The 55,967-nt window shown below is 64.2% G+C and carries 48 protein-coding genes; 36 read left to right on the top strand and 12 right to left on the bottom strand.

Going from position 1 to position 55,967, the window contains the following annotated elements:
• On the top strand, positions 1–1,048 hold a 1,048-nt coding region (locus LJE63_05115), incomplete at its 5' end, for a hypothetical protein (GenBank protein ID MCG6905985.1).
• A 117-nt stretch (positions 1,049–1,165) separates the two neighbouring features.
• Here LJE63_05115 and LJE63_05110 read toward each other — a convergent pair.
• The 4 genes from LJE63_05110 to LJE63_05095 are packed head-to-tail and all read right to left on the bottom strand — an operon-like array spanning position 1,166 to position 5,895.
• Entirely contained in the window at positions 1,166–2,188 is a 1,023-nt protein-coding gene (locus LJE63_05110; GenBank protein ID MCG6905984.1) for an ABC transporter ATP-binding protein, read from the bottom strand.
• A gap of 18 nt (positions 2,189–2,206) precedes the next feature.
• Complete coding sequence (locus LJE63_05105; GenBank protein MCG6905983.1) at positions 2,207–3,193, bottom strand: ABC transporter ATP-binding protein; 987 nt, start codon at positions 3,191–3,193, stop codon at positions 2,207–2,209.
• 37 nt (positions 3,194–3,230) lie between these two features.
• Positions 3,231–4,844 (bottom strand): ABC transporter permease subunit, encoded by a 1,614-nt coding sequence (locus tag LJE63_05100; GenBank protein ID MCG6905982.1) that lies wholly within the window; start codon positions 4,842–4,844, stop codon positions 3,231–3,233.
• Positions 4,845–4,851: 7 nt separating this feature from the next.
• The gene (locus LJE63_05095; GenBank protein ID MCG6905981.1) at positions 4,852–5,895 is read right to left on the bottom strand and encodes an ABC transporter permease subunit; all 1,044 of its coding nucleotides are present in this window, start codon (positions 5,893–5,895) and stop codon (positions 4,852–4,854) included.
• A 194-nt stretch (positions 5,896–6,089) separates the two neighbouring features.
• Here LJE63_05095 and LJE63_05090 point away from each other — a divergent pair, with 194 nt between their 5' ends.
• The 9 genes from LJE63_05090 to LJE63_05050 all read left to right on the top strand — a co-directional run bounded on the left by LJE63_05090 (position 6,090) and on the right by LJE63_05050 (position 17,423).
• On the top strand, positions 6,090–7,283 hold the full coding sequence (locus LJE63_05090) for a Xaa-Pro peptidase family protein (protein MCG6905980.1): 1,194 nt from the start codon (positions 6,090–6,092) through the stop codon (positions 7,281–7,283).
• A gap of 533 nt (positions 7,284–7,816) precedes the next feature.
• Entirely contained in the window at positions 7,817–8,377 is a 561-nt protein-coding gene (locus LJE63_05085) for a CBS domain-containing protein (GenBank protein ID MCG6905979.1), read from the top strand.
• Between the two features lie 85 nt (positions 8,378–8,462).
• Positions 8,463–9,932, top strand: coding sequence for an SLC13 family permease (locus tag LJE63_05080; GenBank protein MCG6905978.1), 1,470 nt, complete (start codon positions 8,463–8,465; stop codon positions 9,930–9,932).
• Between the two features lie 190 nt (positions 9,933–10,122).
• Positions 10,123–12,081 (top strand): hydrogenase, encoded by a 1,959-nt coding sequence (locus tag LJE63_05075; GenBank protein ID MCG6905977.1) that lies wholly within the window; start codon positions 10,123–10,125, stop codon positions 12,079–12,081.
• Positions 12,082–12,162: 81 nt separating this feature from the next.
• Positions 12,163–13,083: an NADH-quinone oxidoreductase subunit H gene (locus tag LJE63_05070; protein ID MCG6905976.1), complete on the top strand. Its 921-nt coding sequence runs from the start codon at positions 12,163–12,165 to the stop codon at positions 13,081–13,083.
• Positions 13,080–13,721, top strand: coding sequence for a hydrogenase (locus tag LJE63_05065; protein ID MCG6905975.1), 642 nt, complete (start codon positions 13,080–13,082; stop codon positions 13,719–13,721). The genes LJE63_05070 and LJE63_05065 overlap by 4 nt, the downstream gene beginning before the upstream one ends.
• A gap of 11 nt (positions 13,722–13,732) precedes the next feature.
• On the top strand, positions 13,733–15,154 hold the full coding sequence (locus LJE63_05060) for a hydrogenase (GenBank protein ID MCG6905974.1): 1,422 nt from the start codon (positions 13,733–13,735) through the stop codon (positions 15,152–15,154).
• Positions 15,154–16,662 (top strand): NADH-quinone oxidoreductase subunit C, encoded by a 1,509-nt coding sequence (locus tag LJE63_05055; protein MCG6905973.1) that lies wholly within the window; start codon positions 15,154–15,156, stop codon positions 16,660–16,662. Before LJE63_05060 ends, LJE63_05055 begins: the two co-directional genes overlap by 1 nt.
• A gap of 17 nt (positions 16,663–16,679) precedes the next feature.
• Entirely contained in the window at positions 16,680–17,423 is a 744-nt protein-coding gene (locus tag LJE63_05050; protein MCG6905972.1) for a hydrogenase, read from the top strand.
• A gap of 203 nt (positions 17,424–17,626) precedes the next feature.
• On the opposite strand, the gene LJE63_05045 is transcribed toward LJE63_05050, so the two are convergent.
• Both LJE63_05045 and LJE63_05040 read right to left on the bottom strand, forming a co-directional pair.
• The gene (locus tag LJE63_05045) at positions 17,627–19,048 is read right to left on the bottom strand and encodes a transferase (protein ID MCG6905971.1); all 1,422 of its coding nucleotides are present in this window, start codon (positions 19,046–19,048) and stop codon (positions 17,627–17,629) included.
• Positions 19,045–19,623, bottom strand: a complete 579-nt coding sequence (locus LJE63_05040) for a CBS domain-containing protein (protein ID MCG6905970.1) — start codon at positions 19,621–19,623, stop codon at positions 19,045–19,047. The genes LJE63_05045 and LJE63_05040 overlap by 4 nt, the downstream gene beginning before the upstream one ends.
• Positions 19,624–20,202: 579 nt before the next feature.
• Here LJE63_05040 and LJE63_05035 point away from each other — a divergent pair.
• The 7 genes from LJE63_05035 to LJE63_05005 all read left to right on the top strand — a co-directional run bounded on the left by LJE63_05035 (position 20,203) and on the right by LJE63_05005 (position 33,180).
• Entirely contained in the window at positions 20,203–21,666 is a 1,464-nt protein-coding gene (locus tag LJE63_05035) for a CHASE3 domain-containing protein (GenBank protein ID MCG6905969.1), read from the top strand.
• An 11-nt stretch (positions 21,667–21,677) separates the two neighbouring features.
• A complete protein-coding gene (locus LJE63_05030) occupies positions 21,678–23,108 on the top strand; it encodes a sigma-54 dependent transcriptional regulator (protein MCG6905968.1) in 1,431 nt (476 codons plus the stop codon).
• Between the two features lie 174 nt (positions 23,109–23,282).
• Entirely contained in the window at positions 23,283–23,594 is a 312-nt protein-coding gene (locus LJE63_05025; GenBank protein ID MCG6905967.1) for an isoamylase early set domain-containing protein, read from the top strand.
• Between the two features lie 51 nt (positions 23,595–23,645).
• Positions 23,646–24,323 (top strand): response regulator transcription factor, encoded by a 678-nt coding sequence (locus LJE63_05020; GenBank protein MCG6905966.1) that lies wholly within the window; start codon positions 23,646–23,648, stop codon positions 24,321–24,323.
• Positions 24,324–24,403: 80 nt separating this feature from the next.
• The gene (locus LJE63_05015; protein ID MCG6905965.1) at positions 24,404–28,684 is read left to right on the top strand and encodes a glycogen debranching enzyme N-terminal domain-containing protein; all 4,281 of its coding nucleotides are present in this window, start codon (positions 24,404–24,406) and stop codon (positions 28,682–28,684) included.
• Positions 28,685–29,065: 381 nt separating this feature from the next.
• Positions 29,066–31,612: an alpha-glucan family phosphorylase gene (gene glgP, locus LJE63_05010; GenBank protein MCG6905964.1), complete on the top strand. Its 2,547-nt coding sequence runs from the start codon at positions 29,066–29,068 to the stop codon at positions 31,610–31,612.
• Between the two features lie 53 nt (positions 31,613–31,665).
• Positions 31,666–33,180: a glycogen/starch synthase gene (locus tag LJE63_05005; protein ID MCG6905963.1), complete on the top strand. Its 1,515-nt coding sequence runs from the start codon at positions 31,666–31,668 to the stop codon at positions 33,178–33,180.
• Between the two features lie 133 nt (positions 33,181–33,313).
• Here LJE63_05005 and LJE63_05000 read toward each other — a convergent pair whose 3' ends face one another.
• Together LJE63_05000 and LJE63_04995 are read right to left on the bottom strand one after the other, a co-directional pair.
• The gene (locus LJE63_05000; protein ID MCG6905962.1) at positions 33,314–33,958 is read right to left on the bottom strand and encodes a superoxide dismutase; all 645 of its coding nucleotides are present in this window, start codon (positions 33,956–33,958) and stop codon (positions 33,314–33,316) included.
• A gap of 213 nt (positions 33,959–34,171) precedes the next feature.
• Positions 34,172–34,522 (bottom strand): hypothetical protein, encoded by a 351-nt coding sequence (locus LJE63_04995; GenBank protein ID MCG6905961.1) that lies wholly within the window; start codon positions 34,520–34,522, stop codon positions 34,172–34,174.
• Between the two features lie 394 nt (positions 34,523–34,916).
• Here LJE63_04995 and LJE63_04990 point away from each other — a divergent pair, with 394 nt between their 5' ends.
• From LJE63_04990 to LJE63_04915, 16 genes are all read left to right on the top strand, one after another.
• Positions 34,917–35,321, top strand: a complete 405-nt coding sequence (locus LJE63_04990; GenBank protein ID MCG6905960.1) for a response regulator — start codon at positions 34,917–34,919, stop codon at positions 35,319–35,321.
• Positions 35,318–37,012, top strand: coding sequence for a two-component sensor histidine kinase (locus LJE63_04985; protein ID MCG6905959.1), 1,695 nt, complete (start codon positions 35,318–35,320; stop codon positions 37,010–37,012). Before LJE63_04990 ends, LJE63_04985 begins: the two co-directional genes overlap by 4 nt.
• A 107-nt stretch (positions 37,013–37,119) precedes the next feature.
• Positions 37,120–37,545, top strand: a complete 426-nt coding sequence (locus tag LJE63_04980) for a response regulator (protein MCG6905958.1) — start codon at positions 37,120–37,122, stop codon at positions 37,543–37,545.
• A gap of 7 nt (positions 37,546–37,552) precedes the next feature.
• Positions 37,553–37,714, top strand: a complete 162-nt coding sequence (locus LJE63_04975) for a hypothetical protein (GenBank protein MCG6905957.1) — start codon at positions 37,553–37,555, stop codon at positions 37,712–37,714.
• Between the two features lie 3 nt (positions 37,715–37,717).
• On the top strand, positions 37,718–38,245 hold the full coding sequence (locus LJE63_04970; protein MCG6905956.1) for a YIP1 family protein: 528 nt from the start codon (positions 37,718–37,720) through the stop codon (positions 38,243–38,245).
• A gap of 339 nt (positions 38,246–38,584) precedes the next feature.
• Positions 38,585–39,397 carry a substrate-binding domain-containing protein gene (locus LJE63_04965; GenBank protein ID MCG6905955.1) on the top strand — a complete coding sequence of 271 codons (813 nt, stop codon included), beginning with the start codon at positions 38,585–38,587 and terminating at the stop codon, positions 39,395–39,397.
• Positions 39,398–39,706: 309 nt separating this feature from the next.
• Entirely contained in the window at positions 39,707–41,425 is a 1,719-nt protein-coding gene (locus LJE63_04960) for a two-component sensor histidine kinase (protein MCG6905954.1), read from the top strand.
• 48 nt (positions 41,426–41,473) lie between these two features.
• Positions 41,474–41,905, top strand: a complete 432-nt coding sequence (locus tag LJE63_04955; GenBank protein MCG6905953.1) for a response regulator — start codon at positions 41,474–41,476, stop codon at positions 41,903–41,905.
• Between the two features lie 17 nt (positions 41,906–41,922).
• On the top strand, positions 41,923–42,327 hold the full coding sequence (locus LJE63_04950; protein ID MCG6905952.1) for a response regulator: 405 nt from the start codon (positions 41,923–41,925) through the stop codon (positions 42,325–42,327).
• Between the two features lie 57 nt (positions 42,328–42,384).
• Positions 42,385–43,587, top strand: a complete 1,203-nt coding sequence (locus LJE63_04945) for a response regulator (protein ID MCG6905951.1) — start codon at positions 42,385–42,387, stop codon at positions 43,585–43,587.
• A 371-nt stretch (positions 43,588–43,958) separates the two neighbouring features.
• Positions 43,959–45,458 carry a chorismate-binding protein gene (locus tag LJE63_04940; GenBank protein MCG6905950.1) on the top strand — a complete coding sequence of 500 codons (1,500 nt, stop codon included), beginning with the start codon at positions 43,959–43,961 and terminating at the stop codon, positions 45,456–45,458.
• The gene (locus tag LJE63_04935; protein MCG6905949.1) at positions 45,455–46,066 is read left to right on the top strand and encodes an aminodeoxychorismate/anthranilate synthase component II; all 612 of its coding nucleotides are present in this window, start codon (positions 45,455–45,457) and stop codon (positions 46,064–46,066) included. The genes LJE63_04940 and LJE63_04935 overlap by 4 nt, the downstream gene beginning before the upstream one ends.
• Positions 46,067–46,068: 2 nt before the next feature.
• Entirely contained in the window at positions 46,069–47,085 is a 1,017-nt protein-coding gene (gene trpD / locus LJE63_04930; protein ID MCG6905948.1) for an anthranilate phosphoribosyltransferase, read from the top strand.
• 4 nt (positions 47,086–47,089) lie between these two features.
• Positions 47,090–47,881: an indole-3-glycerol phosphate synthase TrpC gene (gene trpC, locus LJE63_04925; GenBank protein MCG6905947.1), complete on the top strand. Its 792-nt coding sequence runs from the start codon at positions 47,090–47,092 to the stop codon at positions 47,879–47,881.
• Positions 47,878–48,558, top strand: a complete 681-nt coding sequence (locus LJE63_04920) for a phosphoribosylanthranilate isomerase (protein MCG6905946.1) — start codon at positions 47,878–47,880, stop codon at positions 48,556–48,558. Before trpC ends, LJE63_04920 begins: the two co-directional genes overlap by 4 nt.
• Positions 48,559–48,625: 67 nt before the next feature.
• On the top strand, positions 48,626–49,462 hold the full coding sequence (locus tag LJE63_04915; protein MCG6905945.1) for a sulfurtransferase: 837 nt from the start codon (positions 48,626–48,628) through the stop codon (positions 49,460–49,462).
• Between the two features lie 113 nt (positions 49,463–49,575).
• On the opposite strand, the gene LJE63_04910 is transcribed toward LJE63_04915, so the two are convergent.
• Complete coding sequence (locus tag LJE63_04910; protein ID MCG6905944.1) at positions 49,576–50,106, bottom strand: gamma carbonic anhydrase family protein; 531 nt, start codon at positions 50,104–50,106, stop codon at positions 49,576–49,578.
• 150 nt (positions 50,107–50,256) lie between these two features.
• Between LJE63_04910 and LJE63_04905 the strand changes: the two genes are divergently transcribed.
• Together LJE63_04905 and LJE63_04900 are read left to right on the top strand one after the other, a co-directional pair.
• Positions 50,257–50,985: a hypothetical protein gene (locus LJE63_04905; GenBank protein ID MCG6905943.1), complete on the top strand. Its 729-nt coding sequence runs from the start codon at positions 50,257–50,259 to the stop codon at positions 50,983–50,985.
• Positions 50,986–51,091: 106 nt separating this feature from the next.
• Positions 51,092–52,150, top strand: coding sequence for a 4Fe-4S binding protein (locus LJE63_04900; protein ID MCG6905942.1), 1,059 nt, complete (start codon positions 51,092–51,094; stop codon positions 52,148–52,150).
• A 129-nt stretch (positions 52,151–52,279) separates the two neighbouring features.
• On the opposite strand, the gene LJE63_04895 is transcribed toward LJE63_04900, so the two are convergent.
• Together LJE63_04895 and LJE63_04890 are read right to left on the bottom strand one after the other, a co-directional pair.
• A complete protein-coding gene (locus LJE63_04895) occupies positions 52,280–53,194 on the bottom strand; it encodes an ADP-ribosylglycohydrolase family protein (GenBank protein ID MCG6905941.1) in 915 nt (304 codons plus the stop codon).
• A gap of 19 nt (positions 53,195–53,213) precedes the next feature.
• Entirely contained in the window at positions 53,214–53,756 is a 543-nt protein-coding gene (locus LJE63_04890; GenBank protein ID MCG6905940.1) for a hypothetical protein, read from the bottom strand.
• 479 nt (positions 53,757–54,235) lie between these two features.
• Between LJE63_04890 and LJE63_04885 the strand changes: the two genes are divergently transcribed.
• Positions 54,236–55,009 (top strand): pentapeptide repeat-containing protein, encoded by a 774-nt coding sequence (locus LJE63_04885; protein MCG6905939.1) that lies wholly within the window; start codon positions 54,236–54,238, stop codon positions 55,007–55,009.
• 80 nt (positions 55,010–55,089) lie between these two features.
• On the opposite strand, the gene LJE63_04880 is transcribed toward LJE63_04885, so the two are convergent.
• The gene (locus LJE63_04880; protein ID MCG6905938.1) at positions 55,090–55,851 is read right to left on the bottom strand and encodes a DUF364 domain-containing protein; all 762 of its coding nucleotides are present in this window, start codon (positions 55,849–55,851) and stop codon (positions 55,090–55,092) included.
• Between the last annotated feature and the right edge of the window lie 116 nt (positions 55,852–55,967).

Here is a 55,967-nt window from a genome sequence, read left to right as displayed (position 1 = left end):
GAAGGCCGCCGCTGAAAAGGCCGCTGCCGAAAAAGCCGCCGCGGAGAAGGCCGCCGCGGAGAAGGCCGCTGCTGAAAAGGCCGCTGCCGAAAAAGCCGCCGCGGAGAAGGCCGCTGCTGAAAAGGCCGCTGCCGAAAAAGCCGCCGCGGAGAAGGCCGCTGCCGAAAAGGCCGCCGCCCGCAAGGCCGCCGCCGAGAAGGAACCCAAGGTTGCCGTAAGCTATGACACCACCGCCCAAACGAAAGGGTCCGACCCTATGGGAACAGCCGTTAAAGCCGCCGTTGCAGGGTTTGTGCTCGTATTGCTGATGATCATCGCAACCAGCGTCGTCAACAGCGGCAAGTACTATCTCCAAACCCAGGACGGGGTGCTGGAAATCTGGCAGGGACACTTTGCACCCCTCGGGGAAGGCCCCATCCTGACCCTGCCCGGGGTCGCGCCCCCCGAACCGCTCAAAGACCTCTACACGAAGAAAGAGGTTTTCCCCCTGGCCAGCCAATACTACATGGACCGCGCCGACGACCTGCTGGCCGCCGGCGGCGTGCCCGATTATGAGGCCATCCAGGCCGAGCTTGAAAAAGCCGGCGAATATGCGGTAACCGATGATCTCAAAAGCCAGGTGGCCTCGCGCCTGACCACCATCGAGCTGATGACCCTGCTCTACCGGGCCGAGGTGGCCGCCAGCCGGGGCACACCGGAGGACCTCGCGGCGGCCGTCGCGGATCTCGAGAAGGCCGCCCGTCTGAAGCTCGACGACGCCCAGGCCGCCCTGGTGCAGCGGCGCCTGGAGGCGGTCAAAAGCCAGCCGCCGCAGATGATCCCCTTGGCGCCGCCGGCGGTGACGGTGGAGACGGCTGCAGAAGCGGAAACAGAGGCAGAGGCGGAGGCGGAAACGGCTGCAGAAGTGGAAACAGAGGCAGAGGCGGAGGCGGAAACGGCTGCAGAAGTGGAAACAGGGGCAGAGGCGAAACCGGAAAATGAACCCGCCGCGGCCGCTGAAGAAGCCGCCGCGGAACCCCAGGCTGAAACCGCTGCCGCCGACCACTGAACCCGGTCGCCGCGCTGTCGGCGTTCTGAAATCAGAAGCGGAAGTCCGCTCCGAGTGGGGCGCACTTCCGCTTTTTTTTGCGAAACCTCCTGCGGCCGGCGGCTCCCCGCCGGCGGGTCAGGAGGAAAGGGTCTCGCCCTCTCCGTAAAGGTGGCACCAGACCCGGCGGCCGGCCCAGCGTGTGCGGCCCGGGTCCACCCGCCGGCAGACGTCCATCGCCTCCTGACAGCGCGGGTGAAAGCGGCATCCGGGCGGCGGGGCCAGCGGTGAGGGGGTCTCGCCGGTCAGCGGCGGAGCTTTTGCGCGCTGCACGCCGGGCACCGGAACCGCCCCGATCAGGGCGCGGGTGTAAGGGTGCAGGGGGTCGCGGATGATGCTGTCGGTGGGGCCCTCCTCCACCACCCGGCCCAGGTACATCACCGCCACGCGCCCGGCGATATTGCTGACGACGCTGAGGTCGTGGGAAATGAAGAGGTAGGCCAGGCCGTATTTTTCCCGCAGATCGATCATCAAATTGATCACCTGGGCCTGAACCGACACATCCAGGGCGCTTACCGCCTCGTCGCAGACGATAAAATCGGGCCGCAGCGAAATCGCCCGGGCCACGTTGATCCGCTGCCGCTGGCCGCCGGAAAACTCGTGCGGGTAGCGGTAGAGGGCATCGGCGTCGAGCCCGACCTCCCTGAGTAGCCGCACGGCATGCGCCTCGCGGGTGTCGGAGATCAGACTGAATTCGCGCAGCCCCTCGGTTACGATATCCAGGATGTTCATCCGCGGATTGAGCGAGGAGAGCGGGTCCTGAAAGATGATCTGCATCCGCTGCCGGAGCTGCCGCTTTGCCGCCCGCGACAGCCGGCCGATGTCGCGCCCGTCGAAGCGCAGGCGGCCGCTGTGGGGGGGGTCGAGCCCCAGAATCGTGCGCCCCAGGGTGGTCTTGCCGCAGCCCGATTCGCCCACCAGGCCCAGGGTTTCAGCACGGGCGATGGTCAGCGTCACCCCGTCCACGGCGCGCACATGACCGATGGTTTTGGCGAAAACCCCGCGCCGCACGGGAAACCAGGTCTTCAGATCCAGCAGTTCCAACAGCGGCCGCGCGCCGTTTTCAAGGTTCGTCGGGGGTTTTGCGATTGGGGTTGGCATGCCGTCCCAGCGCCTGGGTTAAAGGGGTGTCCGGACCAGTTTTCTGGCCAGGAAACAGGCCGCCTGATGCCCGCCCGCGACTTCCAGCAGGCCGGGGGCTTCACGTCGGCAGCGGTCAAAAACGTAGGGGCAGCGGTCATTGAAGCGGCAGCCGGGCGGGTAGCGCAGCGGCGAGGGCACCATACCGCCGATGGCCGCCAGCCGGTCGGGCTTGTCGGTCAGCCGCGGGATCGAGCACAGCAGCCCCCGGGAGTAGGGATGGGCCGGTTTCCCGAAGATCTCTTCGCGGCTGCCCGCTTCGACGATCCGGGCGGCGTACATCACCAGCACCCGGTCGCACATCTCCCAGACGACCCCCATGTCGTGGGTGATCAGCAAAATGGCGGTGCTGGCCTGCCGCATCTCCCGGATCAGGGCGAACACCTGGGCCTGGATGGTGACGTCCAGGGCGGTGGTGGGCTCGTCGGCGATGATCAGCTCCGGCTCAAGCATCAGGGCCATGGCGATCATGACCCGTTGCTGCATGCCGCCGGAGAGCTGAAAGGGGTAGGCATGCAGCCGTTCGGCCGCATCCGGGATGCGGATCTTCTCTAGCCACTGGCCGGCCGTCTCCCAGGCCGCCTGGCGGGGGATGTCGCGGTGCAGGCGCAGGGCCTCCACCAGCTGGCGCCCCACCCGGTGAAGCGGCGAAAGGGCCGCCGACGGCTCCTGAAAGATCATGCCGATGCTGGCGCCCCGCACCCGGCGCAGTTCGGCGGCGCTCAGGCGCGCGAGGTCGACGCCCTTGAAGCGCACGCTGCCCTGGGTGATCCGCCCCGGCGGCGACGGGATCAGGCGCAGGATGCTCAGGGCCGTCACCGACTTGCCGCAGCCGGACTCGCCCACCAGCCCCACCACCTCCCCGGCCCCGACGGCAAAGGAAACCCCTTCGACGGCGTTGAAAACGCCCTCATCGGTGTCGAAGGTCACGGTCAGGTTGTCGACCTCGAGAATGGCAGCGCTCATGGGCCTTTCTCTCCCATTGGGGCCGGCGCCCCGGATTCTATTCGATCCGCGTGTAACGTCTGGGCTCATAGGCGTTGCGGATCCCCTCCCCCACGAACACCCCCAGCAGCATGACCACGAAGAGGGCCAGGGAAGGATAGAGGATCAGCCACCAAGCCCAGCGGTACTGCTGGGCCTGAAAGAGCAGCTCCCCCCAGCTGGGGGTCGGCGGCGGCAGTCCGAAACCGAGATAGTCCAGGGCGGCCAGGGACCCGATGGCGCCCACCAGTGAAAAGGGAAAGAAGGTGATCACGGGTACCATCGCATTGGGCAATATATGCCGGAAAATGATCTTGGGCGAGGAGAGTCCCATGCATTTGGCGGCCTCCACGAAAGGCTGTTTGCGCAGCCGCAGGAATTCGGCCCGGATATAGTACGAGATCCCGATCCAGTTGAAAAGCCCGTAGCAGAAGAGCAGCAGGGCGAAGCTGCGGCCGTAGACCGAGCCCATCAGGATCATGATATAGAGAAACGGCAGGGCGCTCCAGATCTCGATCAGCCGCTGGCCGGTGATGTCCGTCAAACCGCCGTAGTAGCCCTGGAGCGCGCCGGCGACGACCCCCAGGCCCATGGAGCAGACCACCAGCAGCAGCCCGAAGGTCAGGGAGGTGCGCAGACCGTAGAGGATCCGGGCCAGCACGTCGCGGCCGGCGCCGTCGATCCCCATCAGGTGTTTCCCCACCGGCGGGAAGGGAAAACGGACATCCTCCTTGAGGAAACGCGCCTGGTAGACGCGGTTGTCGATCACCAGCCGGACGGCCTCCAGGGGGCCGCCGAAACGCTGCAGTACAAGGCTTTTGAGCATCTGGCGGTCGGCGGGGGCGATGGCGCCCCAGAGCGGCGGCAGCCCGTCCACGTCGGACCCCATCAGCGGCTCGGCTTGGGGGCCGAAGTCCAGCGCAAGGACGGGGGCGTTTTCCGGTTTGGCCTCGCGCAAGACCAGCCGCACGGTCCGCGGTGGCTGGGGCCGCGGCGCAAAGGGCGCCAAGCTGAGGCTTAAATCCGGGCCGCTGCGCCGCGGCAGGAGCACCGTCAAACGCGGCGCCGGCCGGTTGGCGAATCGCTCTGCGATCCCCCGGCGCAGGGCGGGGTCCAGGTCGAAGAACACGTCGAAGGGCCGTCCCACCGCCTCGTCCGCCGCCGACAGGTCCGCAAACGGGGCGAACCCCAGGGATTTAGCGATCCGGAGATCAGCCCCGAGGTCCACCGACCCGATCAGGGGCTCCGGCCGCAGGTCCAGGGTGACCCGTTCGGCCATCGCCAGCTGGGCGGGGTCCACGCTTTCAAAGGGCCCGAAGGGAATCGGGGGAAACACCATGAAGTTTCCGGGGTTTTCCTGAAAGGCCGGCAGGCGGGCCACCTGCTTGAAGTCCGCCCGGGTTTTCTGGCCGTTGCCGGTGAAGGTATCCTCGGGGTAAAAGGCGAAAATCGGGAAAAAGGAGCGCCCGTCGAAGCGCACGTAGAGGGGCACGTTGTTGCAGAGAAGCTCCGCGCAGAGGCTTACGGCATAGAGCAGCGCCAGCAGCCAGAGAGCGATGTGGGCCCGTTTGACCTCCTTGAAGCGCATCAACCGCTTGCGGGCCAGCGGGTTTTTGATTTTCTTGGCGATCATGGGCCGCTCAGTTTTCCTGGAAATTGATCCGCGGATCGATGAGCACGTAGAAAAAATCGGAGAGTATGTTGCCCAGCAGCCCCAGGAGGGACGTCAAGGAGAGAATGCCCATAAAAACGGGGTAGTCACGTCCCACGATGGCCTCCAGGCTGAGACGGCCCATCCCGGGAATTTCAAAAACCTGCTCGATGATCACCGAGCCGGCGAACATCACGGTCAGGATCGATCCCAGGCCGGTGGCAATGGGAATCATGGCGTTGCGCAGGGCGTGGCCCCAGACGGCCCGCCGGAAGCTGCCGCCCTTGGCCAGCACGGTGCGGACGTAGTCGCGGCCGATCTGCTCCATCAGGGCGTTTTTCATCAGGAGCGTCAGCACCGCAAAATTGCCGATCACGTAACAGAGTACCGGCAGAAACATGTGCAAGAAAATGTCCCGCAGTTTACCCACCGGGGTGAGTTGCGCGAAATTCTCGGAGTGGAAGCCCGCCACGGGAAAAATGTCCCAGAGGCCGTCGACGGTGCCGGCAAAGAGCATCTTGAGGACCATCCCGAAGGCGAAAGCGGGAATGGCATAGCCTACGAAGACCAGGACGCTGGAGGTCAGGTCGAAGAACGTGTCATGCCGCAGGGCCTTGGCGATTCCCAGCGGTATGCAGATCAGGTAGGAAAGCAAAAAACCAGTGATGCCGAAAATCAGGGACACCCGGAAACGCTCGCTGATCAGCTCCCAGGCGGTGCGGTTGGGGAATTTGTAGGATTCCATGCCCAGGCCCAGGCGGTCGGTCACCAGCCATTTCCAGTAGCGCTGGTAGATGGGCTGATCGAAGCCGAAATGGGCCTCGATCTCCCGGCGCTGCTGCTCGGATATCGTCCCCCGCAGCTGGGCGTCGCCGCCGGCCTCGCCGGCGTCAAGACCTTTCATCTGCATCAGGATCTGCTCCACGGGCCCGCCGGGAACAAACTGGATCAGGGTGAAGCACAGCAGGGTGATGCCGATAAAGGTCGGCACCACCAGCAAAAACCGTCTGATGAAATAGTCCAGCCGCTCCATGGGTTACACGCTCCTTGGGGTCGCCGGCGATGGGCACCAGGAGGTTTCTTAGCCTGAAACGTCGGTCTTTGCAAGCCGGTGGCTTGACAGCCAAAGGGGCTTTGAAGGATAGTCACCCGGGAGCGCGCCGCTCCGCCCCCGGGGCATCCAAGCCGCCCTCAGCGCCAAAAACCGTTTTCCCCACAGGAGCCGCCATGCAAGCCCCGACCGTCCCCCGTTCCGAAATCGCCCGGCGCATCGGCGCCCTTCAGGCGCAGCTGGCCCGCAAGGGGCTGGACGCCGCCCTGATCCTGCAAACCGCCGACCTGTTCTACTTCGCCGGCACCATCCAGAAGTCCCACCTCTGGGTCCCGCTCCAGGGCGAGCCGCTGCTACTGGTCCGCAAGGACCTGGCACGCGCCCGGTCCGAATCCCCGCTGGATCGAATCGCGGCCATCGGCAGCCCCAAGGAAATCCCCGGCCTCCTGACGGCCAACGGCCTGGCCGCGCCCCAAAACCTGGGGCTGGAACTGGACGTCCTGCCGGCCAACCTTTATCTTTCCTACGGTCGAATTTTCCAGGGGGCCGGACTGAGCGACATCTCCACCGAGATTCGTCTCTTGCGGGCGGTCAAGTCCGATTGGGAAATCGGCATGATCCGCCAGGCGGCGCGCCTCGCCGACCAGTTGGCGGCCGCCGTGCCCGACCTCCTGCGCGAGGGAATGAGCGAAATCGAGCTGGCCGGTCGGGTGGAGGCCCGGGCCCGGGCCTTGGGCCATCAGGGCATCGTCCGGATGCGGATGTGGGGCAGCGAACTGTTTTACGGCCACCTGATGGCCGGCCCGTCCGGTGCCGTCCCCAGCTTTCTGGCCTCACCCACCGGCGGCCCGGGGGTCGGGCCGGCGGTCGCCCAGGGCCCGGGCATGCGCCCCATCCAACGCCACGAGCCGATCCTGGTGGATTACGTCTTCGTTTTCAACGGCTACCTTGCCGATCACACCCGGATCTTTTCCCTGGGCCGCCTGCCGGCGGATCTGGAGCGGGCCCACGCGGCGATGCTGGTCCTGCAGACTGAGGTCACCGCCGCCGCGCGCCCCGGGATCCCCTCGGGCCGCCTCTACCAGGTGGCCCGGGAGAGCGCCGCGCGCCAGGGCTACGGGGCGTTTTTCATGGGCGCCGACGAGCGGCGCGTCCGCTTCGTGGGCCACGGGATCGGCCTGGAGCTGGACGAGTTCCCCTTCCTGGCCCAGGGACAGGAACTGCCGCTGCAATCCGGAATGGTCTTCGCCCTGGAGCCCAAGCTGGTCTTTCCCGGTCGGGGGGTGGTGGGCATCGAAAACACCCACCTCGTCACCCCCGAGGGGGTGGAACAGCTCACGCGCCTGGATGAGCAGATCATGGTGGTCTGAAACCGATCGGGCCGCCGGCGAAGCCCGGACAAGCTGCCACAGCGGCCCGGGTGCCCGCCCGAAAATTTTGCTGATTTTCCTCCGCAACCGCCGCTCTGGGTGCCTCCTATGGCATGGGCCCTTCCACGGATTTTTTTAACCGCCAGAAGTTCTCCGGCTTGAAATTTCATTTCATTAATGGTACCCGTTCACCGGCTGATTTTACCCGCCGCCCGGCGGCGGCCATTACCTGAAGGTCAATTATACGTTGACACAAAAAAAATGAACGCGGTCTTTTTGCTGTTTTAATAAATAGGGAGAGGGTGATGATGGAACGCATTGCAGGCATAGGGTGCCGGGGGTTTCAAACCAAGCGGGCCCTGGCCTCTTTTTCGTGCCGGCGCTGCCAAGGGGATGACGCCCCTTGAGCCCCACGCAGCCAGCGCTTCCCATCCTGACTTCCACCCTTGCCGCAGCCTCTTCGAGGCGACCTAGCCGGCGCCCCGCATCCCATTTGTCCTGCACCCCCCCATTTCCAACCAAGGAGAGCCCCGATGCCATCCGCTGAATACACCATCAAAGACCTCATGATTCCCCTGTCCGAGTACGCCACTGTTTCCGAAGACGCGACCCTTTTCGAGGCGGTCTTGTCCCTTGAAAAGGCCCAGGCGGAGTTCGACCAGACCCGCTACCGCCACCGCGCCGTGCTGGTGCTGGATGCCCAGGGGGCCGTGGTCGGCAAGATCGGCCAGCTGGACGCGCTGCGCGCACTGGAGCCCAAGTACCAGGAAATGCAGGCCGGCGACACCCTCGCGCGTCTGGGGTTTTCGCGCAAGTTCATGAAATCGATGATGGCGCACTACAATCTCTTCGACCGGCCGCTGAAGGACATCTGCAAAACCGCCGCCACCGCCAAGGTCAAGGATTTCATGCACGCCCTGACCGAAGGGGAGTTCGTCGAGGAAAGCTCCTCCCTGGACGAGGCCATCCACCAGCTGGTGCTGGGCCATCATCAGTCGCTGCTGGTCACCCGCGGCAAGGACATCATCGGCATTCTGCGCCTGACCGACGTCTTTGCCGCCATTTTTCACACCATGAAAGAGTGCTTCGTCTGAAGACGAGATCGGGCTGACGCCCGCGAACGCCCCGGCAACGGGGCCCCCGATCCGATCGTTTCAACTGATCAAGGAGGTTGTTGCAATGGACAGTGCCGCCGCCGAGACCCCCAAGACCATCAACTGGCGCAAATTCATGTTCCTTTTCCTGGGCATCATCCTGTTCGTGGTCGTCTATTACTCGCCCCCCTGGCCGGATGCCATCGACCCCATGGGCAAGCACTTCGAGCTCTCGCGCGAGGCCAAGGGCGCCCTGGCGGTCTTTCTGCTGGCCGGCACCTGGTGGGTCTTCGAGGTGGTCCCGATCGGGATCACCAGCCTGGCCATCGGCGTCCTGCAGGCGCTTTTCCTGATCCGCCCGGCTAAAGTGGCCTTCAAGGACTTCATGGACCCCTCGGTCATGTTCATCTTCGCCTCGATCGTCATCGGCCTGGTGTTCACCAAGACCGGTCTCACCCGCCGGATGGCCTACAAGATGCTCATCGTCGTCGGCGAGCGCACCAGCATGATCTACCTCGGCTGCTTCGTGGTGACCGCCGCCCTGACCCACATCATGGCCCACACCGCGGTGGCCGCGACGATCTACCCGCTGCTGATGGCGATCTACGCCCTCTACGGCGAGGGCGACAAAAAAACCAAGTTCGGCAAGGGCCTTTTCATCGGCATGGCCTACGTGGCCGGCGCCGGCAGCATCATCACGCTGCTGGGGGCCGCCCGCGGGGCCGTGGCCCTGGGATTTTTCACCGATATCGTCGGCACCAACATCTCCTTTTTCCAGCTCTCCTACTACATGTTCCCCATCGGCTGGCTGATGGTCTTTCTGCTCTGGGGTTTCTTCATGATCTTTCTCAAGCCCGAAAAGAAAGTGATCCCCGGCCTGCGCGCCAAAGCCATCCAACTCAACGCCGAGCTGGGCGGCCTGACCCGCAAAGAGATCATCGCGATGGTGATCGTTTTCTCCTGCATCCTGATCATGTCCCTGCGCTCGTTCATCCCGATGCTGGAGCCGGTGGACAAGACCGCCATCATCCTGACTTCCACCATCCTCTTCTTTGTCACCGGCATCCTGGACATCAACGACCTCGAGGACATTCCCTGGAACATCATCCTGCTCTTTTCCGGCGCCATGAGCATCGGCTTCTGCCTCTGGGAGACCGGCGCCGCCAAGTGGCTGGCAGTCAACTGGCTGGTGATGTTCCAGAAGGCCAACTGGTTCGTTTTCGTGATGAGCATCGCCTTCTTCGTGATGGTGATGACCAACTTCATCATGAATGTCGCGGCCATCGCCATCTCGCTGCCGGTGGCGTTCGTGATCGCGCCCTACCTGGGGGTCGCCCCGGAGGTGATCCTCTTCGCCGCCCTGGTCACCGCCGGCATGCCCTTCCTGCTGCTGGTGGGCGCCGCCCCCAACGCCATCGCCTACGACTCCAAGCAGTTCACCACCGGAGAGTTTTTTCTCTACGGTCTCCCGGCGAGTCTCATCCTGATGGTGGTGACCGGTTTTGCGGTCTTTATTCTCTGGCCCCTGATGGGCATGCCGACGACTCTGCCCTGACCCGGCGGCTCCGAACCCGGTCACCGGCAACGCGCCCGGGCGGCTTTTCCCCAGCGGGGGGGAAGCCGCCCCGGACGCAGGCAACCGCCAGCGGCCCTTGAAACCGGTCATCCCCACTATCCGATGCTGGCCCGCCGCGCGCAGGCCCCAAAGCCACCCATAGACTGGACGGAAAAGCAAAAGGAAGCCGATGCGCCTATTTTTCCTGTCACTTTTGATCATCGCCTCAGGTGGCGTGCTGCCGCTGCTGTTTTTCAGACAATTCACCCTGATGCGAATCCTGGGGGCAACGTTCATCGGCGCCGGCTGCTGCTTTGGGCTGCGCGACGCCTTTGCCCGCCTTGCGGGTGGCGGGGCGGCCAGCGCCTCCTTTGACTACCTCAGCACGCTCACCCTGGCCTTTCGAATCGACGGCCTGTCCGCCTTTTTTCTGCTGGCCATCTTTGCCGTCTGCCTCCTTTCCGCCGTATACAGCTTCAGCTACCTGAGCGACCCCCGCAAAGCCCTGGGCACCGCCGTCAGCTACTTTTTTTTCAGCCTGCTGACGGCCGCCATGGCCCTGGTGGTGGCCGCGGCCAACATGATCACCTTCCTGCTGGCCTGGGAAATCATGTCCCTGGCCTCCTTTTTTCTGGTGGTCCACGATCATCGGCGCCCGGAGACCCGCAAGGCCGGCTATCTCTACTTTGTCTTTTCGCATGTGGGCGCCATGTTCATCGTGGCCGCCTTCGGGGTCCTCTACGGCGGCAGCGGCGGTTTCGAATTCGATGCCACCGGCCTCTCCCAGACGGCCAAATTGTGGGTCTTTGGGCTGGCCTTTATCGGCTTCGGCTCCAAGGCCGGCGTCTTCCCCTTTCACGTCTGGTTGCCCCACGCCCACCCGGCTGCGCCCTCGCATATCTCGGCGGTCATGTCCGGGGTGATGATCAAAACCGGCATTTACGGCATCCTGCGCATGGTCGGCATCCTGGAGCTCTACACCCCCGCCGTGGGGACGGTGGTGCTGGTTTTCGGGGTGGTCTCCGGCGTTCTGGGGGTTGTCTACGCCCTGGGCCAGCACGACCTCAAGCGGCTGCTGGCCTACCACAGCGTCGAGAACATCGGCATCATCCTGATCGGCATCGGGATCGGCATGATCGGCGTCGCCACCGATACCCCGCTCATGGCCCTCCTGGGGTTTGCGGGCGGCCTGCTGCATGTGCTCAACCATGCGACTTTCAAGTCCCTGCTGTTCATGGGCGCCGGCGTGGTGCTCCACAAAACCGGCAGCCGCACCATCGACGCCCTGGGCGGCCTGCTGAAAAAGATGCCCGTGACCGGGGCCACCTTTCTCGTGGGCGCCCTGGCCATCTGCGGCCTGCCGCCCTTTAACGGCTTTGTGGGAGAATTTTTGATCTATCTGGGCAGCTTCGAGGGCGTCGCTGCCGAGACACCGGTCCTGGCGCTGAGCCTGCTGGCGATTGTCGGCCTGGCCGTGATCGGCGGGCTGGCCCTGGCCTGCTTCAGCAAGGTGGTGGGGGTCGTCTTCCAGGGCGAAGCCCGCAGCCCGGCGGCGCAGGCTGTGGATGAAAAGGGGGGGGCGGCCATGCTGCTGCCCATGATCGTCCTGGCGGCCGCCTGCGCCGTGATCGGCGTCTATCCCGCGGCCTTTCTCTACATGCCGCTGCAAGCGGCGGCGGCTCTGGGTTTGGAGGTCGGCCGCATTCCTCTGGAATCCGTCGCCCGGCTGTCCACCAACATCACCCTGGCCGCAGCCATTCTGCTGGCGGCCCTGCTGATCGTCTGGGCCCTGCGGCGCCTGCTCTACGAGGGCAAGCCCATCGGGTGCAGCGGCACCTGGGGCTGCGGGTTCACCCAGCCCACCGCCCGGATGCAGTACACCGGGACTTCCTATGCCGCCTCGATCCTGGAATTCTTCAAACCGGCGGCCCCGCTGGAGGAGGACCACCCGGCGGTGGCGGGGCTCTTCCCGGACCGAACCCATTACCGCAGCCACGTCCATGACATCGTCGAACTGCACCTCAACTCTGCGGTGGTCACCCCGGTGACCTGGCTGTTCGATAAGCTGCGCTGGATTCAGCACGGCGACATCCACCTCTATATCGGCTACATCCTGTTGGCCATCGTGGTCTTGCTGTTTTTCGTCTAGATCGGCGCCCCCCGCAAACGCGCCGGGGAGCCCCACGGATCGCATGCAGATCGTTCACCCCAACTCTGACGGAACGCACCGATGATCGATTCCCTCCTGCTGTGGGCATTAGCCCTGCTGACGGCCCCGCTTTTTGCGGGCGTGATTTTCAAGGTGAAGGCCTTTTTCGGCGGCCGCAAAGGCTCCCCGCTGCTGATTCACTACTATACCCTGGCCAAGCTCTGCAAAAAGGGGTCGGTCTACAGCACCAGCACCACTTTTCTTTTCAAGCTGGGTCCCGTCGTTTCGCTGGCGGCGGCGGCCACGGCGCTGCTCTTTCTGCCCATGGGCGGTCAGCCGCCGGTGCTGACCTTCGACGGCGATGTGATTTTTGTCCTCTACCTGCTGGGGCTGGCGCGCTTTTTCACCATCGCCGCCGCCATGGACACCGCCTCGCCCTTCGAGGGCATGGGCGCGGCACGCGAGGCCTATTTCCCCATCATCTGCGAGGCCAGCCTGTTCATGATCCTGATCCTCTTCTACCGGCTCAGCGGCGACCTGAACCTCGGGGCCTACTTCGCCGGCGAAAACCCCCGCGGCTTCTGGCAGACGGCCGGATCGCCTTTGCTTTTCGTGGTGATCGCCCTCTTCATCATCCTGCTGACTGAAAATGCCCGGGTGCCGGTGGATGACCCCGCCACCCACCTGGAGTTGACCATGATCCACGAGGTCATGGTGCTGGATCACAGCGGCCCGGACTTCGCGTTGATCGAAATGGGCGCCTTGCTCAAGCTCTTTTTCTACGCCGCCATGGTCGCCCGGCTGATCCTGCCCCTTCAGCCGGGCCACCCGCTGTTAAACCTGGGGATCTTCTCCCTTGGCCTGCTGCTGGTCTATGTGGCCGTGGGGATCACCGAATCGGTCATGGCGCGCCACCGCATGGACCGGGTACCGAAGTTCGTCCTGACCTCTTTCGCACTGGCCTTTTTCGCAACCATCATCACCCTGGAGTTTTTGAGATGATTCACACGGTGGACACCATACTGGCGCTGGCGCTGCTCTCAATCCTCTTTTCCTTCGGCTCCAGCCGCCTGCCGGGCCTGATCAAGGTGCTCGCCTTTCAGGGAATCGTGGTGTCCGTGGTGCCGCTTTTCATCGGCCAGGACATCGCCACCGGCGGCATCTTCTTCACCCTGGCGACAATGACCATCCGCGGCATCGTCATTCCCGGGTGCATCTATCTGGCCATCCAGAAAGTCGCCATCCAACGGGAGGTGGAACCCATCGTCGGCTACCATGCCTCCATCCTGGCCGGGCTGCTGCTGGTGGTCGCGGCCACCGTCGCCAGCCACCGCTTCGATACCCCCGCCAGCGGCGTCAGCGCCTTGCTGCTGCCCACGGCGATCTCCCTCCTGGGGGCCGGCATGTTTCTGCTGATGGCCCGGCGCAACGCCATCGCCATGGTCCTGGGCTACATCATGATGGAAAACGGCATCTACCTGGTGGGCACCACGTTCTCCATCCGCGCCCGCCATATCGTGGAATTCGGCATTCTGCTGGACGTGCTGGCCGGCGTGATGATCATGGCGGTCATCCTGCAGAACATCAAACAGACCTTCGATGACGTGGACACGGCTCGTTTGCGAACCTTAAAGGAATAGGTGAAGATTTCATGCTTGAGATCGTTTTTCTGGTCCCGCTTTTAACCGGTGCCGCCGCGTTTTTTCTGCCCGCCCGCATCGGGCGGCCCCTGCTGGTGCTCACCGGCGCCATTCACCTGGTCCTGTCGGTGATGGTCTGGGCCGGTGGCCTGGCCCCCATGTTTCCCGAATATTTTGCGGTGACCCCGGAGGGGCTCCTCTCCCTGCTGGTGATTTCGCTGCTCTTTTTCCTGATCTCCATATACACCAACGCCTATCTGCAGGCCTCCGGGATCCAGTCGGAAAACATCTTCAGCGGCTCCATGCTGCTCTTTCTGGCCACCATGACCATGGTTACCCTCTCGGATCACATCATGGTGATGTGGATCGCCATCGAGGCCACCACCCTGGCCAGCGCCCCCCTGATCTACACCCACCGCAGCGCTGCCTCCCTGGAGGCCACCTGGAAATACGTGCTCATTTGCTCGGTGGGGATCGCCATGGCGCTGCTGGGATCGGTGCTGGTGACCGTGGCCATGGACGTGGGCGGGGTGGAGGCGCCGATCTCCTTTTCGGCCCTGACCGATGTGGCCGGCAGTTTGGACCCCCTCTGGCTGAAGGCCGGCTTCGTCTTCATCCTGGTGGGCTACGGCACCAAAATGGGTCTGGCGCCGATGCACACCTGGCTGCCGGATGCCCACAGCGAGGCCCCCAGCCCGGCCTCGGCCCTGCTCTCCGGGGTGCTGCTGAACTGCGCCTACCTGGGGATCTTCAAAACCAACAAAATCATGCACGCTGCCGGCCTGGGTGGCTTTTCGGGGCCGATCCTGATGGTCTTCGGCCTGATCTCGATCACGGCCGCGGCCACCTTCATTCTCAAACAGACCGAGTACAAGCGCATGCTGGCCTATTCCAGCATCGAAAACATGGGCATCATCGCCTTCGGCACCGGTATCGGCGGCCTGGGCGCCTACGGTGCGATGATCTGCCTGATCCACCACAGCCTGATCAAATCGAGCCTCTTTCTGAGTTCCGGCAACATCCTGCTGGGCTTCGGCAGCCGGCTGATCCAGCACACCGGAGACCTGGCGGGCCGCATGCCCAGGACCTTCATCGCCTTTTTCGGCGGGTTCGCCGCCATCTCGGGCTTTCCGCCCTTCGGCATCTTCATCGGGGAGCTCCTGATCATCATCGCCGCCTTCCGGGCGGGCAACCACGTGGGCGCGGTCTTGTTCCTGATGAGCCTGTGCGTGATCTTCGCCGGTTTGGCCTACAACGTGATCAAAATTTGCTTCGATCCCGGGGACACCCCCGTCCGGATCAAGGAGTCGGCCAGCCTCGTCTGGCCCCAGTACGCGCTGCTGGCGACCTCCCTGGTGCTGTGCTGCTGGATGCCGGACACCCTCTACCAGACGATCATGCACGCGGTCAGCGCTATCGGGGGGAGATTCTGATGACCAGCCAATTCAAAACCATCGGCCACGGGCAAGCGGTCGCCATGGGGAGCATCCCCCATCTGTCCTTTGAAGACTTCGCCGCCCAGGCAGCCGCGATTGTTGCAGGCGGCGGCCAGGTGGTTCAGTTTTTCGCCTTCCCCCATGGGGCCGGCGTCCGCCTGATGGCCGTGCTGCGCGACGAAAGCCTGCTGGCCGCGGTCTGCGACGCACCCGAGGCCTACCCGGCCTTGACCCCGCGCTGCCCGGCCTTTCACCTCTTCGAGCGCGAAATCGCCGAGCAGTATGGAATTCGGCCCGAGGGCCACCCGTGGCTCAAAATGGTCCGCTACCACCCCAACCGTCGCGGCGTGGCGGACGTTTTCGGCAACGATTACGACGCCGACATCCCCGGCCGCTACCCCTACTATGCGGTGACCGGCGATGAGATCCACGAGGTGGCGGTTGGCCCGGTGCACGCCGGGGTGATCGAGCCCGGCCATTTTCGGTTCAACTGCATCGGCGAGCGGGTGCTCAACCTGGAAATCCAACTGGGCTACCAGCACCGGGGGGTGGAGGACCTGCTGCTAAAGGCCGCCGGCAAGCGGCTGCCGGTGATTGCCGAGAGCATCGCCGGGGACACCGCGGTGGGCCACGGCCTGTGTCATGCCCAGGCCGTGGAGGCCCTCGCCGGGATTCAGCCCGATGCGGGGGCCCAGACCATCCGCACCATCGGCCTTGAGTTGGAGCGCATCGCCAACCATGTGGGCGACCTGGGCGCCTTGAGCGGCGACGTGGCCTTTCTGCCGCCGGCCAACTACTGCGGCCGGATGCGCGGCGATTTCCTCAACCTGAGCCTGCTGGTCTGCGGCAACCGCTTCGGCAAGGGTTTGGTGCGGCCCGGCGGGGTGCGCTTCGCGCTTACCGACGAGAACCGCCGCGACATGAAGGCTCGCATCGCTGAGCTCAAGACTCAGGTGCAGCACGTTTGCGACCTGCTGTTCGGGACCCCGAGCGTCCGGGCGCGCTTCGAAGGCTGCGGCGTGGTGAGTCGGGCGGATGCCCGCCAACTGGGGCTGGTGGGGCCGGCCGGACGGGCCTGCGGCATCCCCTACGATGTCCGGCGCTCTTTCCCCAGTGAACGTTACGGCAGCCTGGAGATCCCCGAGCGGGCCGAGACCACGGGGGACGTCTGGGCGCGGGCCAAGGTCAGGGCCGATGAGGTGATGCAGTCCATCGCGATCATCGAAACGCTGCTGGCCGAGGCCGTCGAGACCCGGGTCATCGATGCGGCCGATCTGCCCCTGGCGCCCGACAGCGTCGTGGTCACCCTTCTCGAGGCCTGGCGCGGCGAGGCCTCCCACTGCATCCTGACGGATGCCGCCGGCGGCATCTGCCACTACAAGGTCAAGGACCCCTCCTTCCACAACTGGAACGGGTTGTCCATGTCCCTGAGAAACACCGGCATTTCCGATTTCCCCTTGAACAACAAAAGCTACAACCTGTCCTATTGCGGGTTTGACCTTTAAGCGAGAGCGGGGCGAACATGCTGAATGTACTGCGCAACAGATTCGAACAGGGGTGCAGAACGTCGAGATACCCCAAGGCGGAGGTCCAGCTGCCGCCGCGCTACCGGGGCCGGCCGCAAATCGACCCGCACGCCCCGCCCGATCTGGCCGCCGCGTGCGCGGCGGCCTGCCCTCAGGAGGCCATCGACCCGGCGGCCGCAACCATCGACATGGGACGCTGCGTTTTCTGCGGCACCTGCGAACGGCTCTCCCAGGGGCGCTTCGTCACCTTCACCCGGGATTTTGCAATCGCCGTCGCCGAGAAGTCGCACCTCATCACCCAGGGCCAGCTGCCGGAGTTGGCCGCACAATCCCGGCAGCATTTCAAAAAGCTCTTCGGCCGCTCGCTTCAGCTGCGCCAGGTGTCGGCGGCCGGCTGCAACGCCTGCGAAGCGGACTTGAACGTCTTGGCCACCCCGTTTTTCGACCTGGCCCGCTTCGGCATCAACTTCGTCGCATCCCCCCGCCACGCCGACGGCATCGTGGTCACCGGCCCCATTTCCCGCAACATGCAAACCGCCCTGCTGCAGACCCTGGAGGCCACCCCAGAGCCGCGGGTGGTGGTCGCCGTGGGCAGCTGCGCCCTTTCCGGCGGCCCTTTTCGGGGCAGCCCCGAAGTCAGCCAAGGTCTGGACAGCCTGCTGCCGGTGGATCTGTTCATCCCCGGCTGCCCGCCGCATCCCATGACCAACCTGCACGCACTGTTGAATTTTTTCAAATGATACAGTTCCGTAGAAAACCCAATTTCCGCGTTGCGCTGCATCTCGAAGTCGCTGCGGCGTAAAGTAGTAGGCCTCACGCCGCTGAAATTTGCGCGCCTTAACTTGGGTTTTATAGGGAACTGTCTGGTTTTTGACTTTCTACCGGCATATCAAGTGAGGGACCGTCGGCCCGGCGCATGGATCGCGGCCGGGCCGACGTTTTTTCATGGCTGGATGATGATGGTGGGGTACAGCCCTGCTTTGTCCCCTTCCGGATAGGGCTGAATGGTGTTGAAGGAGATGTTCTGGTTGCGCTGGGCGTGCCCCCGCTTCAGCTTGCCGTCGAAAAAGGCCCCGTTGGCCTCCAGGATGTGATGGATCCGCTCCTGGAACCCCGATACGAAGCTGCCGCCGCTGCCCTCGAAAAGCATCGCCCCCTTGCAGACCCGGGTGTCGATTTTGGCAAAGTCCTTAAGCGGCATGCTGTTGGCTTCCAGGTCCTGGGGGCTCCGGACCAACCCCCAGACGAGGTGGCCGGGGGGGACCGTCAAGGGTTTGCGGACATCGACGATCGTGTGCGGCATGATGACGCATTCCTGGCCGATGGTGATCCGGGCGCCCGGGCGCCCCCTGAGAAAAGAGTTGAATCCCACGAACACGTTCTTGCCCAGGTCCGCCTCGATGATTTTAGCCCCGTGCGCGGTGACGTTGTTGCCCTCGAGTTTGGCGTTGATGATGTAGCAGTTTTCCTGGGCATTGGCCCCCTTTCCGAGCACCGAATTCTGCAGGAAGGCCCGCTGCGCCACCAGCACGTTTTCACCGATCTTGGTTTTGGGCTTGATCACCGCGAAGCGGTCCAGAGAGGCACTGGCCGGAACCGACTCCGGGGTTTCGATGTTGACCACGTTGAAGACCCGCTCAAAAGCCTCCTTGCGGTCCTCCAGAAAATCCATGAACACGCCCTGGGGCGGGCTGCCGGCGGCAAAATAGACGTAGTTGCTCAATTCGCCGAGAGGGTAGCGGTACATGAAGTTGAAGTCTCCCGGCTTTCTCACCCAGACCGTTCCCGGATCGATACTCAGGTGGCTGACCTCCCCGGCCTGCACATAGGAGTAGGCGCCGATGACACAGTCGCGGATGGTGGTGAGGTCCACCGTTGCGAAGGGCCCCAGAAAACTGCCGTCGGAAGGCGAGCCGTGAATATTGGCGTAATGGGTGGAGACGGTGTCCTTGATGAAAAAGGTCTCCAGGGTTTCCGGATCGTGGGAGTAGTTGTGCACCAGGGTTTTGATCAGAAAGCTGTCTTCGATGCTGATCTCTTCGTCCTGGTCCACGGGGATATTGAAATCCTGGTATTGGAAGAGATCGCCGTTTTTCTTCAATTCATCGCCGCGGATATCGCTCTTGTAGAGCAGCGAGTTGGTGACCCGCACCTTGCCCAGAAAATAGCTGCCGGAGAGGTTGGAATGTTTGAACACCAGGTTCAGGGCATGATGTGGGGTGATCCCGTAAAAGGCGTAGAACTTGGTCATCTGCCCGGCGGGAATAAGTTTGTTCACCAGGGGGTTGACATCGAACTCCAGCTCCCGGAGATTGATGTTGACCCGCTGCACGATCCGGTCCAAAAGCTTATGAAGTTCTTTCATTGCGTTTCCCCAAGAGATTTTTGTAATTCGGATTCCTTCATGGAGTGGTAAACGGCGGCAAACACATCGGACAACCGCAAGATACCGACGATCTCGGCGCCCCGGGTGACCAGCAGGGAGAGGTTGGCGCCGGCGGTCAACTGGTGCAGCGCCATGTCCAGGGAGGCGTTTTCATCCACGTACTCCCCTTCCGTGGGACGCTGCATGTATTCCGTGACCTTCTTGCGGGCGGCTTCGGAATAGAAGTCCAGAATCGGCGGCGAGGACTTGAGATACTCCTCCTGCTGCAGGGCGACGGCCTTGCGCGTGAAACCGAACTGTTTGAAGTTGCGGATCTGCTCGAGGTTGGCATCCCGGGGCTCCAGGGCAGCAAGGAAATCCATCTGGCTGAGTTTGCCGACCACTTTTTTCTGCTTGTCCAGAATCAGAACTGCGCGATGGGAATACCGGTTTTGGTTGAACTGCTCCTGGGCCCTCTCCAAGGCCTGCACCGCCTCGAAAAGGGTGGCGTCCTCGGGCACCGTGGCATACTCCGAAATCGGCACCATCAGGTCTTTGACACTGTAATTCTTCACTGAAAACCTCCTGCGCTGAGACTGTCCGGTGGTGGGCGTTGGAAATTCGGCGAACCAACCGTCCGCTTCGCGTAAATGGTGATTGCGGGTGCATCGGGGGCCGCCGGGGGAAAAAATGTTCCCTTTGGGGGCCGGTCAGCAATCAGCTATCATGAATCGATTTTCTAATCAATCAAAACTCTTTGGAGTCGCCCAAGCGACCGGGGTGCGATGTTCCCCGAGCCAAACGAGACGTCTTCTGGCGGCCTTTTAGCGACTGCCCAAATTGACGAACCAGTAAGACAAAAATCAGACGGTTTCGAAAAAAGTTCAAGCTCAAGGCGCGCAAATCTCAGCGGCGTGAGGCGTACTTTGGTACGCCGCAGCGACTTCGAGATGCAGCGCAACGCAGAGATTGGACTTTTTGCGGAACCGTCCAAATTGATTTTTGAGTTTTTCGAAGATGTCGTGTAGGATGCCGCTGCTCGGCCATGACCACAAGCGGCCTCACCACCACTCGAACCGCAGGCGGTCTTGCCGCCGCAGGTGGGATGATAGAATAGGCCGCGTACCCCTTATGATCCAGCCCTGAGAGCCACCATGCAAAGCCGCTTCAGCCTGCGCGCCAGAATTTACCTCATCCTTGCCTTGATCGCGGCCATCACCGCTGCCGGCGGCTATGTCATGGTCTGGTACACCTACCGCATGGAAGCCCTGCTGACGACCATCGTCACCAAAAACATCGCCGCCTACCAGACCGCCGAGGCCCTGGAAACCGCCCTGATCAACCAGAAGGGCTTTGTCTCCTACTACTTCCTGGACGGGGACCCCGATTGGCTTCGCCAGCTGGGCGAATACCGGCAGATATTTCTGCAAACCCTCAAGGAGACCCGTGCCACCGCCGAAAACCCCGAACAGCTGGCAGCCATCTCGGCCATCGAGGCCGAATACGGCCGCTACATCGACACCAAGGACCGGGTGATCGATTTGTATCGAGAGGGCCGGCGCGAAGCCGGCACCAGCCTGCACAAAGAGGTGCGGGGACATTTTTTCAGGCTCCTCTCCCTCTGTGAGGGCTACAAGGCCCTGCACACCCAGCAGATCAGAGGCACCCGCGCGGCCAGCCACGCCGAAGCCCAGAACCTGCGCTTGACCGCCCTCTCCTCCATGGGGCTGGCCCTGCTGATGGTCCTGTTGCTGGCCTTTATCCTGGCCAAAAACATTTTGGGGCCGGTGCGCGAGCTGATGCGCGAAGCCGGCCGCGAGAGCCGCCCGCCTCCCACCGGCAACGAGATCAAGGCGCTCAGCCTCCGGGTGCGGGGCCTGATCGAAAACGTGGACCACACCCAGAGCGAACTTGAAAAAAGCCGTGAGCACCTCCTGCAGACCGAGAAGATGGTCATGGTCGGCAAGCTGGCGGCCGGCATGGCCCACAGCATCCGCAACCCCCTGACCTCGGTCAAGATGCGGCTTTTCTCCCTGGACCGCACCCTGGCGCTGAGCGACACCCAGCGCGACGATTTCAAGGTGATCTCCGAGGAAATCGACCAGATCGACACCATCGTCCAGAATTTCCTGGAGTTTTCGCGCCCGCCCAAGCTCAAGATGCAGCAGGTCAGCCCGTCGGAGGTGGTGGACCTGGTGGTCCAGTTGCTGCGCCACCGCCTGACCTCAAACGACGTCACCATCAGCGTCGAGCGCCTGCGGCCGCTGCCCGAGATCCAGGCCGACCCCGAACAGCTCAAGGAGGTCCTGGTCAACCTGGTGGTCAACGCCTGCGAGGCCATGAGCGCCGGGGGCGCCATCCGCATCACCGAGGAGCTGCAGCACATCGATGCCCGCCAGCAGGCCGTCATCCGCGTGCAAGACCAGGGCCCCGGGGTCCCCGAGACCCTCAAGGAGCGAATCTTCCAGCCCTTCTTCACCACCAAGGAGGAGGGTACCGGGCTGGGTCTGAGCATCGCCGCCCGCATCATCGCGGAGCACGGCGGCTGGCTCAGCCTGGATTCCCGGGAAGGCCGGGGCACGACCTTCACCATCAGCCTGCCCGCCGAGAGCGGATAAGGACGCCCGCCATGGACACGATCCTGATCATCGACGACGACGACCAGCTGCGGCGCAGTTTCGAGAAACTACTCACCGAGGAGGATTACGCCGTTCAAACGGCCCCCTCGGGGGAGGCCGGAGTCAAGCTGGTCGACCAGCGCAGCCCCGACCTGGTGATCCTTGACATGCGCCTGCCGGGCATGAACGGGCTGCAGACCTTTCTGCAGATCCAGCGCATCGAGCCCAAGCTGCCGGTGATCATCATGACGGCCTTCGGCACCACCGAGACCGCCATCGAGGCCACCAAGATGGGGGCCTACGACTACATTCTCAAACCCTTCGACATCCCCGACATGCTGGCGGTGATTCAGAAAGCCATCGAGGCCGGACACTTCATGCGCTCACCGGTGGTGGTCGACGGGGGCCTTCAGCAAACCGCGCGGGAGGCCATCATCGGCCGCAGCAAACCGATGCAGGACGTCTACAAGGCCATCGGCCGGGTGGCCTCCTCGGATGCCACCGTGCTCATCCGCGGGGAGTCCGGCACCGGCAAGGAGCTGGTCGCTCGGGCCATTTACCAGCACAGCCTGCGCGCGGCCAACCCGTTTCTGGTCATCAACTGCGTCGCGATACCCGAAAACCTGCTGGAAAGCGAGCTCTTCGGCTACGAAAAGGGGGCCTTCACGGGTGCCGCCCACCGCCGCGTGGGCAAAATCGAGCAGGCCCACCGGGGCACCGTGTTCCTGGACGAAATCGGCGACATGCCCTTCAGCATCCAGGCAAAGATCTTGCGGCTGCTCCAGGAAAAGAGTATAGAACGGCTCGGGGGCGGGGAGACCATCGCGGTGGATGTGCGCATCATCGCCGCCACCAACCGCGACCTGGAGGCCGCCCTGGTGGAGGGCCGCTTCCGGGAGGATCTCTACTATCGACTCAAGGTGGTCACAATCTGGCTGCCGCCCCTGCGGGAGCGCGTCGACGACATCCCGCTGTTGACGGAATATTTTCTGGCGCGCCACGGCGACAGCCTGGGGGTCGAAAACCCCGGCATCACCCCCGAAGCTACGGAGAGTCTGAAAACCTACAACTGGCCGGGCAACATCCGGGAACTCAGCAACACCATCCAGAAGCTGCTGATCTTCAACCGCGGCGCGCCCATCGGCCCCGAGGAGATCGGCCCGGCGCTGCGCGGCGGGGGGCAGCCGAGCGACCCATCCGACAGCGCCGGCACCACCGATCAGGCCCTTCGCCGGTGGGCGGTGGAAGCCCTGACCGCCAAAAGCCAGAAGAACCTGTTTGACGCCTGCATCGACCGTTTTGCCAGCATCCTGATCAGCGAGGCCCTGAACCTCACCGGCGGCAACCGCTCGCGGGCCGCCAGGCTGCTGGGAGTCTCCCGGCCGACCCTGCATTCCGGGATCGACAAATACGGCCTTAAAATCGAAACCACGGTAAAATAAGAGCGCGGCCAAACGTATCGCGCCGCGTGCGGTCCGGCTTATGTTTCGGCCGCCAGGCGGCAGGCGGCCCACTGGAGGCGCCCGGGGTTTTGAGGCCGAGACCAGCGCCTTTCCCACGCCAGGCTGTCGGCAGCATGAATTTTTCATCCCGAAGCAACGGGAAAAGGAGGCTTTGTGAGCATCAAAAAACAGTTTCTCAAATCCAAGCCGATCTGCAAGGTCACCTTCCGGCTGCCGGCGGAAACGGCGCCCGCCGCCCGGACGGTCCATCTGGTCAGCGAACTGCACGACTGGGACCGGGAGGCGCTGCCCTTCAAGCGGCTCAAAAACGGCGATTTCACCCTGACCCTGGATCTGCCCACCGACCGGGAGATTCAATTCCGCTATCTAATCGACGGGCAGCACTGGCATAACGAGCCCGAGGCGGACAAACAGGCGCCGACCTGCTTTGAGGATACCTGCAACTCGGTGATCAAGACATTTTGACGGGCCCGCCACCAGCCACCGGCCAAACCGGCTCCAAAAAGGAGGGGTAGCGTGGATCCGAAAACAACCGTCCTGATCATCGATGACCATCCGCTTTTTCGCGAGGGGCTCAAAGCCATCATCGGGCGCGAGCCGCGCTATCGCCTGGTCGGCGAAACCGACACGGCGCGCGCCGGCATTCACCTGGCAACCGAATTGAGACCCGATGTGATCATCGTCGATGTCTCACTGCCGGACAAAAACGGGATCGAACTGACCCGCGATCTGGCCAAACTGCTGCCCGAAAGCCGGGTCCTAATCATCAGCATGCACAGCAAGATCACCTACATCGCCACCGCTTTCCAGGCCGGCGCGCGGGGGTACCTGGTCAAGGAATCGGCCTCGGACGGACTCTTGAAGGGGTTGGCGGCGGTGGCCCGCGGCGAACTTTTTCTGGACAGCAGCCTCTCCTCCCAGGTGGTCGAAAATCTGCTCCAGATTTCGGTCACATCACCCGCCCCGGCGGCCTCACCCCATCCCCGGCTGACCCCCCGCGAGCAGGAGGTCATGCGCCTGCTGGCCGAAGGCTTCACCACCCGCGAAATCGCCAAGCGCCTGTTCATCAGCCCCAAAACGGTGGAAAACCACCGCGCCAATATCATGAAAAAACTCGATCTGCGCACCACCATCGATCTGGTGCGCCAGGCCGCGCGGCTGGGTCTGATCGACGTGGAGCTCTGGAAGGGCTGAGCTATCGACCGTCGTTCGGCATCAACACGATGTGACATTTTTTTCGACTTTCACCCCACTGCAGCGCAGGTTATGCCTTCATGAACATCTCCGACCAGATCAGCCAGGTGCCGGCACCGGGCCGCCACCTGCTTCATTTTCGGGGCGACACCCTGAGCTTCGAACTCACCGCCCCCGCCGACGCCGCGGGCAGCGCCTGGGTGCGAACCAATATCGGGCATGCCGACCTCGCCCGCCGCCAGATTATCCACGCCGTCACCCGCGATCTTCCGCCTCTCGCGCGCGACTGGTTTGACATCCCCCTGCAGCCGGTGTCCCCGGGCCGATTCCGGGTAACCCTGCCGCTTTGCGAGGTGGGCCATTTTCAGGCCAAGTGTTTTTTCCTGGACACCGGCGCCAGCGAACCGGTCTGGCCCGCCGGCGACAACACCGTGGTCAACGTCGCCCCGGCCGAATCCTGTGCCGCCAACATCGTTTACAATGCCTTCGTGCGCCAGTTCGGCCCCAACCAAAGCGGCCGCTTTCAGCCCGACGCGGCCCGCCGCAAATGCATCGCGGCCCTGGACCGGGACCGCTACACGGTCATTCCGCCGTCGGGGACCTTCCGCGATCTGATCCGCGAACTGGACTTCATCGTGGGCGAACTGGGCTGCCGCATCCTGCAGCTTTTGCCCATCCACCCCACCCCCACGACCTACGCCCGCATGGGCCGCTTCGGCAGCCCGTATGCCGCCCTGAGCTTCACCGAGGTCGATCCGGCCCTGGCGCAATTCGACCCCAAGGCCACCCCGCTGGAGCAGTTCATCGAACTGGTCGACGCCGTCCACGAGCGCAACGCCCGGCTCTACCTGGATGTCGCCATCAACCACACGGGTTGGGCCGCCAGCCTGCACGAGACCCACCCCGAGTGGCTGGCCCGCGACCCCGAGGGCCGCATCGAGGTGCCCGGGGCCTGGGGCGTGCGCTGGGAGGACCTGACCCGCCTGGACTTCAGCCACAAGGACCTCTGGCGCTACATGGCCGAGGTCTTTCTGCGGTGGTGCCGGCGGGGCGTCGACGGGTTTCGCTGCGACGCCGGTTATATGATACCGGTTGAGGCCTGGCGCTACATCGTGGCCAGCGTGCGCAGCCAGTTCCCCGACACCGTCTTTCTGCTGGAGGGCCTGGGGGGCAAGATGTCGGTCACCTGCAAGATCCTCAGCCGCGCCAACTTCGACGCCGCCTACTCCGAGCTGTTTCAGAACTACAACCGCGGGCAGATCGAATACTATCTGCCCGAGCCGTTGGAGATCAGCCGCAGCGACGGCCTGATGGTGCATTTTGCCGAAACCCATGACAACAACCGCCTGGCTGCCCGCTCGCCGGCCTACGCCCGGATGCGCACCGCGCTGTGCGCGCTGCTGGCCGACCACGGCGCCTTCGGCTTCGCCAACGGCGTCGAATGGTACGCCACCGAGAAGATCATCGTTCACGAGGCGCCAAGCCTCAACTGGGGCGCCGAACCCAACCAGGTGGCCTGGATCCGCCGCCTCAGCGACCTGCTGAAAACCCACCCGGCATTTCACGCCGAGGTCGAACTCAAGATGATGCAGCAGGGCGAGGGCGAGTTCATCGTCATGCGCCGCCGCCACCGACCCAGCGGCCGCAGCCTGCTGGTGGCGGCCAACCTCGACGACCGGCAGCCGGTCACCGCCGGCTGGAACCCGCGCCAGGTGGAGATCGCGGCCGAAGCGTGGGTCGACCTGCTCACTGGCCAGCGAGTGGTGCCCCGGGAGGCCGGCACCCGCCGGCTGCTGCCCCTGGCGCCCGGCCAGGTGATGTGCCTGAGCCCGGAGCCTTCGGACCTGGCGCTCCTGGAGGGCGCCGCGGATCCCCTGAGGCTGCCGGCGCGCATCGCGCACCAGTGCCTGCGGGCCAAGGCCCTGGAGGTCTGCCAGATTTTAAGCCAAACGGCCGACCTCGGCGGCTTCGACCCCGATGCCGGCGCGGCCCGTCTGGCCGCCGACCCGGCCGCCTTCTGCCGCGAGGCCGGCCCGGACAACGCGCCACCCCGGATCACCCGCTGGCAATGGCCGACGGATTGCCGCCGCACCGTCATGCTGCCCCCCGGCCATTTGCTCCTAGTCATCGCGCCGCTCCCCTTTCATGCCCGCATCATCCAGGAAGGTCGGACGCTGGCCGCCGAAAAAAGCCTCGCCCGGCAGGACGGCACCCACTTCGCCCTCTTTACCCCGCTGCCAACCCCGCGGCGCCACCAGCGCCAGAAGCTCAAGCTGACGGTTTTCAGCCCCGGCCGCAGCACCCACGCCCAGGGCCCGCTGCTGCAGCTGGCGGCAGCCCGCGACGCGGCCGCCATGCGGGTCTTCAGCCACACCGAAATCCGCCGTCGCAAGCCCCTCTTCCTGGCCGCCAACGGCCGCGGCGCGATGACCCACCTGCCGGTGATGTGGGGCCGGCTGGAAAGCCGCTATGACGCCATCCTGGCCGCCAACCTCGATCCCGAAGTGCCCGAGGACCGGCGGGTGCTCTTCACCCGCTGCCGAGGCTGGCTGGTCTACCAGGGCTACTCCCAAGCCCTGAGCTTCGACTGCCTGCACCAGTTCCGGTTGGACGCCCCCTCCCGGGGCACATGGCATTTCCACGTCCCCACCGGACAGGGCCAGCACGTTTTTCTGGCGCTGACCCTGACGATGGCCCCCCTGCAGAACCGCGTCCAGCTCCGCTTCCAGCGGCTGCCGGCCGAGGGCCGAGCCTCGCGCCTGGATGACCGGCGGCCGGTGGAACTGATCCTGCGACCGGATGTCGAAGACCGCAGCTTTCACGACACCACCAAGGCCTACACCGGCCCCGAGAAGACCTTCGCGGCCGCCGTGCAGCCCGCCGCCGACGGATTTCACTTCGCACCCGCCGGGGACCATGGTCTGACGGTCCGGCTGCCCGGGGGGCGCTTTACGGCCGCACCGGAATGGACCTATATGGTGCACCGCCCCCTGGAGGCCACCCGCGGCCTGGACCCGGACTCGGACCTCTTCAGCCCCGGCTACTTCTCCTGTTTATTGGCCGGCGGCGACCAGGTCGAAATGACCGCCGTGGCCCGCAGGGCCTCCGACCCGGCAGCCCAGACGACGGTTTTGCCGCCGCCCAAGGAGCTGCCGCTGCGCTGGCCGCTGGCTGAGGCTTTAGCCGGCGCCCTGGACCAGTACGTCGTCAAGCGGGGGGCCCTTCGTTCCGTGATTGCCGGCTACCCCTGGTTTCTGGACTGGGGCCGGGATGCGCTGATCGTCGTCCGCGGACTGATCACGGCCGGTAAAACCGCCGCGGCGGCGGCCGTCCTGCAACAGTTCGGCCAGTTCACCGAAAACGGCACCCTGCCCAACATGATTCACGGAAAAAATGCCGGCAACCGCGACACCTCGGACGCACCGCTGTGGTTCGTGGTGGCCTGCGGCGACCTGATCCGCAGGCAGCGCAGCCGCCGGTTTCTGGAAAGCGACTGCGGCGGCCGCAGACTGGGTGAGGTGCTGCTGGACCTGGGCGCCGCCCTGATGGCCGGCACACCCAACGGCGTGCGGATGGACCCCGCCTCCGGGCTGCTTTACAGCCCCGGCCACTTTACCTGGATGGATACCAATTTTCCGGCCGGGACCCTGCGGGCCGGCTATCCCGTTGAAATCCAGGCTCTGTGGTTCGCCGCCCTGAGCGTTTTGAAGCGCATCGACCCACAGGAGAGCGGCGGGCCGTGGCAAAAAACAGCGGCGCGCGTCCGCCGGGGGCTGCAGCAGCACTTTTGGCAGGAGCAGGCGGGCTATCTGGCCGACTGCCTGCACGCCACGCCCGACACGCCGCCGCAGCGGGCCGAAATCGACGACGCCCTGCGGCCCAACCAGCTTTTCGCCCTGACCCTGGGTGCGCTGTCTGCACCCGAGGCCTGCCGCCGGGTGCTGACGGCCTGCGAAACGCTGCTGGTGCCGGGCGCCATTCGCAGCCTGGCGGACCAGCCGGTTTCCCGCCCACACCCGATCCTGCACCAGGACCAGCTGCTCAACGACCCCCACAACCCCTACCAGGGACGCTATCTGGGCGATGAAGACACCCGGCGCAAACCCGCCTACCACAACGGCACGGCCTGGACCTGGGTCTTCCCGAGCTTCTGCGAGGCCTGGGCCCTGACATACGGCAAAGCCGGGCATGCCACCGCCCTGGCCTGGCTGGCCAGCGGCACGCGCCTGCTCAACCGCGGCTGCTGCCTCCAGATGCCCGAAATCGTGGACGGCGACGCCCCCCACCAGCAGCGCGGCTGCGATGCCCAGGCCTGGGGGGTCAGCGAGCTGCTGCGGGTCTGGCTCAAGCTGCAGTCGTAAAGGGCAGCGGACTTGACCTTTGGCCGCGGAGCGAATAAGAATCAGCCCGTTGGTCTGTCGCAGCGGCGGGGAGCCCACCACCGGGCGACGCCAAACGGGGGCAGGCCCCCATCCCCTCAAGGGCGCGCCGTTTGCGGCCGAAAACTAGCGCACCTGCGCCTGGCACCCGGGGATTATCCCAGGTGCAAAATCGACGGTTCCGTAAGTCCAATTTCTGCGTTGCGCTGCATCTCGAAGTCGCTGCGGCGTACAAAAGTACGCCTCACGCCGCTGAGATTTGCGCGCCTTAAACTTGGCGCTTTTTTCGAAACCGTCTGGTTTTTGACTTTTTTCTGCTTCATAAAAATCTTTCGAACCTAACGCCAAATCCAAGGAAACAACATGGGGCTTTTGCAGACCTTTCAAGTTTACCCGACCATCCCTCCGAAGCTCGCTTTTATCGAAACCCTCGCGCGCAACTACTGGTGGAGCTGGCAGCGCGATGCGGTGGACCTTTTCCGGCGCATCGACCCGCGCCTGTGGGCGGCCTCCGGCGAAAACCCGCTGGTCTTTCTGACCCGGGTCTCCCAGAACCGGCTGGAGAACCTGGCCGGTGACAACAGCTTCATGGGCCATCTCGACCAAGTCCGGGAGCGCTTTGAAAAGCGCGTCCTGGCCCCGCTGGAGAACTCCAGCGCGCCGCTGGGGCCGGACAACTGCGTCGCCTATTTCTCCATGGAGTTCGGCATCCACGAGAGCCTGCCCCTTTACTCGGGCGGCCTCGGGATCCTCGCCGGGGATCACCTCAAGGCGGCCTCGGCCGTGGCCCTGCCCCTGGTGGGGGTCGGGCTGCTTTACCGTCAGGGCTATTTTCACCAATACCTGGACCAGAACGGCTGGCAGCAGGAGTCCTACCCGGAGACCGATCTTTACACGATCCCGCTGCGCCACGCCAAGGTCAACGGCGAGAATATGCGGCTATCGGTGGCCGGTCCCGACGGCGAGATTCTCGCCACCGTCTGGCGGCTGCTGGTCGGCCGCATCCCGCTCTTTCTGCTGGACACCAACCTGCCGGAAAACTCGCCCGGGGTGCGGGACCTGACCGCGCGGCTCTACCCCGGCGACGGCCGGACCCGTCTGGCCCAGGAAGCCCTGCTGGGCATCGGCGGCATGCAGGCACTGAGCATCATGGGCATCACGCCCGCGGTCTGCCACATGAACGAGGGCCACAGCGCCTTTGCGGGCATCGAGCGCCTGGCCCAGACCGTGTCCCGCTACGGGGTGGACCTCAAAACCGCACTTGAAATCGTCCCGCGCACCACGGTCTTCACCACCCACACCCCGGTGGCGGCCGGGCACGACGAATTTCCCGTCGACCTGGTGCGGCCGGTGCTGCGCCCCCTCGCCCGCCGCCTGGGCCTTCCGGAGGAGCAGGTGCTGGCCTGGGGGCAGGCCGCCGGCACGGGGCCGAACGCCCCGTTGTCGATGTTTGTCCTGGCCCACCGCATGTCCCAGTACTGCAACGGCGTCAGCCACCTGCACGGCCAGGTGGCGCGGCGCATGTGGTCCCACATCTGGCCCGACCGCCCCGAGGACGAGATCCCGATCACCCACATCACCAACGGGGTGCACATCCCCTCATGGATCTCCTCGGGGATTTCAACCCTCTTTGACCGCTACCTGGGGCCGGACTGGAGCCTGCCGCCGCGCGACCCGGCTAACATCAACCGCATCGACGAAATTTTCGAAGAGGAGCTCTGGCGCACCCACGAGATGAGCCGCACGCGCCTGGTGCGCACCTGCCGGGAGCTGATGGTCAAGCAGTACCGGCGGCGAAACGCCCCCCTGGCGGTCATCCGCGAGGCGGAATCGGTGCTGGACCCAGGCATTCTGACCATCGGGTTCGCGCGCCGCTTCGCCACCTACAAGCGCGCCAACCTCCTCCTGCAGGATCCCAAACGCCTGGAAGCGCTGTTGAACTCGGAAAACCACCCGGTCCAGATCATCTTCGCCGGCAAGGCGCACCCCAAGGACAACGAGGGCAAGGCCCTGATCAAGCGCCTGATCGACTTTTGCCACCGCCCGACGGTCAGAAACCGCGCCGTCTTTTTGGAGGATTACGATCCCTGGATCGCCCGCCAGATGCTCCAGGGCGTGGATGTCTGGCTCAACACCCCGCGCCGCCCGTTCGAGGCCTGCGGCACCTCCGGAATGAAGTCCGCGGTCAACGGGGGCCTCAACGTCAGCATTCTCGACGGCTGGTGGTGCGAGGGCTACGCCGAAAACCGCGGCTGGCGCATCGGCAACGGGGACGACTTCGACGATCCGGGCTACCAGGACACCATCGAAAGCCAGGCCCTTTACAACGTGTTGGAAAACGACGTGATTCCGACCTTTTATGAAAAAACGGAAGGGGACATCCCCATGCGCTGGGTACGCATGATGAAGGAGGCCATGAAAATGGTCATGCGGGATTTCAGCGCCCTGCGGATGATTCAAAACTACCAGCACCGCTTCTACCTGCCCGCCGCGCGGCGCCTGAACGAACTGCTGGCCGACGACGCCCACGAGGCGCGGGCGCTGGCCCGCCAGCGGGAGCGTCTGATAAGCCGCTGGGGGGCGATCCTCGTCGAACCCCCCGAGCGCCCGGCGGCCCACCCTTTCCGCGTCGGGGAGGAGTTTCGGATCACCGCCGTGGTACACCTGGGTGAGCTCCAGCCCGAGGAGGTGGCCGTGGAGCTTTACTACGGCCCGCTTAAATCGGTGGATGCCCTGGCCAACAGCTTCACCCAGCGGATGGAGATGGACGCCTGCTACGAGCCGGGCCGCTATCTTTACGCCTGCAGCATCTCCTGCCGGATTGCCGGCCGCTACGGGTTCACCGTCCGGGTGTCGCCATTGGCCGACGACTGGGTGAAATTCACGCCGGGCTTGCTCACCTGGGCCTGACGCCCGCCGCGTGGTCCCGGAAAAAGCGAGGACCGCAGAAAGGAGCACACCCCATGGCCCCTGCCACACGCAACCCGCGCATCCTGATCGTCACCCCCGAGGTGACCTACCTGCCCGACGGCATGGGCAACATGGCCAACTACCTGGCCGCCAAGGCCGGCGGGCTGGCCGATGTTTCGGCCGCCCTGGTCAGCGCGCTCTATCAGCAGGGCGCCGACGTGCACGTGGCCATGCCTGACTACCGCGGCATGTACAGCGACCAGCTGCCGGAGATCCTCAAAAAGGATTTCAAGATGATCCGCCAGGTCATGCCCAACGACCGCGTCCACCTGGCCGAGGACCGTGCGTTTTTCTACATGCATCACGTCTATTCCAACTACAGTTGGGAAAACATGAAAATCGCGCTGGCCTTCCAACGCGAGGTGATCAACAACATCGTCCCCCGCGTGCGCCCGGACCTGATTCACTGCAACGACTGGATGACGGGTTTGATCCCGGCCATGTCGCGCCAGATGGGCACGCCGTGCCTCTTTACGATCCACAACATCCACACCATGAAGACCTTCCTTGCCCAGATCGAAGACCGCGGCATCGACGCGGCCTATTTCTGGCAGCACCTCTTCTACGAGAACATGGCCTACGATTACGAGGAGACCCGCGAACAAAACCCCGTTGACCTGCTGGTCAGCGGGGTCTTCGCGGCCCACTTCGTCAACACCGTCAGCCCGACGTTCCTCAGGGAAATCGTCGAGGGCCGCCACGGCTTCGTATCCCAGCCGCTGCAGCACGAAATCAGCAACAAGTACCATGCGGGCTGTGCGCTGGGGATCCTCAACGCCCCCGACCCGTCATTCAACCCCGTGGAGGACCCGGCCCTGCACCGGCGCTACAGCCCCGCCGAGCATGTCGCCGGCAAGGCCGCCAACAAACACTTTCTGCAAAACCGTTTGGGGCTGATCCCCAATCCCCGGGCGCCGCTTTTCTTCTGGCCCTCGCGCCTGGATACGATCCAGAAAGGCTGCGAGCTGCTGGCCGCGTCGCTTTACAAGGTCGTCTCCGAGTTCTGGGACCAGCAGCTGCAGATCGTTTTCGTGGCCAGCGGCGAATACAAGACGGTCTTTAAAAACATCGTCGGCTTCCATGATTTCGCCCGGCGCGTCGCCATCTGCGATTTTAACGAAAATCTTGCCCGCCTGGCCTACGGTGCCGCCGATTTCGTCTTGATGCCCTCGCGCTTCGAACCCTGCGGGCTGCCCCAGATGATCGGTCCGATCTACGGCGCCCTGCCGGTGGCCCATGACACCGGCGGCATCCACGACACCGTCGCCCACCTGGACATCGCCGCCGACCGCGGCAACGGGTTCCTCTTCGAGGTCTACGACCCCAACGGCCTCCAATGGGCCACGGCCGAGGCCATGCGCTTCTTCAACCAGCCCCAGGCCGTTCGCGCGGCCCAGGTCGCGCGCATCATGGCCCAGAGCGCCGCGACCTTCAATCACGCCGTGACCGCCCAGAACTACATCGATCTCTACGAAAAAATGCTCGAGCGGCCCCTGATCCGCACCTGACCCGCGGCATGCGGCCGGCGCCCGGTCCGCCGCAAACAACCCGCGGGACCGGGCGCTGCCCCCCCCGATGAGGCGCCGGAAAACCCGGGCAGACTTTCCACCCAACCCGTGCGGCGCCTACATAGCCGACGTCCTACCCCAGGTTGCGGGCGGCAAACTCCCAATTGACCAGGTGGTCCAGAAACGCTTGGATATAATCCCCCCGACGGTTCTGGTAGTCGAGGTAATAGGCGTGCTCCCAGACGTCGATGGTCAGAAGAGGCGTCAGCCCGGCCGTGAGGGGGGTATCGGCATTGCCGGTCTTGACAATTTTCAGGTCGGCGCCATCCCGCACCAGCCAGGCCCAGCCGCTGCCGAACTGCGAGGCCGCGGCATCCTTGAATTCGGCGACAAACCCCTCATAGCTGCCGAAGGCGGCGTTGAGTGCGGCCGCCAGGCTGCCGTCGGGGACGCCCCCGCCGCCGGGCTTCATGCTCAGCCAGTAGAAATTGTGGTTGAAGACCTGCGCGGCATTGTTGAAGATACTGGTCTGCTCGGGTTTTCCGGCGGTTTTCTGAACCAGGGCGACGAGATCCATTTGGGCCCATTCGGTCCCGGCCACAAAGCCCCGGGTCTTGTCAACGTACCCGCGGTGGTGCTTGCCGTAGTGAAACCCGATGGTCCGGGCTGAAATATGGGGTTCAAGGGCGTTTTCCGGATACGGCAGGGGGGGCAGGTCGATGGCCGTTTCCCCGGCCCGGCCCTGTCCACGCCCGCCCAGACCGGCCAGGTGCAACATCGCCAGGGCGCCCATCCCGGCTGAGACCTTCAAAAAAGTTCGCCGTGCCAGCATACTGGACCTCCTTTGCAATCGTCTATGATTCGGATCTGGTCCTAAGTGCCAACAAGCGCGGGGGTGTGTCAACCTCAAAATGGGGCGCGCCATCGGCGGGCCGTTGCGCCGGCTTGAAGCGCCGGCGGCCGGGGGGAAAGCTTTAAGGTGCGACGCCTCTCAGGCATCCTCGGTCGTTGGCGGGCGGCGGGAGCGGAAGGCCGGGTGGCCGCTGCCGTCCACCGGCGGCCAGATCTCGAAACGCGCGGCGATCCCGTAGGCGCGCGCCTTGCGGCAGGTTTCGGCCTCGGCGGAATCCAGTTCGGCAATTTGCTGCGGGGTGGGCTCGAAAGCGTCGGGCCGCTCGATGGTTTTCCAACCATAGCCGGTGATGAAATGAGTGGCCCGGGCCTCCGCGTTATCGGCGCTTTTGTCCAGGACCCAGACCGTGACGATGGCCCCGCCGAGATTCCAGGTCAGCGGGCTGGCCGGGTCGGGTTCGGCGGCAATCTGAAAAACAAAGGTCCTCACGCGGCTGCCTTTCTTCCAGTGGCTGGTCCCCTTTGGGCGAGTCGCCCGGAGCGCTGCGCGCCTGCCGGGCTCCGCGCGTTTGGGCGGCCGGGTGTCTGACGGCTGAAGGCGAAAACGCTTACCCTATCGGACGGCCGCGGGCCAAACTGAAACCGCCCCTCCGGGCCACGCCGCTTTCCGCCATCGCCGGAAGTACCCGGGCAGCGGCACCCCCCACTTTACAGGGTGTAAAAATCCCCGACAGCATGACCTGCAGAGAACCGCCCCACCGGCTGCTTTCCCCAAAAAAAAGCTTCGTTTTCAGAAGGTTGCATCCCCACTCGCCAACCAGCGGTTTGGCACAGGCGTTGCTCAAGACGGCATCATCTGCAATCGCCTATCGACAAGGGGTCCGGTGGACAAAGGCATCACGATTTTAATCGCAGACCGCAACCGCCACGTCCGGGAATTTTTGAAACGGGAGCTGGCGGCGATCGGCTACCGCGTGCGCCTCGCCAAAAACGGGCGGGAGGTGTTGAACTGGGTCAACCACTACCCGCCGCCGGATCTCCTGATTCTGGATCTCAATCTGCCCGACGAACCCGAACTCGGCATCCTCGAAAAACTGCACCAGGCCATGCCGTCGCTGCCCGTTGTGGTCCACAGCTTCACCTGGGATTACGACGATTGTCCGGCCGTGGTGACCGCGGCGGCCTTCGTGGAAAAAGGGGGCGGCAGCATCGAACAGCTCAAGCAGGTGGTGGAGGAGGTTCTCGCCGATCACGGCCCGAGTCCATCGGAGGAAAGTGAGGAGGCATGAAGGAGAAGGACCAGCATTACGCGGCAATGAAGCGAATCCTCCTGGCGAGCATGATCTTGCTGCCGGTCGTACCGTTTATTCTGGCCCTTTGGATCGGCCACTACCATTTCACCTCGGCCCTGGAAAACTCCACCATCGCCAGCATCACGCGCATCGTCGAAGACCACCGCCACATGATCGATTCCTTCCTGGCCGAGCGCCGCAGCGATCTCGAGTTTGTTCTCAACACCCACAGCTACGAGAGCCTCGGCCGCCCCGAAACCCTCAAGCGGGCCCTGGCCTTGCTCCAGCAGAGCTCAAGCGCCTTCGTCGATCTGGGGGTTTTCGACCAGAGCGGCATGCACGTCGCCTACCAAGGGCCGTTTGAACTCAAATGGAAAAGCTACCGCGACGAACCCTGGTTCAAGGCCGTGATGGAAAAAGGGGTTTACATCAGCGACATCTTCCTGGGCTACCGCAAAGTACCCCACTTCGTGATCGCCCTGGCCAAACAGGACGGCGCCTCGCGGTGGGTCATCCGGGCCACCATCGACACCCAGATGTTCAACGAACTGGCGGGGCGGGTGCGAATCGGCAAAACCGGCGAGGCATTCCTGCTCAGCGCCCAGGGGACGTTTCAAACCGAGCGCCGCTCGGGCGGCCGCCTGATGGCGCAGGACCCCGATTTCGGCTGGTATCCGGTGGAGGATCAGAGGGTCAGAATATTCATCGAAAGCGACAGACAGGGGGACACCTACCTGTATGCCACCACCCGCCTGACCAACAAAAACTGGCTGCTGGTGGTGCGCCAGGAAAAGGCCGACGCCTTCAAGGCCCTCAGCACCGCCACCCATCTGATCCTCTTGATCTCGCTGCTGGGCGGTGCGGTCATCATCGCGGTGGCCTTTTACCTGACCGATCGCATCGTGGCCCGCATCCAGCAGACCGACCGCGAAAAAAACCAGCTCAACGAACAGCTCATCCGCGCCCATCGCCTGTCCGAGCTGGGGGAAATGGCGGCCGGCTTCGCTCATGAGATCAACAACCCGCTACAGGTCATGAAAAGCGAGCAGGCCCTGATCGAAACCATCATCGCGGACCTCAAGGCCTCCGGCCAGCTGCCGGAATCCGAAGACCTGAAGGATCTCGAAGATTCGGTCAGCCAGATTTCGCTCCAGATCGCACGCTGCTCGAAGATCACCCACGCGATTTTGCGCTTCGGCCGCAAAAGCGAGGATGCGGTCCAGGATTTCGACATCCAGACTTTCATCCCCGAAGTGATCGAGATGGTGGCCAAAAAGGCCAGCGTCGAAGGCATCGCCATCCATCGCGAAATCCAGGACGGGCCGGTTTTCATCCACGGCGACCCCTCCCAGCTCCAGCAGGTGCTGTTGAACCTCTTCAACAACGCCATGGACGCCATCATTGCGCGCCACGGAACAATGGGCGGTGAATTGACCGTCAGCTCGGCGCCGACCGGCAACGGCCGCGTCCGGATAACAGTCAACGACAACGGCTGCGGGATCGATGCGGGGAACCTGGATAAAATTTTCTCGCCCTTTTTCACCACCAAACCGGTGGGCAAAGGCACCGGGCTGGGACTCTCGGTCTGCTACGGCATCATCCAGAATCTAGGGGGCGCCATGACGGTTCAGAGCGCACCCGGCGAAGGGGCCACCTTTGTCATCGATCTGCCCACCACGGCGGCATAAAGGGGCGCGCGGCGCTTTTGGGCCGGGGCACGGCGCCATGCCGCCCACGGAAAGAGGGCACCCCCTGTTGCCGGGGCCGTCAACCAAACCGGCCGGGAGAAACTAAGATGCGAAAACCGAAGATTCTGCTGGTGGACGACGAGGAGCGTTTTCTTTCAACCACCCAGAAAGTGTTGCGCAGAAAAGGCTATGACGTGCTGACGGCCGGCAGCGGGGCCGAGGCGCTGGCGACGATAGACCGCAACCCAGTTGACGTGGCCATTGTGGACGTCAAAATGCCCGGGATGGACGGGATTGCAACGCTCAAGGAGATTAAACGGCGCCACCCCTTGGTGGAGGTCATCATGCTCACCGGCCACGGCACCTTCGAATCGGCTGTGGAGGGGATGAAATCGGGCGCCACCGACTACCTGACCAAGCCCTCGGAGATCGACGAACTGCTGGAGAAGGTCGCCGAGGCGTTTGAAAGACGGCGGCACCTGGAGGAGAAGATCCGCGCCATCCAAAACCACCAGACGCCCCGGGAAAAGTAAAAACGCCATGACAACGTCAAAAATCGAGGCCAGACCGAAGCCTGAGCGCGCTTTCATGCGCCGCGACGGCCGGATCTATTTCAGCCGCCAAACCGAGCGCAAACTGTTTTTCATCTTGACCCTGGTCATGCTGGTAGTGGGCGTTCTCTACCGTCTGGGTGTGGTTTAGGCCATGAACGCCGGCACCGCCTTTTCCCTGCGCTTCTACCTGACGACCCTGACCCGCCTGTCGGTCAACCCGCGCGCCGTGTTGGCCGAGCTGCCGCCGGAAGCCGGCTGGAGCCGTCCCCTGGGCATGCTGGTGGTTTCCAGCCTCCTTTTTGCCGGGGCCTGTGTGATCGCTCAGCCGGGCCCACAGCCGGTGTACCTTGGGCTGATCTATTTCGCCAACGCCGTGGGCATGACCCTTATCGCCGCCGGCGCCGGCTGGCTGATCATCACCCTGATGCGGGGCCGGGAGATCGCCTTCCGGCGGGTTTTCACCATTTACGCCCTGGCAGCCGGGATCACCCTCCTGGCCTCCTGGGTTCCCGGGCTGGTCCTGCTCACCGAAGCCTGGAAGTGGTGGCTGATCGGAACCGGCATGACCCGCGGGCTGGGTCTGCCCCGCCGTCAGGCCCTGACGGTCGTGGCCATCTCCATCGCCCTGATCATTCTGCTCTTCTGGTCGCTCCAAACGCTGCTGCCGGCCACAGGCTGAGTCGCAACCGCCGGGCGGGGTGTTTTCAATTGCGGCGCATGCGACTGGGGTCCGCGAAGTGGACACCCGCCACAGGAAAGCCTACCCAGGGGCTGCGGAGGCCGACCGGCCGTGAAAAACCGCCTTTACAGCATGTAAAAAATTTCGACAAAGCCCCCCTGGCAAGACACCCGGGGCAAACCGCTCGGATCAAAATTACCCGTTTTTAAAGCTAGTTAAACCAAAAATAAATCGCTTCAAATGGCATACGGGTTGCAGAATCAGATCGCCAAAGGTTCCCGCCAAAACCATTGAAAACAAGCACTCGCGGCATTTATCGTTCACCAGAGGAGGCACGGCATGAAAAAACAAGCGCTACTACTCGTAGTGACCCTCGGCACCATCCTTCTGTGGGGCAGCCTGGGGCAGAATTCGGCGGCCTCGGCCCAGGACAGCCTGCGCTACAGCCAGGCCGCACAGGTTTACCGGGCCTTCGGGAAGGAAGGCGTGGAGATGTTCCAGAAAAAAACCGGCATCCCGGTGGAGGTCTTCGTGTCCTCCTCCTCATCGGCGGTCAACCGGCTGATGAACGGTTTCGCCGACATCGCCAGCACCACCCGGCAACTGTATTACCGCTACAACGAGTATGGCTACGTGGAAATCCCATTCTGCAAGGACCCGCTGGCCGTGATTGTTCATGCCGACGCTGCGGTGACGGATCTCACGATTGATCAGCTAGAGGAGGTTTTCAGCGGGGGCATCACCACCTGGCGGGCCCTGGGCGGAGCCGATGCCCCCATCATGGTGGTTGTTCCCGGCAAGGACACCGGCGCAAATCAGAACTTTCGCCGCCAGGTGATGAAACACAAGGAAATCGTCTACGACCTAATGACCTACGAATCTACCGACGTCATCGATATCGTCGCAAAGTTTCCCGGGGCCATATCATTCATCTCCCGGGGCGCCAGCATCACCACCGAGGGTGTCAAGGCACTCAAGATCGGCGGGCTGCCCCCCGGAGATCCCGCCTACCCCTTATATCAGGTGTTCTCCTATGTGACCAAGGGCGAGCCCAGCGGCCCGGTCAAGGCGTTCGTGGATTTCGCCTTTTCCCCCGAGGCCCAGGAGCTCTTCAGCCAAAAGGGCATGCTGCCCATCGCGCGCACCCCCTAAAGCTCCCCGCAGGGCGGCGTCCCCTCCTCTTGGGGGGGACGCCCCTGCGGCACGCGAGCCTACCGGCACCCCCACCCCCGGCGTGGGCCTTGGCTCCCCGGGGCGACGGGTTCAAACGCCCTCGCGGCGAACTCAACCCGCACCCTCCCATGGCCTGCGGGTGTCCCGTTTTTGCTTGATTTTCGATCAATTATTGACCTATATTCCTATGACTTCAATGGGATGCCGATTCCACCGAACGCCACCGGCGCGTCCCGCGGCCCTGGGCGGGAAAAGGATCCCATTGCGGCCAAGCTGAAGAAAGCGGGCATGGACAACCAAAGACTCCTGTCAAACGCATATTACAAGCATCTTCATCGCCGCCTGGTGATGATTGTGGTTCTGGTTTCCTTCGCACCGATGATCGTGGCCATCGGGGTGATTCTCGACCAGTTTCGAATCTCCTACCGTGAAAAAATCCATGCCCATCTCGAAGAGCTGGTGCTCAAACACAAACAGGGCATCGACACCTTCCTGTCCGAAAAACTCGGCGACATCCGGTTTGTGGCGGACGTTTTCGACTGCGAGCAGCTCAGTGATTCGGCGTTTCTCAAAGATTTGCTGATGATTTTGCGCCAGGAATACGGGGGGGTTTTCGAGGATCTCGGCCTGATCGACGAAAACGGGCGCCAGGTGGCCTATGCCGGTCCGTACCTGCTGACAGAGGCGGACTATTCCAAAGCCGAATGGTTCCGCCAGGCCATTGCGGCCCCCTACTTCATCAGCGACGTCTTTCTGGGGCTGCGCGGCACGCCGCACTTCATCGTGGCCGTGCGCAAGGATTTCGGCGGCAGCGCCTGCCTGCTGCGGGCCACCATCAATTTCGCAGCTTTCAACACCCTGGTGGAAAATCTGCGGGTCGGAAAGACCGGATTCGCCTATATCCTCAACCGCGAACTGGAGTTTCAGACCAAGCCCCTGTATGAAATCCCGCTCTCCAAGGACGGCTACTTCGCCAACTTCCTGAAGAGGGGGGCCGGGGCCTCCCGCCCGGCCTACATTGTCGAACGCGAAGACCGCAAGGGGGTCCCCAGCATCTTCGCAACGGCTTTTCTCAAGGATAACCAGTGGCTGCTGGTCTTTCAGCAGAGCACCGAGGACGCCTTTTCCGACATCAGTCGCACCCTGAACATCGCCATCCTGATTTTCATCGCCGGCGCCCTCGCGATCGTGGCCATGGCCCACATTCTCACCGGACGCATGGTGGCGCGCATCGCGGTTGCCGACCGTGAAAAGGAGATGATGAACCAGCAGGTGATCGAGACCGGCAAGCTGGCCTCGGTGGGAGAGTTGGCCGCGGGCATCGCCCACGAGATCAACAACCCCGTGGCCATCATGGTGGAGGAAGCCGGCTGGATCGAGGATCTGCTGGAGGACGAAGACCTTGCCCAGACCGAAAACAAGGCCGAATTCCAGCGCGCCCTGCAGCAGATCAAAAACCAGGGCAAGCGCTGCAAGGAAATCACCCACAAGCTGCTGAGCTTCGCTCGCAAAACCGACTCCCGGGTGGAGGATGTGGCGATCAATGATCTGATCCAGGAAATGGTGTCGCTCTCAGCCCAGCGGGCGCGCTACAGCAAGGTCACCATGGAAACCCAGCTGGCCGAGGGGCTGCCCCCGCTGCAGGTCTCCCAGACCGAACTGCAGCAGGTGTTTCTCAACCTGATCAACAACGCCCTGGATGCCATGAACCAGACCGGCGGGTCGCTCAAAATTTCCACCCACCAGGCCGACGACAAGATTATGGTCGAATTCGCCGACACCGGACCCGGCATCCCGCGGGCGAACCTGGGCCGCATTTTCGACCCGTTTTTCACCACCAAACCGGTGGGCAAGGGTACTGGTCTGGGGCTTTCGATCTGCTACGGGATCATCAAGAAAATGGGCGGTGAAATCGACGTCAACAGTGTTGTGGACATGGGTACGACCTTCCGCATCCAGCTGCCGGTCCAGCCCCAGTCCGAAGGCCCGGCCCAACCCGCGGCATGACCCGGTGCAGGCGCACCGTCAGTGCGGCAGTCCAAAGGAGATAATGCTATGGCACTTGCGAATGTGTTGTTGGTCGATGACGAAACCGGTTTCGTGGAGACGATGACCAAGCGTCTCACCAAGCGCAACCTCAACATCGAAGCCGCCGCCAGCGGCCCGGAAGCCCTGGAGCAGGTCAAAAAGTTCGGCAATCTGGAGGTGGTCATTCTGGACGTCAAAATGCCCGGCATGGACGGCATCGAGACCCTGCGGGAGATCAAGAAGGTGGCACCCCTGCTGGAGGTCATCATGCTCACCGGACATGCCACGGTGGAAACCGCCATCGAGGGGATGAAGCTGGGCGCCTACGACTATCTGATGAAACCCTGCGACATCGACCTGCTGCTGAGCAAGGTGGAGCAGGCGGCCGCCAAAAAGCGCCAGCACGAGGAGAAGATCATCGAGGCCCGGATCAAGGAGATTACATCGCGCCGCACGTAGGCGGGGGTTTCTGCACCATGCAATCGTTTCAGCTCGAAAATATCCGGCTGCTGATCGTCGATGACGAGAAAAGCTACGTCGACGTTCTCGCCAATCGCCTGCAGCGGCGCAAGGTCAAGGTCACCAAGGCCTATTCGGGCGCCGAGGGGATCCAGCTGCTGCGCCGCAACGATTTCGATGTCGCCGTGCTGGACCTCAAGATGGAGGACATGGACGGGATCGAGGTGCTGCGGGTCTTCAAAAAGATGGCTCCCGAGCTGGCCGTGATCATGCTGACCGGTCACGGATCGGCAACCGCCGCACAGCAGGGCATGCAGGAGGGGGCATTCGACTACCTCACCAAACCCTGCGAGCTCGATGATCTGCTGAAAAAAATTGCCAAGGCCTGGGCCGCCCGCCCCACCCCACCGGCGGGAGCGTGAGGGTTTGCCTGCCAGGCCCGATTCCGGCGCTGCCACGCCCCAACACCCGAGGCACCCATGGATCCCATCCGACTGCTGCTGGTTGACGACGAAGCCGACTTCCGCCGCGCCATCGCGCGCCGGCTCACCAAACGCGGAATAACGCCGGCGGAGGCTGCCACCGGCGAGGAGTGCCTGCGGCTGCTGGCCGAGCAGCCCATGGATGTGGTCGTGCTGGACGTGAAAATGCCCGGCATGAACGGGATCGAGGTCCTGGGGCGGATCAAGGAAAAATACCCGGAAACCGAGGTGATTCTCCTGACCGGGCACGCCACCACCCCCGACGGGGTGGCCGGGATCAAGTCGGGGGCCTTCGACTATCTCACCAAACCGATCGAACTGGAGCAGCTGGTCAGCAAAATCCATCAGGCCCACGACAAGATCCTGCGGGCCGCCGAAAAAAAACGCGAGGCCGCCTACCGGGCACGGATGGAACAGCAGATGATCGCCACCGAGCGCCTGGCCTCGCTGGGGACCCTGGCCACCGGGGTGGCCCATGAGATCAACAACCCCCTGGCGATCATCAAGGAATCGGCCGGCTGGATGCGGCTGATTCTCAAAAACCCGCAGATGGCTGACATTCCGCGCAGGGAGGACCTCGAAAAAGCCATCGGCAAGATCGAAAACGCCATTGAACGCGCCCGGCGCATCACCCACCAGCTGCTGGGCTCGGTCCAGCGGCAGGAGGCGGCGGTGGTGGAGGTCCATCTGCCCTCCCTGGTGGCGGAAACCCTGGAACTGCTCCACCGCGAGATCGCCAACCGCAACGTCAGCGTCCAGCGCGAGATCGCCCCCGAGGCGGAAACCATCTGGAGCGACCCCTACCAGCTGCGCCAGGTGCTGATCAACCTGCTCTCCAATGCCGTCCAGGCCAGCGCCGACGAGGGCCGCATCGACGTGCGTCTGCAGGCCCACGGCGAGGGCGTCGCCCTGGAGATCGCCGACACCGGCAAGGGCATCCCCAAGGAGAACCTGGACAAGATCTTCGAGCCTTTCTTCAGCACCAAACCCCCCGGCGAGGGCACCGGCCTGGGGCTCTTCGTCACCCGCGGGATCGTCGAAAAGCTTGGCGGCCGCATCACGGTGGAAAGCCGTTTGGGGGCCGGGGCCCGCTTCCGGGTGGTGCTGCCCAAACGACACATATCCGCCGCCGACAACGGCGCCCCGTCCGGCGGCGACGACTGGCTGGACCAAATCCGGCATCTGGCCAAAGAGCCCTGAGATCGGGCGCAAAGCGGGGCACGGGGCTCCTGCCCTGTCTCCCCCGCGCGTTTGGGGCTGAAGGCGGCAAGTCAAAAATCGCTTGACAAAGACCGCGGGATACCGCAAAGTTCAGTCAATTTTTTTTAAATGACAGGCCCATGAACGTGAAATCCCTTCACCCCCATGCAATTTTCGACAACCGCCAGGTTCCGTGCGGATGTTGGCGCATCCCCCACTGGAGGTGTGCCGACGTTTTCGTCTCAGCCTGAACGATCCTGACCGATAACCACCCAAAACCGCGGCACCCTCCTGGAGGCCGCGGTTTTTTTTGGTCCGAAGCCGCGGCCCCGCACCGAGAGCTTTTTGAATCACCTGAAAGGACGCAGCGGATGCAGATCAGACAGTTTCCAGAACCCGGTGCCTACCGGCAGCTGGCCGCAGGCCACAACGTCGTGCCGGTGTGCATCGAAATCCTGGCCGACACCGAAACCCCCGTCAGCCTTCTGGGCAAGCTGCGCGCCGGCGGCCGGCCGGTGTTTCTCTTTGAAAGCGTCGAGGGCGGCGAGCGCTGGGGCCGCTACAGCTTTCTGGGAACCTCGGCCCGGGCGCATCTCAAGGTTTTTCGGGACGCGGTGGAGATCCGGGAAAACGGAACCCAGCGCCGGCTGCCCCACCACGGGGATCCGCTGGCGGTTCTGAGGGCTTTCATGACCGGCTTCCGACCGCCCGAGATACCCGAATTGCCCCGCTTCTGGGGCGGCCTGGTGGGCTATCTGACCTATGAAATGGTGTCGTTTTTCGAAAAAATCCCCAACAAACTGCCCCTCGAAACCCCGCTGGCGCAGTTCATCGTGCCCGATGAGCTACTGATCTTCGACAACATCCGGCACACCCTGCTGGCCGTCAAGATCACCTTTCCCGATGGCGCGCATAACGTCGATGACGCCTATGCCGCGGCCACCGAAGGGCTCCGGGCGCTGTTGGGTCTGCTGGCACGGCCGGCGGTGGAGGCGGCGCCCGCGAGCGCTCGGTTTCAGCTGTCGGCTGTTCACCCGCCGGAAGCCTACCGCCAGCGGGTCGTGCGCACCAAGGCCTACATCACGGCCGGGGACATCATCCAGGCCGTGGTCTCCCAGCCGTTCGTCTGCCCCAACCCGCCGGACCTCTGGTCCCTCTACCGGGCCCAGCGCTTCATCAACCCCTCGCCCTACCTCTATTTCCTCCAGCTGGACGACATCGCCCTGGTGGGCTCATCACCGGAAACCATGGTGCGCCTGGAAAACGGCATCGCCACCCTGCGCCCGATCGCCGGCACGCGCCCCCGCGGCGCCAGTGAACAGGAGGACCGCGCGCTGGCCGACGAACTGCTCCAGGATGAAAAGGAGCGCGCCGAGCACCTCATGCTGGTGGACCTGGGGCGCAACGACCTGGGCCGGGTGGCCGAGGTGGGCAGCGTTCAGGTGACGGACCTGATGCTGGTGGAGCGCTACTCCCACGTGATGCACCTGGTCTCCAACATCCGCTGCGACCTCAAGCCGGACTGTGACGTCTGGGACCTGCTGCGGGCGACGTTTCCGGCAGGCACCCTTTCCGGGGCACCCAAAATCCGGGCCATGGAAATCATCGCCGAGCTGGAGGAAACCCCCCGCGGCCCCTACGGCGGGGCGGTGGGCTACATCTCGTTTCACGGCAACATGGATCTGGCCATCACCATCCGGACGGCCTGCGTCGAAAACGGCCGCCTGACGGTCCGTGCCGGCGCCGGCCTGGTGGCCGACTCCGACCCCGAGCGCGAGCGCCGGGAAACCGTCAACAAGGCCATGGCCATCCAGAAAGCCCTGGAGCTGGTCACCCGCCAAGCCGTTTTCAGCGGGAGGAGCGCGACATGATCGTGATGATCGACAACTACGATTCCTTCACCTATAATCTGGTCCAATACCTCATGCAGCTGGGCGCCGCGGTCACCGTGGTCCGCAACGACGCCGTGAGCGTGGCGCAGCTGCGCGACCTTGCGCCCGCGGGGATCGTCATTTCGCCGGGGCCCGGGCGCCCGGAGACCGCGGGCATCTCGCTGGCGGTGATCCGCGAGTTCTCCGGCGAGGTGCCGCTTTTGGGGGTCTGCCTCGGCCACCAGGCCATCGCGGCGGCCTTCGGCGGCGCGGTGGTGGGGGCCAAACGCCTGATGCACGGCAAGACCTCCATGGTGTCCGCCGACGGGCGGGCCATCTACAGCGGCATCGCGAAGCCCTTTCAGGCCATGCGCTACCACTCGCTGGCGGTCTCGCGGGCGCATCTGCCCGAGTGCCTGGCGGTCACCTCCGAGGCCGACGATGGGGAGATCATGGGCATCCGCCACTGCGCGCACCCCACCGAGGGGATCCAGTTTCACCCCGAATCCATCATGACCCCGGTGGGCAAGCGCCTGCTGCGCAATTTTCTGAAATCCACCAACCCCGCCAAAGCCGGCACCCCGGCTGCTACCAGGGAGGAGAATTAGGCATGTTCCGTGACAATCTGAATAAAATCGTCCAGGGCCGTGACCTGACTGCCGTTGAAATGGGCGCCATGATCGACCATGTGCTCTCCGGCGAGGCCACCGACGCCCAGATCGGTGCTCTGATGGGAGCGCTGGCCACCAAGGGCGAAACCTTCGAGGAGCTCGCCGGGGCGGCCCAGGCCATGCGCCGCAAGGCCCATCGCATCCAGACCCCCGGCGACGTGGTGGTGGACACCTGCGGCACGGGCGGCGACGGCGCCCAAACCTTCAACATTTCCACAACCACCGCCTTCGTCGTGGCCGGTTGCGGGGTCACGGTGGCCAAGCACGGCAACCGCTCGATCTCCAGCCAATGCGGCAGCGCCGACCTGCTGGAGGCCCTTGGGGTCAACCTAAACACCGACCCCGAGCTGGTCGAAGAGGCCATTTTTGAGCTGGGCATCGGTTTTCTCTTCGCCCCCCTCTACCACAGCGCCATGCGCCACGCCGCCAAGGCCCGCAAGGAGGTGGCGATCCGCAGCATCTTCAACATGCTGGGCCCGCTGACCAACCCGGCCGGCGCCAACTGCCAGCTCTTGGGGGTCTACGCGCGGCCCTTGACCGAGATGTTCGCCAACGCCCTGAAGCTTTTGGGCGGCCGGCGGGCCCTGGTGGTCCACGGCCACGACGGCCTGGACGAGATCTCGGTCTGCGCCCCGACCCGCGTGGCGGAACTCAGGGACGGGTTGGTGACCACCTACGACCTTCACCCCGAGCAGTTTTTCGGCAGCCTGGCGGACCCCGCAACCATGGCCGGCGGGGACGCCGCCACCAACGCCGAGATCACCCGCAAAATCCTGGCCGGTGAAAAGGGCCCGCGGTGCAATGTGGTCCTGATCAACGCCGCAGCCGCCCTGATGGCCGCCGGCAAAGCCGCCAGCCTGGCCGAAGGGCTGGGCCTGGCCGAGTCGGCCCTGGACAGCGGCGCGGCCGCCGCCAAGCTAGAGGCGCTGGTGCGCTTCTCCCGGGAGAACGGCTGAAGCCATGGACATTCTGGAGCGCATCGTCCAAACCAAGCGGGCCGAGGTGGACACCGCCGCCCGCAGGGTGCCCGAAGCCGGGCTGCGCATGCAGGCGACCGGGCGCCGCGACATCCGCCCATTTTTTGACGCCCTGGCCCAATCCCCGGCCGGCAGCCCCAACATCATCGCCGAAATCAAGCGCGCCTCACCCTCCAAGGGCGTCATCTGCGCCGACCTGGACGCCGCCGCCCAGGCCCGGGCCTACGTCGCCGGGGGGGCCGCAGCGCTTTCGGTGCTCACCGACGGCCCCTATTTCAAGGGCAGCCTGGAGGACCTGCGGGCGGCGCGCGCCGCCGTTGACCTGCCCGTGCTGCGCAAGGATTTCACCATCTCGGCCTACCAGATCTGTGAGGCGGCCGCCGCCGGGGCCGATGCGGTGCTTTTGATCGTAAGGATTCTGGCGCCCTCCCAGCTGCGCGACTACCTGGCGCTCACCCGCGAGTTGGGCCTCTCGGCTCTGGTGGAAACCCACACCCCCGAGGAGATGCAAACGGCGCTGGCCTGCGGCGCCTGCCTGGTGGGAATCAACAACCGCAACCTGAAGACTTTTGAAACCTCTCTGGAAACCACGCTGCGGATGGCCGCCCATCTCGGCCCCGGGCAGCGCGCCGTGGCCGAGAGCGGCATCCGTTCGCGGGCGGATATCCAGCGCCTGCAGGCGGCCGGAATCCACAATTTTCTCATCGGCGAAAGCCTCGTGCGCGCCCCGGATCCGGCGGCACTGCTCCGGTCCCTGCGTGGGGTGGGGCCATGACCGGTTCGGCGCCGGAAGGCGGACGGCCGCAGGTCAAGGTCTGCGGCCTGACCCGCACCGACGAGGCCGCAGCCTGCGCGGCCGCCGGAGCGGCTGCGATCGGCCTGGTCTTCTACCCCCCCAGCCCCCGCAGCGTGACCCGCGCCCAGGCCCGTCAGATCGCCCTTGCGCTGCCGCCGCCGGTGGTGCCGACCGGGGTTTTCGTCAACGAAAGCTTCGACACCATCATGGACCGGGTGGCCTACTGCCGGCTGCGCGCCATCCAGCTTCACGGTCAGGAGCCGCCGGAGCTGGCTGCCCGCCTCCAGGCGGAGGGGCTGATCGTTCTCAAGGCCCTTTTCATGGAGAGGGAGCCGACCCTCTCCCGGGCGGCGGACTACCCCGGGGTGGCCCTGCTGGTGGAGCACGGCGGCGGCCGGCTGCCCGGCGGCAACGCCCGCTCCTGGGACTGGTCGTCGGCGCGGTCCCTGGGCGAAAGCCATCCGCTGGTGATCGCCGGCGGCCTCGCGCCGGAGAACGTGGCCGCCGCGGTGGCGGGCGCTTGGCCGGATGCCGTGGACGTCAGTTCCGGGGTGGAACGGTCGCCGGGACGCAAGGACCTCGATCGGCTGGCGGCCTTTTTCCGCGCCCTGGAATCTGCGCGGCTGGCATCGGCTCCCAGGCGACGGGTTTTTTAGCCGAGCAGGTCGAGTTGGATTTTTTGCGGAACCGTTATTTTCGACCGAACACCATATGGAGACCGTCATGTCCCTGCTGAAAACCCTCTTCGCACCGCTGGTATCCTGGAGCGCCAAGGACCTCAAGGCCTTCATGGCCCAAAAACCAGAGGGCGGCTACACCCTGCTGGACGTGCGCCAGCCCTCCGAGTACCGTGAGTCGCATCTGCCCGGGGCCAAGCTGATCCCGCTTTCCCAACTGGATACCGCCGTTGGTCAGCTGGACCCGCAAAAACCGGTGGTCGTCTACTGCGCCATCGGCGGCCGCAGCCGGGTGGCCGCCCAACTGCTGGCCGGCAGGGGATTCGGGGAGGTCTTCAACCTCAAGGGCGGCATCAAGGCCTGGAAGGGGTTCACGGCCGAAGGGCCCCGGGAGCTCAATCTGGACCTCATCCGCGGCGACGAGACCCCAGCTGAGATCATCGCCATCGCGCTGGCCATGGAAAAGGGTTTAGGCCGGTTCTACAGCGCGGCCGCCGAGCGCGCCCAAGACCAGCCGCTGATCGACCTGTTGCAGCGCCTGGCCGGCTTCGAAGTCAAACACCAGCAAGCCCTGATGGGGCTCTATGTCCAAATGGCGCCCGGGGACCCCGAAGGCAAACTGCTGCAGACCGGCAGACTCTCGGGCATTATGGAAGGCGGCTTCGGAATCGACGCCTTCCTGGCCCAAAACGCGGCCTACCTGAACTCCCTGCCGGAGTTGCTGACCCTGGCGATGATGCTGGAAACCCAGGCCATGGATCTTTACCTGCGCTTTGCCGACAAAAGCGGCGTGGCTGAAACCCGCGAGGTTCTCTTCAAGGTCGCCAACGAAGAAAAGCAGCATCTCGGCGCCCTGGCGGATCTCTACGAGGCAAATGCCTGACGGGCTTTTCCAAGGTGTCGCCCAAGGGCTCCTGAACCACCCAAAAAGCCCGCATCGGCCCGGCTGGCCGATGCGGGCTTTCGTTTGGGGCACCGGGGCGCACAGACGCGGTGTTACCCCACGACCTGGAAGTTTCCGGGGGTCTGATAGGCCTTGCTGCGCTCCTTGTAGATTTCGACGGACGCGTTGATCACCGGGATGATGTCGGCTTGCAGGCTGCGCTTGACGGCCCCCGGCACCCCGGCCACCAGCGAAAAGGGCGGGATCTCGGTATTCTCCAGAATCACGCTGCCGGCCGCCACGATGCAGCCGCGCCCGATCCGGGCGCCGTTCATGATGATCGCCCCCATGCCGATCAGGCAGTCGTCGGCCACGCTGCAGCCGTGAATTATGCAGTGGTGGCCGACCGTCACGCGGTCGCCGATGGTCAGCGGACACCCGGCGTCCACGTGGCACATGGTGAAGTCCTGGATGTTGGTTTCGCGCCCGATGACGATGGCATCAGAGTCGGCGCGGAGGACGCTGTTGAACCAGACCGAGGCGTGTGCAGCGAGGGTCACGTTGCCGATCACGGCGGCGCTGGGGGCCAAATAAACCGATGGGTCGATGACGGGTCGAATGCCTTCCAAGGCGTAGACGGGCATGGCAAACCTTTCTTTGCTGGGCGATTTTGGGGGAAACTACTGCCGCACCCATTAGTTAAATCCGGACGAAAACCTTTTGTCAAGCCCGGCAAATTCCGTTATGATTCAGAAATCTTGGACGCAACCGGCCCACCACTGCAGAGGCAAACGATGACCTTTTTCAACACGCGACCCGATCGCACCCCACCCCTGCTCCTGCTGCTGGCCTTGAGCCTGCTGCCGGCGGTTTTGGGCGGCTGCGGCGACAGTTCCAAGCCCCCGCAGCTGGCGACCGAACCGGCGGGCTTCACCTTCTTCAACCTCGGCGCCAGCACCGTTTTAAACGACGCCATCCGGCGCGATCTCAGGGACCGGCTCGGCCCCTACGCCACCGAAACCCGCAGCATCATCGACCTGGAGGTCAACTACCGCGGGTTTCTCAAGGAGCACTTCCCCGAGCTTCACCAACTCAACCGCAGGCTCAACTCACCCATCGGCGAACGCGTCGCCCATCCCACCGAGAAGCTGATGTTCCGGCATGCCGGCAGGCAAAAGGTCCCCTTCGAAAAGGTCTTCCTGGTTTTTTCCGGCCACACCCAAACCCCGCTGCTCTTCAACATCTACATGCCCGAGGAGGGCCAGGAAACCTTGACGGCGCTCACCGAAAAATACGGCCAGCCCGAGGAAATCGCCTGGGGGGAAAACGGCGCCCGCACCCTCTTTTGGCGGGAGAACGCCGATGTCCTGATGGTGACGGTCAGCACCAACGTTTTCGGCGAAGCCCAATACCACATCATGATCTATTTTTGCGACAACCTCGAAGCCATGGTCCGAGCCCAGCAGGAGGAGCAGCGCCAGCGGCAGGAGCAGCTCAAACAGCGGGGGGTGAGGGCCTTCTGACCCGCCGGCCGCTTTGGCCCCCAATAACAGCCGAACCGGGCCAGGTGCAAGGCTGATGGGGTGCAACCAAGCGGCCTTACCGATCGTCATTTCCAAGGAGAACAGCATGACCGACGTTTACCAGCGCCTGGCGGCCCACCTGGACCGTCTGCCCGCGGGCTTTCCGGCCACCGAAAGCGGGGTGGAGCTGCGGATCCTGAAACGGCTCTTCACCCCGGAGGAGGCAGAAATCGCCCAAGGCCTCACCCTGACACCCGAGCCCACCGAGGAGATCGCCCGCCGCCTGGAGCGGGACCCCGCAGGGCTCGATCCCGAGCTTGAGCGCATGTCCCGCAAGGGGCTGATCTTCCGCACCACCCGCGGCGGCCGCCTGCACTACATGGCCGCCCAGTTCGTGATCGGCATCTGGGAGTACCACGTCAACGATCTCAGCGAGGAGCTGATCCGCGACGTCAATGAATACATTCCCCACCTGATGCGAAAAGCCTGGCTGGGGCGGGACACCAAGCAGCTGCGGGTGATCCCGGTCTCCCAGAGCATGTCAGCCGAAATGGCCGTGATGCCCTACGATCAGGCCGAGGCCATCATCCGGCGCCAGTCCAAGATCGTGGTCTCGCCGTGCATCTGCCGCCGGGAGCACCAGATGATGGGCAAGGGCTGCGGCAAGCCCCTGGAGGTCTGTCTGTCCTTCGGCGCCGGCGCCCACTTCTACGAGGAAAACGGACTGGGCCGGGCGATCTCCCAGGAGGAGGCCGTCGGCCTGCTGCAGGTCGGCCTGGAGGCCGGGCTGGTGCTGCAACCCGGCAACGCCCAAAAGCCGGCCAACATCTGCATGTGCTGCGGCTGCTGCTGCCAGATTCTGAAGAACCTCAACGCCCTGGAGCAGCCTGCGCGGGCGGTGGCCGCCAACTATTTCGCCGCCGTCGACGCCGAGCGCTGCACCGCCTGCGGCAGCTGCGCGGACCGCTGCCAGATGCGGGCGATCACCGTCGCCGAGAGCGCCCGGATCGACCGCGAGCGCTGCATCGGCTGCGGCCTGTGCGTGACGGCCTGCGATTTCCAGGCCCTCAGCCTGCTGCCCAAGCCCGAGGAGGACCGCTACGTCCCGCCGGTCAATCTCTTTCAAACCTACCTCAAGATGGCCCGCGAACGGGGTCTGGCCTGAAGTTCAGGCTTCCTGCCGGTAAAGGAAACTGGCGACGATGCCCCCGGGCGTTTCAACAGGATCTGGCGGGGGCAGACCTGCCCCCTGAGGGATGGCTGCGCCATGAACCCGCAGGCCGTCCGGCGGCGGCTATCCTTTGGGGTCGAGCGCCGCCAGCAGCCCAGCGATTTTTTCGGCCTGGCGCATACCGCCAACCCAGTCGCCGGGAATGGCGGCCTCCCCCAGCCAGGCGCCCAGGATCAGACCGACGGCCATCCCCCGGCCGGCCGAATCGCCGCCGGCCATCACGTTTTCCACCAGAGCGTTTTTGAGGTCGTTTTCATAGCGCGCCACCAGGTGCACCATGGCGGGAAAGGCCATCTCGATTTCGCAGGCCTGACCAAAATCGGCGATGACTGCGGCGGTTTCCCGGCTGCGGCTGTCGCACCCGGCATTCAGCCACTGCGCCAGTTCCGGGACTCCGTCCACCGCCGCCGCGGCCTGCTGCATGGCGGCGACCGGGGCGCTGCCCCCCAGCACTGCCCAGGCCGTATGGGCCAGAAAATCGGCCGCCGCGACCACCAGGGGGTGATTGTGGGTCATGGCGGTCTGGGCCCGGGCAGCGGCCAGCAGAGCATCCAGATCGTCCCGGTAGCGGTAGACCAGGGGTGCAATCCGCACCGCCCCGGCCAGATCGGTTGAGGCCGCCCCGCTGGCCTCGGGGGCGGCGCCGGCTTCGAAATTTTCCAGGGTCCCGCGTGTGGCGCCGTCTATATAGCCGTCGTAGGTTTTCATGAAGGCCCGCCAGTCGGCGGCAAAAGCGGCCAGCTCAAACCCGTCCGCAGCGGCTATGGATTCAAGCAGCACCAGGGTCTGGTCGCCGTAGTGGGTAAAGTCGCCGGCCCCCTTGGTACCATGATAGTTTTTGGCCAGGGGCGCCTCAAGGCGCTCCAGCCGGCCGAACTTCTTCGCCAGCACCTGGGTGTTGTATACCCAGTGCCCCCCCAGGGCCAGCGCATCGGCCGCAAACGCGGCCATCACCATTCCTCTATCTTTAGCTGTCATCTTTCCCTCCCGCCTTGCTTCACTCCGCCCCGGCTGCCGGCCGCACCAGGAAAACCCCCACCACATCATCCTGGTAGTTCCGGTCCACATGCACGTAGCGGTCGATAAACCAGCCGTACTGGGTCTCTCCGTTTTCGGCGCGGGTCCAAACTGTGGCCACCGGTGGAGAGCCGTCGTCTGCGGCCAGCATTCCGTAGACATTGTTACTGCCGGAGGCCGGGTTGAAGTGCTGGTAGCCCATGCGCTCCATGAATTTCGCCGCCCGTGCGTAACTCTCGGCATCGGTCCGGGACTCCCCCTCGGCTCCCGGCAACCACCGGGCGAGCAGTTGGCGGACTTCATCCACGGTGGCGACCCGCCAGCCCACCGCCGCGAGAACCTTATCCGCGCTGACGTCCGTATAGCTGCGGTTGCAGGTTTCCCGAAGGGCCAGCCAGATCAGTCCGGTTTGAGGGTCCAGAAAGCCCTCTTCGGTGGCTTTCCGCTCGCTGTTGGGTCCCGAACTGCAGGCCAGCAAGAAAAACGCCGTGAACGTCACGGCGGCGATGGAAATGATGCGCATAACGCCCTCCCGGGTCCTTCACCGGCCGGCCCGCATCGGCGCCGCCCGAGGTGTCAAGACCCTCCGAGAATTGTTGACCGCCCGCGGCACCGGTTGCCGGCGACGTTTCGCCGAATAGCACCGGGCCGACGCCGGCCGTGCCGCAAAAATCGTAAGCCGTTCATCGGCGACTGTCAAATCCGCACCGGATGGCGCCGGCAGCCTCCTACGGCCCCGATCCAGTGGAAACCAGGGTTTGTTTGCACCCCCGGCGGTAAAGCCTCCGCCAGCCAGATGCCCCGAAACGTGCCGAACGCCGGCCAAGCGCTTGATTTTTCGATTCCCCTTGGGTAGGAAAATAAAGGGTGCCGTAGCGCATTCATTCCGTGCCGGGGCCGGCCGAAAACCCCGCCCGGCGAAGACCCCACCCCACCCCGAAGCGCAATCGTCCGGGCACCAGCCCGTCGCCCCGCCCCCCTCGGGGCAGAGAGGAGAAGCATATGGCGCCGGCCCGAAAAGCCCTGCGCAAGTTCACCACCAGCCCCCTCGCCCTGCCGCTGACCCTCGCGCTTCTGCTGGCCGCCGGGCTTACCGCCCTGGCCTACCCCCTGTACCGCTCCGACCCGAATTTTCGTCTGCTACTGCTCGCCGCGGTCCACGGCGCCCTGGTCAGCCTGGTGCTGGCGGGCTTTGCGGTTTTCTGGGTTGCCGCGCGTCTGCGGCGCCAGGCCGATATCGCCGAGTTGGAAAACACCATCGAGGATTTCCGGGGCTGGCCCTCGCCCGAGGCGGCCCATCGCACCCGCGGCTGCATCCGCCGCCTCAATGCCCTGCAGGCCGCCCGGCTGGATCTGTCACGCTGCTGCCTGCGCCACATGGATCTTGGCGCCGCAAAGCTGACGGGGGCGCGACTGGTGGGGGCGGATCTGCAGGCCGCCCGCCTGGCAAAGGCGGATCTCGCAGGGGCGGACCTTCAAGGTGCCAGCCTGCGCGACGCCTTCCTGTGGGGGGTCGATCTCAGGGGTGCAACCCTCTGGTCGACCGACCTGCGCGGCGCCTCCCTGGAGGGGGCCGTCCTTTCTGGGGCAATGCTCAACGGGGCCTTTCTGGACGGGGCCGATCTGACCGGGGCGGACCTCACCGGGGTGGAAGGGCTGAGCGCCGCGATGCTCGCCCAGGCCAAGGGGCTGTTTAGGGCCAAACTGGAAAGCGATCTCCTGAGAGCCCTGCGATCCCAGCATCCTCACCTGCTGCAGCCGCCCAAAGGCACCTGAGCGGCTTTTTGCCCGCCCGCCAGCCTGTCCGGGAAAACCAAACCCGCCGGTCCGGATGTCCGGCAACTGACCGGATCCCATCAGAGAGCGCGGGTCGGCATAAAAACCTTGCGTCCGTATTTCTGGATCACGCGAGTGCCGGCGCCGTGCCGAACAGCCTTGAAGACCGCCTCACGGTCCACCGGCACCGTGCCCGCCAGGAAATGAACCGGCAGATGCGCGAAGGCCTCGGCGACAAGCGGGGTGCTGGGCCCCAGCAGGACGGTCTTGACCCCATCGCCCACCGCCGCCAGGATCTCCTCGGTGGTGGCGTTTAAGATCGAGGTCGCGGTGAGGATCAGGACCTCCGCCCAGGCGCGCAGTCTGGGCAAAAATTCAGCCGGCTGCCCCAGCCGGCGGTGGAGATCGACGACCTCCACGACGGCGCCGCGCTCCTTGAAAATTCGCATGAGCGGCCCGAAAAGCCCCACCATGGCCACCCGGGTGCCGCTGCCGATGCCCAGGGAGTCGAAGAGCGACCGGTTCTTGGGGTCTTCGGGGAGCGCCAGGGCCGCCCGGTGGTTGAGGGCATTGACCAGCGCAAGGGCCATGGTGCGCTCCAGGGGATCAGCGGAATGCAAATATGCCAGGAGTTCGAGCGCCGATTGGCCCTCGAAATCGCGGTAGTTATTGACCACCCCGCAGGAGGTCTTGTCATCGAGGTAGGTGTAGGCGATGCCGGTGCCGCCGTCGGAGGTGGCCAGGGCTGTATAGCCCAGGCCCAGGCAGAGGGTTTCCACCGCAACACCGGCGGCGGGTTTTTCGAACAGGTGAAACAGGCGGTCATCGAGTTGCATGGCCATAAGGACGCTCCTCACTTTCTCTATTCAACAGCATGCCAAATCTGTAGTTTAACACACCGCAATCGGTGCCCCAAAGGACGGGGCCGGAACTGCTTTACCCTTCTGTGTCCCCAAAA

The sequence above is a fragment of the Desulfobacteraceae bacterium genome, assembly GCA_022340425.1.
Lineage (GTDB): Bacteria > Desulfobacterota > Desulfobacteria > Desulfobacterales > JAABRJ01 > JAABRJ01.
Note: the sequence above shows the minus strand (reverse complement) of the source record. Positions and strands in the feature narration are given on the sequence as shown.

Excerpts from the sequence above, each read along its gene's own strand:
- LJE63_05110 (MCG6905984.1), bottom strand. The coding sequence starts at position 2,188 with ATGCCAACCCCAATCGCAAAACCCCCGACGAACCTTGAAAACGGCGCG.
- LJE63_05105 (MCG6905983.1), bottom strand. The coding sequence starts at position 3,193 with ATGAGCGCTGCCATTCTCGAGGTCGACAACCTGACCGTGACCTTCGAC.
- LJE63_05100 (MCG6905982.1), bottom strand. The coding sequence starts at position 4,844 with ATGATCGCCAAGAAAATCAAAAACCCGCTGGCCCGCAAGCGGTTGATG.
- LJE63_05095 (MCG6905981.1), bottom strand. The coding sequence starts at position 5,895 with ATGGAGCGGCTGGACTATTTCATCAGACGGTTTTTGCTGGTGGTGCCG.
- LJE63_05090 (MCG6905980.1), top strand. The coding sequence starts at position 6,090 with ATGCAAGCCCCGACCGTCCCCCGTTCCGAAATCGCCCGGCGCATCGGC.
- LJE63_05085 (MCG6905979.1), top strand. The coding sequence starts at position 7,817 with ATGCCATCCGCTGAATACACCATCAAAGACCTCATGATTCCCCTGTCC.
- LJE63_05080 (MCG6905978.1), top strand. The coding sequence starts at position 8,463 with ATGGACAGTGCCGCCGCCGAGACCCCCAAGACCATCAACTGGCGCAAA.
- LJE63_05075 (MCG6905977.1), top strand. The coding sequence starts at position 10,123 with ATGCGCCTATTTTTCCTGTCACTTTTGATCATCGCCTCAGGTGGCGTG.
- LJE63_05070 (MCG6905976.1), top strand. The coding sequence starts at position 12,163 with ATGATCGATTCCCTCCTGCTGTGGGCATTAGCCCTGCTGACGGCCCCG.
- LJE63_05065 (MCG6905975.1), top strand. The coding sequence starts at position 13,080 with ATGATTCACACGGTGGACACCATACTGGCGCTGGCGCTGCTCTCAATC.
- LJE63_05060 (MCG6905974.1), top strand. The coding sequence starts at position 13,733 with ATGCTTGAGATCGTTTTTCTGGTCCCGCTTTTAACCGGTGCCGCCGCG.
- LJE63_05055 (MCG6905973.1), top strand. The coding sequence starts at position 15,154 with ATGACCAGCCAATTCAAAACCATCGGCCACGGGCAAGCGGTCGCCATG.
- LJE63_05050 (MCG6905972.1), top strand. The coding sequence starts at position 16,680 with ATGCTGAATGTACTGCGCAACAGATTCGAACAGGGGTGCAGAACGTCG.
- LJE63_05045 (MCG6905971.1), bottom strand. The coding sequence starts at position 19,048 with ATGAAAGAACTTCATAAGCTTTTGGACCGGATCGTGCAGCGGGTCAAC.
- LJE63_05035 (MCG6905969.1), top strand. The coding sequence starts at position 20,203 with ATGCAAAGCCGCTTCAGCCTGCGCGCCAGAATTTACCTCATCCTTGCC.
- LJE63_05030 (MCG6905968.1), top strand. The coding sequence starts at position 21,678 with ATGGACACGATCCTGATCATCGACGACGACGACCAGCTGCGGCGCAGT.
- LJE63_05015 (MCG6905965.1), top strand. The coding sequence starts at position 24,404 with ATGAACATCTCCGACCAGATCAGCCAGGTGCCGGCACCGGGCCGCCAC.
- glgP (MCG6905964.1), top strand. The coding sequence starts at position 29,066 with ATGGGGCTTTTGCAGACCTTTCAAGTTTACCCGACCATCCCTCCGAAG.
- LJE63_05005 (MCG6905963.1), top strand. The coding sequence starts at position 31,666 with ATGGCCCCTGCCACACGCAACCCGCGCATCCTGATCGTCACCCCCGAG.
- LJE63_05000 (MCG6905962.1), bottom strand. The coding sequence starts at position 33,958 with ATGTTGCACCTGGCCGGTCTGGGCGGGCGTGGACAGGGCCGGGCCGGG.
- LJE63_04985 (MCG6905959.1), top strand. The coding sequence starts at position 35,318 with ATGAAGGAGAAGGACCAGCATTACGCGGCAATGAAGCGAATCCTCCTG.
- LJE63_04980 (MCG6905958.1), top strand. The coding sequence starts at position 37,120 with ATGCGAAAACCGAAGATTCTGCTGGTGGACGACGAGGAGCGTTTTCTT.
- LJE63_04975 (MCG6905957.1), top strand. The coding sequence starts at position 37,553 with ATGACAACGTCAAAAATCGAGGCCAGACCGAAGCCTGAGCGCGCTTTC.
- LJE63_04970 (MCG6905956.1), top strand. The coding sequence starts at position 37,718 with ATGAACGCCGGCACCGCCTTTTCCCTGCGCTTCTACCTGACGACCCTG.
- LJE63_04965 (MCG6905955.1), top strand. The coding sequence starts at position 38,585 with ATGAAAAAACAAGCGCTACTACTCGTAGTGACCCTCGGCACCATCCTT.
- LJE63_04960 (MCG6905954.1), top strand. The coding sequence starts at position 39,707 with ATGGACAACCAAAGACTCCTGTCAAACGCATATTACAAGCATCTTCAT.
- LJE63_04955 (MCG6905953.1), top strand. The coding sequence starts at position 41,474 with ATGGCACTTGCGAATGTGTTGTTGGTCGATGACGAAACCGGTTTCGTG.
- LJE63_04950 (MCG6905952.1), top strand. The coding sequence starts at position 41,923 with ATGCAATCGTTTCAGCTCGAAAATATCCGGCTGCTGATCGTCGATGAC.
- LJE63_04945 (MCG6905951.1), top strand. The coding sequence starts at position 42,385 with ATGGATCCCATCCGACTGCTGCTGGTTGACGACGAAGCCGACTTCCGC.
- LJE63_04940 (MCG6905950.1), top strand. The coding sequence starts at position 43,959 with ATGCAGATCAGACAGTTTCCAGAACCCGGTGCCTACCGGCAGCTGGCC.
- LJE63_04935 (MCG6905949.1), top strand. The coding sequence starts at position 45,455 with ATGATCGTGATGATCGACAACTACGATTCCTTCACCTATAATCTGGTC.
- trpD (MCG6905948.1), top strand. The coding sequence starts at position 46,069 with ATGTTCCGTGACAATCTGAATAAAATCGTCCAGGGCCGTGACCTGACT.
- trpC (MCG6905947.1), top strand. The coding sequence starts at position 47,090 with ATGGACATTCTGGAGCGCATCGTCCAAACCAAGCGGGCCGAGGTGGAC.
- LJE63_04920 (MCG6905946.1), top strand. The coding sequence starts at position 47,878 with ATGACCGGTTCGGCGCCGGAAGGCGGACGGCCGCAGGTCAAGGTCTGC.
- LJE63_04915 (MCG6905945.1), top strand. The coding sequence starts at position 48,626 with ATGTCCCTGCTGAAAACCCTCTTCGCACCGCTGGTATCCTGGAGCGCC.
- LJE63_04910 (MCG6905944.1), bottom strand. The coding sequence starts at position 50,106 with ATGCCCGTCTACGCCTTGGAAGGCATTCGACCCGTCATCGACCCATCG.
- LJE63_04905 (MCG6905943.1), top strand. The coding sequence starts at position 50,257 with ATGACCTTTTTCAACACGCGACCCGATCGCACCCCACCCCTGCTCCTG.
- LJE63_04900 (MCG6905942.1), top strand. The coding sequence starts at position 51,092 with ATGACCGACGTTTACCAGCGCCTGGCGGCCCACCTGGACCGTCTGCCC.
- LJE63_04895 (MCG6905941.1), bottom strand. The coding sequence starts at position 53,194 with ATGACAGCTAAAGATAGAGGAATGGTGATGGCCGCGTTTGCGGCCGAT.
- LJE63_04890 (MCG6905940.1), bottom strand. The coding sequence starts at position 53,756 with ATGCGCATCATTTCCATCGCCGCCGTGACGTTCACGGCGTTTTTCTTG.
- LJE63_04885 (MCG6905939.1), top strand. The coding sequence starts at position 54,236 with ATGGCGCCGGCCCGAAAAGCCCTGCGCAAGTTCACCACCAGCCCCCTC.
- LJE63_04880 (MCG6905938.1), bottom strand. The coding sequence starts at position 55,851 with ATGGCCATGCAACTCGATGACCGCCTGTTTCACCTGTTCGAAAAACCC.